The following is a 57,671-nucleotide window of genomic DNA, read 5'->3' on the forward strand; positions in this document are numbered from 1 at the left end:
AATTACTTTGACATCTGGTGCCGGGCGATCATAGCATCCACAGCTGATCCTCAGGTTTTTGAGTTGAGTCAGCTTGGCAATGTCAGCGGGTAGCTCTTCCAAATCAGCTACTTGTATCGTTAGTGACTCCAACGATTCCAATTCGAACAAAGCATGCGGTAGTGTTCGTATATCCTGCTCGAAAATGGTCAGATGTTTCAAGGAATACAATTCTCTAATCCGTTCCGGTATCTCCCTCAAGCCAAACCGCATAATCTCTACTCGATCCGGTTGATGCCGAATAGCATCGTCCAGAAAAACATCTATATTCTGATGATATTCAGGTTGGTGAATAAACACACCAGGGATAAGCTTCCCCAATTCAACCGCTTCTTCTTTAGCCATGTTTAGTCTACCTATTCGTTCGTGAGCTATGTTAATGATCCAATCCTCTCCATCCGCATTCTGGAAGCACAAATCCTCGGGTAATTGGGGATGTACCCAGGAAAACAAACTGGACGCCGCCTGCTTTAATAGTCCCCCTGCCTCGGGCGCACACTGGTATCGGTAAAATGTTCCTTGTGTGTAGGCAATGGAATGGATGCCCCTAATTTCCTCATAAGAGTGTGTGGACAGCAAAAAAGGATTCAATTGCTGTAACAATTCCTTGAACAGGACATCCTGGTCGATCACACCATTCTCATCCTCTGTCGCCCATTTATGTATGCCCAACATAAACGTGTCTGCCCGTTCCATAGCATAATCAATCAGTCTTTCATAGGCTGCTCCCCGGACATCGCTGTATAATCTGAACATGTCTCTCCTCCTCTGTGTTGCCCTCGGCCTTACAATAAAAAAAGCCGAACTCATATCTATTATGAGTCCAGCTGTCATATTTTTCAAACCTGATCAAAGACACCCAATACGACTTTATAAATAGGGCATATCGCTTACTCTGTCACTGTTCCGTAGATTAGCACTGGCGCTTCCGCATGATCCGCAATACGGATGTTCGCGTAGATTTTCTCCAGTACTTGAGCTACATCTTCACGGTTCGCATGGATAGTAACTAGCGAATCGCCTTTTTGAACAGCATCCCCGACCTTTTTGTTCAGCATCAAGCCGACGGCCAGATCAATCTCGGATTCTTTGGTCGCACGTCCTGCTCCAAGCAACATCGCTGCGGTACCGATTTCGTCAGCCACGATTTCAGCTACCACACCGTCCTGCTTCGCAGGCACCTCAATAAGATACTGTGCTTGCGGCAAGCGTTCAGGATGATCCACTACAGAAGCGTCACCGCCCTGATTCGCAATAAACTCTTTGAATTTTTCCAGTGCTTTGCCATTACGAATGACTTCTTTGAGCTTCTCTTCGGCGTTATCGAGGGAATCTGCCTTCCCTGCCAAAAATACCATCTGACTGCCCAAAGCCATGCACAGTTCTTCCAGATCTTTGGGTCCTTCGCCGCGCAGCGTATCAATCGCTTCTTTCACTTCCAGCGAGTTCCCGATGGCCAGACCCAGCGGCTGACTCATATCGGAAATGACTGCCATCGTTTTGCGACCCACATTGTTACCGATGCTCACCATGGCATGTGCCAGTGCTTTGGCATCATCTACGGTTTTCATAAATGCGCCTGCACCTGTTTTTACATCGAGTACGATAGCATCGGAGCCGGCAGCGATTTTCTTACTCATAATCGAGCTGGCAATCAGCGGGATCGAGTTGACCGTCGCCGTAACATCACGCAAGGCATACAACTTTTTGTCCGCAGGTGTCAGGTTACCGCTTTGTCCGATGACCGCAATTTTGCTGCGATTTACCAAATCCACAAATTCGTCCTTGCTGATTTCGACGTGGAAGCCTTCAATAGCTTCCAGCTTGTCGATTGTTCCTCCGGTATGTCCGAGGCCGCGGCCTGACATTTTGGCTACCGGAATGTCCAAGGCCGCTACGAGCGGAGCCAGTACCAGCGTTGTCGTATCACCCACACCGCCAGTGGAATGCTTATCGACCTTTACACCTTCAATCGCGGACAGATCAATGGTATCACCCGAATGAACCATCGCCATCGTCAGATCAGCGCGTTCGCGTTCAGTCATATCTTTGAAGAAAATGGACATCGCCAATGCACTGACTTGATAATCGGGAATTTCACCCTGAGTGTAGCCTTGGATAATAAAATTAATTTCCTCCGTACTCAGTTCTTTTCCGTCACGTTTTTTCTCAATCAAGTCTACCATTCTCATATGTCATTTCTCCTCACTGTGCGTATGATCGTTTACAGAGATACTGCTGTATCCAGTGCAACTTCCATCATTTCTTTAAAGGTTGTTTGCCGTTCTTCTGCGGTCGTTTCTTCCCCCGTCAGCAAATGATCGCTTACCGTCAGAATCGTCAATGCGTTTACGCCAAACTTGGCTGCCAGCGTGTATAAAGCCGAAGTTTCCATCTCTACACCCAGCACACCGTATTCCATCAGCTTTTGTACCACTGATTTGTCATCACGGTAGAAGCTGTCTGAGCTGAATACATTGCCGACGTGCATGTTCAAGCCTTTGGCAACACCACGATCATAAGCGCCCTTCAATAGATCGAAGCTGGCAATCGGCGAGTAGTCGTAGCCACCAAAAATATGGCGATTCATACCGGAATCCGTACAGGATGCTTGTGCCAAAATGACGTCACGAACGTGCACATGCTCCTTCATTCCGCCGCATGTACCCACGCGGAACAGGTTTTTCACACCGTATTCGCTAATCAGTTCGTTGACATAAATACTGATAGACGGCAGCCCCATCCCAGTTCCCTGTACAGATAGGCGTTTGCCTTGGTACGTACCCGTGAATCCGAGCATTCCGCGAACCTCGTTGTAGCAGGTCACGTCCTCCAGATACGTTTCAGCAATAAATTTTGCCCGTAGCGGGTCTCCTGGCAGCAAAATCGTTTCTGCAATTTCTCCGGGTTTGGCTCCAATGTGTACACTCATGTTTTTTATTCCTCCGTCTCATTTGTCCATGCTTGTATCGTTATTTGTATCGTTACTAGTAATCTTGCTTGTACTCTTGCTAGTCTTTGATTACTGAAGCTCTGCCAAAAAGCTCGTTCCGTGTTCAGGCAGTTTTACACCAAAGTTATCCGCTACAGTCGCTCCAATATCAGCAAAGGTTTTACGAACCGCAAGCTCCTTGCCCCCAGCTGTAAAACGCGGGGAATATGCCAGCAAAGGTACATATTCGCGGGTGTGATCCGTTCCCCGATACGTCGGGTCATTCCCATGATCTGCAGTGATGATCAGCAGATCGTCATCGGTCATTTTGGCAAAAACCTCTGGCAAACGCGCATCGTAATCGTCCAAAGCTTGACCATATCCCTGCGGATCACGACGGTGACCGTATACAGCGTCAAAGTCCACCAAATTCAGAAAGCTTAATCCGGTGAAATTCTCATCGAGCGTAGCCACCAGCTTATCCATGCCGTCCATATTGGACACTGTACGCACCGCCTTCGTCACACCCTCACCGTCATAAATGTCGGAGATTTTACCCAAGGCGATCACATCCAGACCTGCATCCTTCAGCTCGTTCATAGTAGTGCGACCAAACGGCTTGAGCGCATAATCATGCCGATTGGAGGTACGGGAGAAGTTCCCTGCCTCGCCTACGAACGGACGTGCAATAATGCGACCCAGCATGTACGGATCTTCCAGCGTGATTTTACGGCAGAACTCGCAAATCTCATAGAGCTCCTTCAAAGGTACAACTTCCTCATGCGCTGCAATTTGCAGCACAGAGTCCGCCGAGGTATAGATGATGAGCGCTCCAGTTTTCACGTGTTCTTCGCCCAGCTCATCCATGATTTCCGTTCCGCTAGCAGGCTTATTGCCAATCACTTTGCGACCTGTGTGCTCCTCAATGCGTTGAATCAGCTCATCCGGGAACCCATCGGGAAATACACGGAAAGGAACTGCAATATTCAAACCCATGATTTCCCAATGACCCGTCATCGTATCCTTACCATTGGACGCTTCCTGCATCTTAGTGTAATACGCGAGCGGCTTGTCGGCCGCTGCCACTCCTTCTATGGAACGAATATTGGACAGACCGAGCTTACCCATATTCGGCATCTTCAGACCACCGCGTTCGCGGGCAATATGACCGAGCGTATCTACATCGTAATCATCAAACTGGGCAGCATCCGGCGCTTCGCCGATACCAACCGAGTCCATAACCACCAAGTGAATCCGTTTAAATTTAGACATTATAAAAATCCTTTCCTGACTCGCTGTTTTTTTTACAAAAACAACCCTGCAATCGTTGCCGACAGCACGCTAACCAGCGTTGCCCCGTACAACAGCTTCAGACCAAAGCGGGCCACCACATTTCCCTGTTTTTCATGCAACCCCTTCACCGCCCCGGAAATGATACCGATGGATGAGAAGTTAGCAAAGGATACGAGGAATACCGATACGATCCCGACCGTGCGCTCCGACAAGCCTGTTTGCTTGGTCAGATCCAGCATAGCCACAAATTCGTTGGATACGAGTTTGGTAGCCATAATGCTGCCCGCCTGAACGGCTTCGTTCCACGGAATACCCATGACAAAAGCGAAAGGCGCAAACACATATCCAAGCAGCGCCTGAAAGCTGATTCCAAACAACCAGGAGAAAATCCCGTTAACCATGGCAATCAGCGCCACAAAACCGATCAGCATCGCAGCTACCGTAATCGCAACCTTGAAGCCGTCCATAATATACTCTCCGAGCATTTCGAAGAAGGACTGCTTCTCTTCCTCCTGAACCTCCAGTAAATCATCTTCTTTCTCAATCTTGTACGGATTAATAATGGAAGCGATAATAAAGCCGCCGAACAGGTTCAATACCAAAGCTGTGACCACATATTTGGGGTTTAACATTTGCATGTAAGCTCCCACAATCGACATGGACACCGTAGACATCGCAGACGCACACAGCGTATACAACCGATGTTTTGGCAGCAGACCAATTTGCTTCTTAACGGAAATAAACACCTCGGATTGACCCAAGATAGCCGAAGCTACAGCGTTGTAGGATTCCAGTTTACCCATTCCGTTTACTTTGCTCAAGACAAGCCCGATATATTTAATAATAAAAGGCAACACTTTTACATATTGCAAAATACCAATCAGCGCGGATATGAACACGATTGGCAGCAGTACACCGATAAAGAACGGGGCTGCTCCTTCATTCGCAATTCCGCCAAAAACAAAGTTAATCCCTTCCATAGCATAACCAATCAGACTATTAAACCCTTTTGCAAAACCTTTGACTAGAATTTCACCAATCCCTGTATTCAGCAATACAAAAGCTAGCGCTGCTTGCAGAACAACCATAACCACCAGCGGACGATACCTGATTTTGCGCTTGTCACTGCTGGCAACGTAAGTAAGTGCAAATACAACAAGCAGTCCTACCAGAGCGATTACATATTTCATTTAATTTCCCCCTTATTACATTAAGCGCTTACATTCCCCATAAAAAGAACGCGCCCCAAAGAGGCATTCTTTTTTTTATTTCCCCAGATCCGCAGGTCGAAAGGCACCCGGCAGTAATTGATCCACCGTCCACTCTTCCGTGTTGCCATGAAGGTTTGTCAGATAAATTTTGGTATCTTGATGAGCAAATTCGGAAATGACCTGACGACAGGCCCCACATGGAGACACAGGCCCTTCCGTATCAGCTACAACCGCAATCGAATCAATTTTCCGGCAGCCTTCGGATACCATTTTAAAAATCGCTGTCCGCTCTGCACAATTGCATAAGCCGTAGGAGGCATTTTCCACATTACATCCGTGATAAATCGTGCCATCGCTTCCGAGAACCGCAGCCCCCACCTGAAAATTCGAATACGGAACATACGCCTGTTTACGCGCCTCAAGCGCTTTCTGAATCAATTGATCCTTCATTGCGAATCCCTCCATGACTTTAAAATAAACTTAGTAGGAAGATGTAGACTGCTCGCCCTCGATGATTTTCACACCGGAACTTGCACCGATCCGACTTGCGCCAGCTTCTACTAATTTTTGCACGTCTTCCAGACTGCGTACACCGCCTGAAGCCTTGACACCAATCTCAGGTCCTACCGTTTTGCGCATCAAAGCCACATCTTCCGCAGTAGCTCCACCTGTTGAGAAGCCTGTCGAGGTTTTCACAAAATTCGCCCCCGCTTTGACGGACAGCTCACATGCCAGTACCTTCTCTTCGTCAGTCAGCAGGCAGGTTTCGATAATCACTTTTACCAGTGTACCAGCAGCTGCTTCCACGACCGCACGGATGTCCTGCTCGACGAGCTGTACATCACGTTCCTTCAAAGCGCCTATGTTAATAACCATATCAATTTCAGTCGCTCCGTTAGCAATAGCATCTTTCGTTTCAAATGCTTTCGTTGCGGACGTGCTCGCTCCCAGCGGGAAACCGATAACTGTACAAATGGCTACGCCTGTGCCTGCGAGCTGTTCTGCTGCATAAGCTACCCACGCCGGGTTCACACATACAGAAGCAAACTGATATTTTTTTGCCTCGGCAGTCAATTTCGTAATTTCATCCTTCGTCGCATCTGCACGCAACAATGTATGGTCGATTAATGCTGCAATGTTCATATCTAAAAGCTCCTTCATTAGATAAATAGTTGAAGACAAAAGTCCTTTATTTCTCTGTGATGAGATCATCATAGCACGGCTTTGAACATATGTAAAACACATTTTGAAATTATGTTCACGCTTGTACATAAGGCGCTCACCTACCATTCATATTACCCTGTAGGCACACGCCATAACCGTGTATTTTGCTGGATGGAGGCGACTTGCTCTATTGTAAAAGTGCTTGTGCCGTAAACTGATCCGTCACCAAGATATTCGCATACTTGCCACGCAGCGATGCCCGAATGGCCTCCACTTTACGCTGGCCTCCAGCGACGAGAATGGACTTCTCCTTCTTTCGCAAATCAGGCAAATCAATCCCGACGGTACGACTATTGATTTCCTGACTGCATATGTTGCCCTCAGCGTCAAAAAAGCGTGAGCAAATATCGCCCTTGCCAATTCTTTGCAGTAGCTTCTGCTCTTCCCCGTTAAAATAACCCAATCGGAACAGCAACGCATCCTCCTTGACCGTCCCCACCGTAAACACCGCGATGTTCGCCTGCTTGCCAAGTTCGATGATACGCTGGATATGCCGATCCTCCTCGACCATTTTCTTAACGGCGTGACTGTCGAAAATTACAGGCAGCGGCAAATACCTTGCTATAGTATGAAAGGCTTCTGCGAACAAATTCACGGTTTCCACAGCATATGTGTTGACATGTGAATGGCTCACGCCTCCCTTGAGCTGAACCACCTCAACTCCCTTGACCTGCTTTTGTTGGAGATGAAGCGCCACGGCATGCATGGTTGTTCCCCATGTCACTCCAATAATATCAGCATCCTGTACCGTTTCATGCAAATAATCGGCTGCTTTTTTGCTAATATGCTTCTTGATCTCCTGATATTCATTTAACGGCGAATAACAGACTAACACAGTATCCAGTCCGTATTTCTTCTTCACCTGCTCTCCGAGCGCGTCCATATCCTCCATCGGGTCCACAATACTAATCCGCACGTATCCTTGTTCCTTGGCAGCCTGAAGTAACCGCGATACCGTAGGACGCGAAACCCCGAGTCTGACCGCGATATCTTGCTGGCTGTAGTCGTTTAGATAGTATAATCTGGCTGCTTCGATACTTAATCGCTGCTTTTCATGATCCACTCTACCTCAACCCGCTTATCTTAAAATGTAGTGCCATCGGACACAGCTTTAGTCCCAAACATTATATATGAAGGGAAACTTGAAGCCACGCCTTGGCCGTATGGTTGTTATTTTGGAAGATTTAACTGCTCGTTTGTGATATTCTGTGAGTAACTACAACCATTTTACCGCATCCTCAACTTTATCGTTCCATCTGTCAAAACGCAATAGTTAACCCATTTTACCGCTCAATCACAACCTGTGATGGCTCATCTGAATAGATAAGGAGAATTGTTATGTCTGAATTTATTGTGTGCAGTCTAGCGGACAAAAAGTTCGCTTTAAACTTTGTGGAAGTAGAAGAAGTCATGAATGCTAAGAAGGGAACTCCGCTTCCCTTTTCCGAAGCATGGCATGAAGGAATGGTGACTATTCGCGGCAATGTATTTACGATCCTTAATTTACGCAAAAAACTGCTTCTTCCTGCATCCAGCGATTCCTCCGAGGACAAAATGATTTTGCTCAGCCGTGCGAAGATTGCTCTGCTTGTCGATCAGGTGGAGGACACGGCTTCTGCCGAGGACAGTCAGCTACAAAGCAATGAGGAAGAGTGGCAGCGCGAGTTGTTCCCTACCGTGATGGAGCATCAGGGTACCCTCATTCCGGTGATCGATATGGACGCTTTTCTCGCATCCACCAAGACGAACTAAAACGCAAAATACTCCCGAACCTTGAGGCGGCTTGCACTCATCGTTCGGGAGTATTTTCAGTTATTGGAGTCCCTGCCCCTCTTTCATGTGAACCAGCGTGTTCAGCTGCTCCAGCAACGTATTCCCGCCAGTTAGCGAAATCGTGCCAATCTTCTCGCAGATTTTTTCCATGAATTCTAGCTCTTTGAGACGATAGAGAGTGGCGTTCTCGTCCATCAGCTTGGCCGTATTGAGCAGACTACGAGTGGATGCCGTCTCTTCACGTCGTGTGATGAGGTTGGCCTGTGCCTTCTTCTCTGCCAACAGCACCGTATTCAGAATATCCTTGATATCCCCCGGCAAAATAATATCCTTCACCCCTGCTGACGTAAAAGTCACTCCATATTCGTCGCTCTGCTCATTCAGTCGAGTCAAAACATATACCGCAATCTCCTGCTTCATTTTCAGCAAATCATCCAGCTTCATCGTGCCAACGTATTCGCGTAACAACAGTTGAAGCATAATGTACATTTGCTCCTCGTATGCCCGGAATTCTAATGCCCGCAATGGGTCGATGATACGGTACTGACAGACGAAGTTGAGGCGCAGCGTAATTTTGTCCTCTGTCATGATTTCCTGTCCCATCAAGTCCATTTGCTGTTGTCGCATATCTATCGTTTTGATCTCTGTATTCACCGTGGACATCCAGAAATAATATTTACCCGGTTTCAGCTCACCCTGCAACACATTATCGTAATACAAAAATCCTAATTCATAGCTGCCCACCTGAAGCGCCTTCCAGAAGCCCGGTGTCTTGGACAAGAATGCTTGCCCCAATGCCTTATCAATTGCAGGCTGCCGAGTATCTGCACGAACAAAACGATGTTCCTTGAGCACGTTCCAATAAGCATATTTCCCAGCCGTCAGCAGCTCCACAAACCGATTATCCTCATAATGCAGCACATATTCATGGTCCTCTACATCAATGACATTCAATTGCTCAAGCAATAGGGGATCTGTCAAAAACAAACGAATATCATGGTCCGGTACAAAAAATGGTTCGGCTACATTCAAAATTTCAACCGCTTCCTGCTGAAATGTCTTCAATAGGTAAGTTCCTGGTTGCAACAATTTGTGGTAGCTTCCTTTTTTGAACAGCAATCCGCGCTCATCGGATTTAATTGTTATCTTCTTAAACATCGTATCACTCCTAGTATTTAGAATCCTCAACTTAAAAGAGTGCTTTTTTCTACGTGTGGCGCTCCGCGATCCATTTGATCTTCCGATCGCTGTTGCTCCTGAATTTTTGGATTTGATGAACCCCTTATAGGGTTAAAATTCAGGGGCAAAGGCGAACGCTTCGCTTCTTCAGATTCAAATGGACCGCTCCGTAGCTGCCCGCCTTAAAATTAACACACTTTTAAAATGAGGATTTTTTATTTTTATTTGTTGTAGTAGGGTTAGGACCCTTGCAGAGCATCCCTCCGGTGTGAACGGCGGGGTCAAGCTTGAGGAAAAAGAAAGATACCGCCTGTTTTCGTGTTCTAAGGATGGGATTCATCAGCCCAACATCGACTGTGAATCTGTATCCCCGAAGCCTCGAGCCCTGTCGGTGCTTGCTCTCTCCGGTATCCGCTGGCCACATAGCCATCGCCCCGGTATCTGTCATCAAGACCAGACATGGGATGCTCTTATCCGGGTCTTTTCATTGTTTTTATTCGATCATTCGAATACTCTACCAGAAGTCGCGTGGAAGGCGATTGGGAATCGAACCCTAATTGTTGGTGGATACGCAAGTTTACAGGATACCTGACCCCATCAGGGCAGGCACTGCGGGACCTTTGGAAATCCGCGCCTCGGTAATATCTTCCTGTATCAGCCTTTATCATTATCGCGTAATCTAGAACTCGCGAACATGGCGAAAGTATTACGACCCTATAAAAAACGAAAAAGACACAGGAGAAGCATATGTGCTTCCCTCGTGTCTTTCTTTCTATAGTTAACTAGTCGCGTTCGTATCTTAGGCCTGATCCACTAGGATGTTTTTTCGAAAACGGGATCAGCGCCTGGTGTTGGAAGTTCTGGAAGTTCTGGAAGTTCTGGAACGTCTGTCGTTGTTGAGGCAATCTGCTGGTGTGTATAGCTGAATGGAGGGGTCTCGTATTGCAATCCCGCCTTTTCATAGGTAAACCAATAGCTGACACCCTTCCCGATATCGAGGTCTGTTACCCGCTGCTCCCAGACACCGCCGTTGTTGGTCATTCGGTAATTGAGCTGTTGTCCACCCGTTAAAGTGTAATGCACGTCAACATAGGCCGAGGCTGTTTTAGGTGTAAATTGAAGCAATGCTTCACGATCGCTGACAAAACGAGCTCCTGCTTTATAATCCTCCGTTTCTCCGCCACCCTCATTACCGCCAGATGCTGCCTCCGTAGTTACCGATACAGCATGGCTTGCTGCAGATAGGTTACCAGCTGCATCGCGAGCCTTAACGGTAAAGCTGTAAGTTGAAGCTGCATTTAGCCCTGTCATTGAAGCGGAAATACCGCTTATCTCTGCCGCCTGTGCCCCGTCCTTATAAACGATATACCCAGCAACGCCAACATTGTCTGTAGCTGCATCCCACTCCAGAGTGACTGCCGAAGCCGTTTTGGTCGTAACTCGCACATTCGCCGGGATGGATGGAGCCTCCGTATCAGGCTGCGGATTGCCACCGCCGCTTCCATTTCCGGCATTAAAGCTATTCGGCTGCACGGTAATACTGTGCCCATCTGAGAAGGTTACTGTTTTGACCTGGTCTGTAAAGTTGTAGGCCACATAGGTTTTTACACCGTTTTTTTGAAATACGGCATAAATAGGTGAATTAGCGGTGATGCTGCGGTCGATGTTGCCTACAGCATCCAAATTATAGATCCAGTGGTAGACATTCGCGTAATTATGTTTTCAAACTCACCCCATAAGACATTCACCCTATAAGTTATTCATCCCATTAACCATTCACCCTAATAAACGTTTAGTATATAAAAAAAGAATCCTCCAGGCCTTTTAGCCCTTCAGATCCTCTGTTTTGAATTTATAAGTTTTTGAGCCTTTGAGTTTTTGAGTATTTAGTTTCTTATGCCCTTCCCATGCTCCACAACATTTCGGAAAAAGAGTGACTTTGCGGTGAGCGGCAGCGGAGCGAAGGGGTTGAATCTGGAGAAGCGGAAGCGTTCGCCTTTGCAGTGGGATTCTTACCTTTAAATCTCTCATACAATCCGAAGAATCCCACTGCAACAGCGATCGGAAGATCAACCTCTCCGCGAAGCGCCTCCTCCACCCGAAAACAACTCACTCATTTTCCCCGCTCAAAATACCCTTCTATTTTCCAATCTACACCAACCTGTGTCACGCTCAAATCATGCAATGCCACCGCATCGCTCATCGCAGACACGCCTTCTCCCCCGAGAAATCCCGGGGCTGCACGTCCTCCAACCAGCTTCGGCGCCATATACAGCACCAGCTTGTCTGCCAGCCCTTGCTGCACGAACGAAGCGTTCACTTCGGCTCCGCCTTCCACGAACACCGATGACACCTCCGCTGCCCCCAGAATATCCAACATTTGCGGCAGGTTAACCCGATCGCTGTTTTCATCCTGTGTCGGATATACTTTTACACCCAGCTGTTCCAGCTGGCTTCGCTTGCCTTCATCGTAGGCCCGTCCTGTGAATATCCAGGTCGGAGCCTCCCCATCTGTAATGACACGAGCATCCAATGGAATTCGAAGCTTACTATCCAGAATGATACGAATCGGATTCCGTCCTTCTGGTAGACGAGTCGTAAGCTGAGGATTATCATGAATCACGGTCTGTACACCGACCAGGATTCCTACATGCTCGTGACGAAGACGATGCACATCCTCCCGTGCAGCCTCAGATGTGATCCACTTGCTTTCAGAGGTTCGAGTTGCAATTTTACCGTCCAGCGTTACTGCTGATTTGATCGTAATAAAAGGACGCTTGCTCACGATATATTGATTGAACACTTCATTCATGCGGATGGATTCCTGCTCACATACGCCGACAATGACCTCAATGCCTGCATCTTTCAAAATCTGCACCCCTCTGCCGGAAACCAGCGGGTTCGGGTCCAGCGCTGCAATCACCACTCGACGAATACCAGCCTTCACAATCGCTTCCGCGCACGGGCCTGTCCGGCCGTGATGGGAACACGGCTCCAGCGTTACGTAAATCGTCGCTCCCTGAGCGTGTTCACCCGCCATACGCAACGCATGAATCTCGGCATGTGGCTCGCCGGGCTTCAGATGAGCGCCGATCCCAACGATACGGCCGTTGTTGACAATGACTGATCCGACGAGCGGATTCGGTTCTGTTTGCCCTTTAGCACTTCTGGCATTTTCCAGTGCCAGGCGCATATATTTTTCGTGAGTGGTCATAGAACCTCCCTGAGATCGGAATCCCGCAAATGGCCGGATCGTTCCACTTTTGTATTCAAATACCGTTCATTATATTGCGACACATCGCCCCAGAGCGGCATACGACCCGCCACATTCATACCCGATTTCTTTAAGGCATCCAGCTTTTTAGGGTTGTTTGTAATCAGAGTTACTGGCTTTTGTCTCAGGTGACGGAGCACACTAATGGCATCTGCATAATTGCGTGTATCATCTTCAAAACCCAATTGATGATTGGCTTCGACGGTATCCATGCCTTCTTCCTGCAGAATATAAGCCATTGCTTTACTAAACAAACCAATTCCGCGGCCTTCATGGTTAGCCAGATAGAACAATGCACCCGTTCCATGTTCCACGATCATTTTCATGGACTGGTGGAGTTGAAATCCGCAATCACAACGCTTGCTACCAAAAATATCTCCAGTATGGCAAATACTATGCATGCGAACTAATGCATTTTCCGACTGCTCGAAATCGCCGTACACCAAAACGCTTGACTGTTGTCCCTCTGCCAAATCCAGTGTGGACAATCGCTTCACAATCGTCTCAGCGGTGGCATTCAGTAAGTCCTGACGATCTTCCTCATCCCGTACAGGCAACCAGCAGTACCACTGAAAAACAACCGTTTCCCCTTCCAAATTAACTGGCAGCTTGATCGGTCCAACCAAAATCGTCGAAGATTGTTCTCCACGAACGGTTTGAATTTTATCGTTAAGTAGCGTAGCTACATCTTTCTGGTTCATCTCTTTGCACCATCCTTTATATAAGCTCTATATAGAAAATGCCTAATTCTTCAAAGGCTAATCGTTATTGTTAGGGTCATAAATCATTGAACTCTGTGTAAGAAATGTTCATGAAACGTGGATTCCATCGTCAGTTGCCGTTCCTGAAGCTCGGTGACAGCCTGCCGTCGTCCGTCTTCGAACGCCTTTAGGTCTCCTGCGGTATAGCTCTTCTGTCGTAAACGAAGAAGCTCACTGGCTAGCACATCGGCATCCTTCAAAGCTGCGTTCAAGCCAAAAGCTCCGGTAGGTGTCATGGTATGCGCCGCATCTCCAATAAGGACCAGTCCGTTCTGCGTCCAGGTGTCACTACGACTGCTGAAAATATCCAACGGTACGAAGTCCTTCCATGAACGAATATGATCATGCACACTATGCTTCAAATCTGGAAAAGCCTCTGTAAACCGTTGTATAAATGGTTCAAAGGATTGCTTAAACAGGGTTGGAAAGCTACCCTCCTCCACATTCCAGCCAATTTGAATATAGCCCTCAGCCTGCGAGAATAAAGCCAATTGTCCTCCGTTGACCCATGCCAGACGAGTGACGGGCTCCCACCCAGCAGGTGCCGTAATTTTCGCCCATAGCAGATCATAGCCGTGTCGAATGTTCGTCACAGGCATCTGCGCCAGCTTGCGCACAGTCGAATAGCGACCATCTGCCCCTACAATCAACGAACTGTGAATCGTGATCTCATGACCGTTCTTATCGCGGGCGGTCAAGCCCGTGTACCCCTGCTCGCTGTTACCTTCCAACGCAGTCACAGTTGTACCCGCCAGGTAACGGAAGGACTCGTAGGTTGACGCCTGTTTGAGCAAAGCCTCCAAAAATCGAGGCTGTGGAATATGAACCCCCACATTACCATCAACTGATACTGGCTTGACCGTCTTCACTTGCCGCTGATGCCCCCAATATTCGATCCTTGTGGAGGCGAGAACATAGTTCTCATGAATTTGTTCGAGCAGCTTATGCCTTTGGATCACTTCCTGACCCTCATCATTCAAGATTTCACCGCGAAAGGCCTTTCCCGCTATGCTCTGCCGCTCAATCAATATCGTGGATACACCCTGCGCCGCCAGTAGACAGGACAACAAAGTCCCTGCGGGTCCCCCTCCAACTACGCACACTTCACATTCCAGCTTCATCCGACTTCCCCCTACACCCAAACCATAACCTCAACGATTAGTTCGTACCTGTTCATTTAATTACATCATTAATAATATCAAAAATAACATCAAATTAAGTTTAAATTTTAAGTATTCATATCTTAAGCTCCGTCTCAAAGCTAACAAGTTACTTTATGTAACAAAGTATATTTATATCATATCATTTCGTCAAGTAATAAATTTATGTAAAGTAAAATCATTTACTTTTAACAGTGAATCGTTAATAATAAGCATGAGGTGATCACATGAACATTCCGCAGATGTGTCCACGGTTTGAAAAGGCTATGGAACTACTGAGTAAGCGTTGGACGGTATTGATCGTATTTCAACTAACGAATGGTCCGCAACGTTTCGTCGCTATTGAGAATTCAATTCCTAATTTAAGTGGAAAGGTCCTTTCGGACCGTTTGAAAGAGCTGGAGGAAGAAGGAATCATACAACGTATGGTTTATCCTGAGAAGCCCGTACGGATTGAATACTCTCTTACGGATAAAGGACGCGATTTAGCTCCTTTGTTTGACCATATCGGTACTTGGGCTACACGCTGGATTGAGGTTCTACCAGCACTTGAACAGCAATGATTCTTATTGAAGCAGCTTCACGTCTACCGCTATTGTTCCTAGACTAATATGATAAAAACACAGACTGCTAACATGCCAAAGAACGCCTTTGCTCTAAGTACAATTGTACTCATAGTGCAAGGCGTTCTATTTTTCATATGAAGGAACTTTAAACGTTTCCCTCACCGCTGCGTTGCATTTCCTCACGTATGGATTGCACCCGTTTTTTCCCCCAGTCATACATCATCTCCACAATGGGTAAAATCGTCATCCCCAGCTCGGTCATCGAATACTCCACCTTTGGAGGTACCTCGGGATACACTTCCCGGTGCACAATACCGTCCTCCATCAACTCCCGCAACTGATTGGTCAGCACTTTATGCGACAGCTTCGGAAACAGCCTTTGCAGGTCACTGAAACGATGCGCTCCTTCCACACCCAGATGCCATAAAATGACGACCTTCCATTTTCCGCTTAACACTGACAAGGTTAGTTCCTTTTCGCAGTTATAGTCTCCGTTAACGATCTTCTCCCGTATTTCTTCTCTTAGCGTATCAGACATATATAATTAACTCCTTCTAAATCATCATGGTCTTGCACTCTAATAGTAACCTGCAGGTAACCTCCGTACTTGAAAGTGCATTCTTCACAGCCTGACGAAGCCATCCTACAATAGTAGATAACGTTACACATTCAAGGAGGAATAAAGTATGAGTAAAAAAGCTCTTTTTATTATACCCCCAGAGCGCTTTAATGAGGATGAATTGTTTAAACCGAAGGAAGCGCTGGAGCAAGCAGGCGTTACCGTGACCCTAGCTAGTACAAAAACAGGCGAAATCACGGGTGACTACAACGGTAAAGCGACAGCTGATCTTGTTTTTACAAACGCTGTGCTGGCTGATTATGATGTAGTATCTGTGATCGGCGGATCAGGTACGAATGACCATCTGTGGAATAACGCGGATCTCCAAACTCTGCTAAAACAAACTCATGAGCAAAAGACTTTATTGGCTGGCATCTGCGCAGGCTCTGTAGCCGTGGCTCAAACCGGACTACTCTCTGGTAGAACGGCTACATGCTATCCAGTGGATATACAAAAGGATCAGCTTCAAGTGCATCAAGCCGAATATCTCGCTCAGCATGTCGTTGCGCATAGCGACATTATTACAGCCGATGGCCCAGATGGTGCACAGGAATTCGGCGCAGCCCTCGTTCAAGCTCTGCAATAAGCACATTCTCGAAGTTCCAGATGACACTTTAAACAGCACTCCAACAAGCCGCATCACGTCCTTTCTATTGTATGGGACCTGATGTGGCTTTTTTGTGTCATTTTCATGCTTAAGTGATTAATTTAATTGTATGGTCCTGGATTTTCGTGTTAGCTTTAAACAATCGACGTTTAGCATAGGAGGCTTATATGCCGTGTTTATGAAAGGCAAAATACATTTACATCAGGTAACGTCCGAATCGTTGCGACTGGGCGCCTTACTATCATTAGTAGGGGGCTTTTTGGACACATATACCTTTGTTGGAAGAGGCGGTGTTTTCGCCAACGCACAGACAGGCAATATCGTGCTGCTGGCTGTCAAAGTCATTCAGGGGCACTGGATTCAGGCGTTATCCTATATCCCGCCCCTGATCGCCTTTTCACTGGGGGTTTTTGTTGCTGAAGGGATTAAACGAAAATCAACCCACCGTTTAACTCCGGACTGGACCCGCGCAATTCTTTTACTGGAAATTGCGATTTTTTTCATCGTGGGATTGATTCCGCAAGGAGTTCCCAATACGGTAGTGGTGGTGATCGTCTCGTTCGTCGCTTCCGTGCAAATGACTTCCTTCCGCAAGCTCATTGATGTGCCGTACACCTCCACGGTCAGCACCGGTAACCTCCGATCAGCTATCGAGGCTGTGTATGTCGCCGTAACGACCAAGGACACGAACGCTGCCATTCGAGCGATGCGTTATGGTGTCATCCTGGCAGCCTTCTTGGTAGGAGCCTTGCTGGGGGGATTTCTAACTTTGACAATTGGGGATAAAGCCGTTTGGGGCGCTGTTGTTGCACTTATTTTTTCTTTTATTTTATTTACAGAAAAGGAAAAGTGGAAGCTTCCCCTACGCCACTAATCCTCCATTACATCAGCCCTGAACGAACTGGCGCTGGGCCGTTTCAAAGAAATTCAAAAGGTCTTCACGGGACGGGAATGCAGCCTGAGCTGATTGGTTGCTACCGCCCCCCTTACCGTGAAATGCCCCCAGATTCTCTTTCAAAAATGCTCCGCAGCTAACAGACTGGGTGCCGTTATGTGCCAGAAGGATTTTGTTTTCTGCTGTTGTGGCAAATAGAACAAGCAAATCATGCTCAGCTGTCAGCTTGGTAGCCAATTGCTGCATGTCCTGCAGGGATTTTTGTTCGAATACATGAGCAAGAACATGCCCCCGCACAGCAGATAGCAACTCTTTCGCCTGGTACGAAGCATTTTCCTCTTGTAGGAGCTCCACTTGCGCCTTAAGCTGTTTATGCTCCTGCTCCCACTTTTCGAATCGGGTCAAAATATCTTTTCGCCCGGTATTGAACTTCATAGATAACACGTCCAATATCTGAACACTATCGTTAAAATCCTGGAGTGCGCGAGCGCCACATTTGAAATGGATTCTTGCCATCCCCTTCTGCTTCTCCCATTTTAAGCATTTAATGATTCCAATTTCCCCGGTCTGAGCTACATGTGTGCCACCGCAAGCATTATATTCAATGCCCTCGATCTCGACAATCCGAATATTTTCTGTCACTTTGGGCGTTTTCACAAGCGGAATGTCCTTCAATTGCTCACGGGTTACAAAATAACTTTTTATGCTGCGATTACTATAGATTTGCTGATTTACTTCCTGCTCGATTGCCGATAGCTGCGCAGGCGTTATATCCGAACAGTTCACATCAATCGTGTCATATTCTTGTCCCAGATGAAAGCTTTCCGTACGGGCACCCAACAACTCTAGACAAACCGCTGACAGCAAGTGCTGCCCGCTATGCTGCTGCATATGATCAAATCTGCGTTCCCAATCCAATCGGCAGGCTACTTTCCGATCCTCCGGCAAACGCTCTACCTGATGCCAAATATCCCCTTCTTCGAGAACAACATCTAATACACGGACGCCCTGAATTGTTCCTGTATCACAAGGCTGGCCTCCACCATGCGGATAAAAGGCCGTTTCCTCCAGCGTAACCAAATATTTTCCGTCTCTTTCCATGCTCTGTGTAATATGAGTGTCCCACTCCGTAAGATTTGGAGCAGTGTAGTATAATTTTGTCGTCATTCCAGGTTCCTCACTTTTGGGTTTTTGGTCTCGTGCGATATCCACTTATTATCAAGCACTTCATTGTAAATATCAATGTAGGGAAAAGCTTGAACCATGGCACGAACAACCTCCATATGGTGAACAATCGCATGACGATTAACAAAGTTTAGCTTGAAATTCATTTTTGAATAGATTAAGATTAGTCGGCTAACTAATTTATTGATTGGAACATACTGTAAGAAGAAAGGAGAACCTTATGGATTTTGATTTACGGGACTTGCCCACTCGTGAGGCGCTACAAGAATTTTCTATGCGTATCCCCGAGATTGATGTAAGAGCAACAGAAGCTATGCTATTTTTTATGCGGGTATCTTCCAGCGTCTTTAAAGTCAGCTTTGAGGGCTTTGAGAAGTTCGGTATATCTCATGGGAAATTTTCAATATTAATTCTTCTATACCGCAACATCCATACAGGATTGCTGGCTACAGAGCTTGCGGAGAAAGTAGGGGTTAGCAAGCCTACTGTTACCGGTCTGCTTGACCGCCTGGAACGCGATGGGCTTATTATTCGATCTGTTCATCCTTCCGACCGCCGTATGAGCATTGTTAAACTGACCGAACAAGGAACAGAAATGATGGAAAGACTGCTGCCTATACATTTTACAAGCACTTCCACACTGATGAGCCACCTGTCCACCGATGAAAAGGAATTGCTCCTGACGTTACTGCAAAAAATAGAAAGTGGCATCCCTCAAGCAAAAGAGATATATAAAGTAGCAAAACCAGAATAAGTTTTAATTTTGCGTTTTAGTTAGCCGACTAACTTTTAAATTATTAAATAAAAGAATAAATAAAATGTACATATCAGGATATTTATTCGAGTCTATGTTTAACCCATTTTATGAATCTAAGGAGCGTATTACCCATGAATCGCACACAAGCCACCAGCCTCATCATCCCTCTCATTTCTATCGCCTGTCTGATCGGCGGGGGTTTCCTGCTCCAGACCAACGGACAAGATCAAGTCAATGCTTCGCGATCCGTTAAAGGCACAACACTAAATGCGGATAGCATTCATGTATCTTTTGAACAAGTAGGAGGCAAAGTCCTGAACATCCCGGTAACAGAAGAAACGAAGGTGAAAAAAGGAACTGTCCTTATGACTTTGGATTCCACAGATGTGGATCTGCAAATTGAGCAGCTGCGGACACAAATTGCCCAGTTCAATACGCAAATCAGCCAACAACAACAATCCATCAATTTAGGCTATACACGGGCAGCAACTCAGGAAAAACAGGCACAGCTAGATATCGCGCAAGCTCAAGTGACTGAGAGTAAAAGTCAGGCAGCATTGCAGCGGGCACAAGCGGCTGAGCGTCAAGCCACTGCTGCGGAACAACAGGTCAATAACGGGGTTCGGGATGAAGATGTTCAGCAGCAACGAATTGCTGTAGCCTCAGCAACCAAAAACGTTCAGACTGCGCAGACCAACTATAAGCGTAATAAAGCACTCTATGATGCAGGAAGTGCATCCAAAGCAGCGTTGGATGATGCCGAATCCTCTTTGACTTTAGCGACAAATCAGTTGAGTCAGCAAAAAGAGGCTCTACAAAAGCTACTTCATGGTGCCACTTCTGAAGAACGTATGCAGGCCAGTGAACAGACGACACAAGCAGCCGTTTCGGTAAAACAAGCCGAGGAAGAAATTCGCGGTGCCCAATTGTCCGTCGATCGTTCCAAGACCCAGCTGGAAACCATTCAGCAGAGTCGTCAACAGTTGGCAGATCAGAAGCTGGCTATTGACCTTTTAAAGCAACAAAAAGACACACAGGAAGTTCAGCTTAAAACGTTGCTGCTCAAAAAAGAACGCCTGGTGTTAAAAGCACCACAGGATGGCAAGGTGACTTCGATTAGTACCAAAGTCGGCGAAAATGTGGCGCAAGGTGCTCCTGTGATTACCCTGGAAACCAACGATTTATATTACGATCTCTATGTGAATGAAGAACAAGCGGGGAAATTCAAGGCCAATCAAGAAATTAAAACTCATATCTCTGGTCTCAATAAGGACTTGAAAGGTACGGTACGCTATGTAACTGCTGCACCACAATTCGCTAATGTGAAGATGTCCCGTGAAAAAGGAGAAGCAGATACCGCTACATTCCAGATACGTGTATATGTAACAAGAGAAGCAGCTTTGCTACCAGGCATGACAGTTGAGGTGAATACAAATGAAATCTCTTCGTGATGAATGGTCGTATCTGGTTCACTCCAAGTATCCGATTATAGCTATTATCTTCCCATTGATTGCCGTACTGGGGTATTCACTGTTGCTCCCAAGCAGCCAAATTAACGACGCTAACGTGGTAGTGGTGGATCAAGATAACACAGCTTACAGCCGTGAGTTCATTCAGAAAATAGATGCTTCCCCGTATATGAACGTAGCTGAGATTGTTTCGTATACGGACAACCCTGAACAGTATTTTTATCATGAGCAATATTTGGCTGTTATTTCATTGCCGCATGGTTTAGAGGACAATCACAATCGTTCCCTCTCCAGCCGCGTGGGTCTCATTCTCGATAATACCAATGTACAATCTATTACTTCGATTCGTACAGCTATGCAGGAAATTAGCGTTTCCGAGAATATGGAACTGTCTGTTCCAGCTATGTTGAAAACCGGGATGAACGCAGAACAGGCTCAAGGGGCCCTCAATGGTATCGCCTTGGAAGTGCGTTCCATGTTTAATCCAACGAATGACTATCAGAATACGACGATACTTGCATTCACTTGTATGTTCTCTTTTATGATACTGAATATAAATAGCTTACCTCTGGTCGCCAGACTCCGGGTTTCCAAGAGGCTGGCTGCTGAGCTGCAAAATCCGTTCAACATCCTGCTGCGTATGCTTCCTTATACGCTGTTTTCGACGGCTGGCTTAATCTTCTCTCTAGGGATGCTTAAAGTGTTTGGGGGAGGCCGTTTCGAGGCCAATCCAATTCTCTTTATAATTCCAGTTGTCCTGTATGTATTCGGTACCGTTTGTATCAATGTCCTGGTTGCATGGGGCGCTGCACATCCGGGAATAGCCATTGGCAGAATGGTGATGATACTCATGCCTGCTTTTGTTCTATCAGGGGCTGTTCTTTCCAGATCACTGTTTCCACCTTTAGCGATTCAAATCGGTGATTTCTTCCCCTTTGTATGGATGTATAAATTCCTGCGCACTATGGGTCTGCGTGGTGCACCTTTGCAGGAGATGCTTCCCGAACTCGGTTCTCTGTTACTATATGTGGGTGTACTCTCCTTGCTGGTGATCGCCAGAGCCCTATGGGAGAAACAGAAGCTGGCCAAGCAGACTGCGGGCACTGCTTCTGAAAAGGGATTACCACATCCCGTTGTTCCAGCAAGCACAACTGGCGGCGGGTTATCTATGCAAGGGGCACCATCAGCACCTATGCACGAGCCTATAAAAGGATAGAGTCTCGTCTACAAAATAAAAAAGGGTTAAGTGCCGTCTAACGATCCTTAACCCTTTTTCAATAATCAGGATTTTGTAAAATCCTCAATAATATTAAATTATCATTGTTATCAGAATAAAATTCACTTATATGCCCGACCTAATTGATAAGCGTGCTCCAGTAAACCTTCAATGTATTCTTTCGATTCGGATAAAGTATCATAGAAGAACTCCACCTTGGACTCTCTTACTCTTGCGTAACCAGCAATGGCTTTATTCAAATAATTAGTAACCAAATCGTGATATTCATACTTGATCAGATGTTCTTTCGTCCCCCCCGCCAAGCACATCCACAGAACCTGCTTTGACGTGAACTCCTGAAGTAAACCTATGTTCCACACTTTATCCAGGTACCCTTTTAGCATGGACGGGACACTATACCACCATAATGGAAACACAAAGACCAGAGCATCCGCAGCCACTATTCTATCCATCTCTTTCCGTGTTTCAGGAGCATATTGTTTATGGGTCGTATTCCAATCCAACTCATCTGCAGCGCTGTACACCGGATTGTATCCATCCCGATCCAAGTCCAAAATATCTACCTCGTGCTTATTCTCTTTCAATCCCTCTACAAAACGATTCATGACCGCAAGGGTTAGTGAATCTTCTCTAGGATGCGTGACGACCAATAAAACTTTCATGTATCCGTAACCTTCTTTCTCCTCATAATTGGTGAACCCTGTCTACAGATGCTATTATGGATGTTATACATTAAAGTGTGAAGTACGCACTTCAATGTACTGTAGGTACTTTAAGGTTCCTTAGTGCTTTTTGTACTACAGATCGGAGAGGGGGAAAAGTCTATGGAAGACAAAGCCAAAACCTATATGCTCGGGATCGAGGCAACTTTGGAGGTCATCAGTGGAAAGTGGAAAGGCATTATCCTACACCATTTAACCAGCGGCAGAAAACGTACATACGAACTTCGTCAACTCATTCCGAAAATCACCCAAAAAGTGCTCACCCAACAGCTTAGAGAGCTTGAAAAGGATGGAATCATCCACCGCATCATTTATAACCAAGTTCCCCCCAAAGTGGAATATGAGCTTAGTGAATATGGCTGGGATTTTAAAGATCTGCTTGATCGTTTTTGCTTATGGGGAGAAGATCATTTGGATAGGATCTATGGAGATAAAACAAAGGTGTTGGAAGAGTATTCTGTGAAGGAAAAAAGCGCTAAACAAGCACCACCTCATTAAGGAGGCGTGCTTGTTTGAAATACTATACCTAAGATGTGCACCTTGTTTATTCACCAGTCTCCGAAAATTTTCGAATACGAGCCCCTAAGGAATTATGAAATGATTAACCATAAATATAAGCCCAGTAGGGTCATAAAAAGTGTAGGAATAGTTAAGACAATGCCTGTCTTAAAATAAGTCCCCCAAGAAATTTTTACGTTTTTCGAACGGAGCACATGCAGCCACAACAACGTGGCTAATGAACCGATCGGAGTTATTTTCGGCCCCAGATCAGAACCAATGACGTTAGCATAAATCAACGCCTCTTTGACCATACTGGTTGTATGGGTGGCATCAATGGCAAGCGCATTAATCATGACCGTAGGCATGTTATTCATGACCGACGAGATAATCGCCGCAATAAAACCCATGCCCATGGTGGCCACAAACATACCTTGATCGGCAGCCGCTTGAATCACATGGGACAGCAGATCCGTCAAACCGGCATTACGTAGACCATACACCACAACATACATCCCGATGGAGAAAAATACGATAGCCCATGGAGCGCCCTTAATGACTTCTTTCATCGGCACTGCAGGGCTTCTTCGCGCCATCAATAAGAAAAAGATAGCAATAATACCGGCCACCACCGAAACGGGAATATTAAAAAATTCGCATGCAAAGTAGCCAACGAACAAAACCGCGAGAACGATCCAGGACATACGGAACATCTTTGGATCTTTAATCGCTTCCGCAGGCCTGATTAATTGTGTCGCATCAAACGTTTTAGGAATCCTTTTGCGAAAAAAAAGATACAGTACCCCTATACTTGCTCCTAAAGAAAATAAATTAGGTACAATCATGCGACTCGCATATTCCATAAAGGTGATCCCAAAGAAATCGGCTGACACAATGTTGACCAGGTTGCTGACCACAAGCGGAAGCGACGTCGTGTCTGAAATAAAGCCACTCGCTATGATAAAAGGAAAAACCATTTTCTCATCCAATTTCAATGCCCGAACCATCGCCAGTACAATCGGTGTCAGTATTAAGGCCGCACCATCATTTGCAAAAAAGGCAGAAACAACGGCGCCAAGAATGGTCACATAAACAAACATCCGGGTTCCGCTTCCTCGCGCAGCTCGTGCCATGTGAAGCGCCACCCATTCGAAAAAGCCGATTTTATCAAGCACCAACGAAATCAGAATAATGGCTACAAAAGCCAGTGTCGCATTCCAGACAATATGAGTAACTTCCCAAACATCATGCAAATCGACGACACCCACCAGCAAGGCGAGTATGGCACCGCCGCAGGCAGACCATCCGATGGACAGATTTTTAGGCTGCCAGATCACCAATACTAAAGTAGCTAAAAATATAATGCATGCCAACAAAATCAATGTTCTAAACCCCTCCATTACATTACCTTATAAACATATACTTACATAATAGCACCGTTATCCCTTAAGGAGATACACGGAACAGTCTTTAGGATGAACAAGCTGAGGAATCCGGTTCACAAAATGTGATCGGCTCCTCCTTATTCAGCCATTTTAAAATTTGCTTGGAGTCTGGCATACGCTCAAGAACAGCTTGAATATGCGGCTTATCGTCTACATTTAAGGAATAGTATACCCACTGACTTCGTCGTTCTTCTTTTACAATCCCTTGCGACTTTAATTTTCTCAAATGTTGGCTAATTGCTGGCTGCGTCATATCAAAGATATCTACAAATTCGCAAACACACCACTCTCTTTCTCTTAGCAGGGAAAGCATAGCCAGTCGAGTTTTATCGCCCAATAGCTTTAAATGATCGGCTACATAACCTAGTTGATCCAATGTGTGACCCCCTTCCACTCATATAACCATATGCTTATATACTAATGGAGCTCGGGTTTAATATCAATAACGAATAATACTTATTCGTTTACCAATTGCAGAATCCAGTCTTTTAGATCAACGATTCGCAGTGTTTTAGGCCGTGTATTCGTTCCAGAAATAATTAATGGGACAAGGGAATCTTTTTCGTGCAACGATCCATGAGCCCCTCCTCCAATGTGGGTGGGAGAACTTTCACCGACGAGTTCATATCCGGGTTGGACCGTGACGACAACATATCTTCCTTCATGCGAATTCATTGCCCCGTGTAGCCTCGCCAATACGTCTGGATATTTTCCATACTTGATCCGGTTGTTATTCACCGTAATATCCACAAGGTCCTCTTCACCCGACAATGTCCATGATTGTCCATATTCATCAATGAATTTTCCACCGGGATGATAAGAAAACAGCTTACCCTTTTTGCCCTTTGTAACATGAATATTGCTTTTACCATCTTTCATAGCGATAATGTCGAGCTTGTCCTCATTTTGTAAAAGCTTCACCACATTGGATAACTCCACGTTATCGTTAATTGCATAGATATAGGCCATCCGTTCATTAACGGCAATCACGATTTGGTCATCACTTCTTACAGGTTGATTTAATTTTGCAATACAGTAATGGCTCAAAAGAGGCCTTATATCCACAGTTGCTGCCTGTCGATCATCATAAACTGCACTTTGCCCACTGTCACCCATGACAATCCATATCGCATTGTTTACAGCCTGCTCCCAAGAACCATATGCGTTCAACACAGTTTGTAGTGCTTGATCTGCTTTTTCGATTCCCTTCAGTTGAGTCGGGCCCTTTCTATGCGCCAAATTATCATTCTCAGGAAAGTATGTGATGGTTACGTCTGGAAGTTTCTTCTGGCTGATTAGAAAAGCGGCATCTTTTGCGGAAAATTCATCGTTCATCCCAAATTTTTTCCACAAAGGAGTATTCCAGTTATTTTTCGGATTCAATTGTGCCAGAGCTGCATAAGATAACCATTTAGGCCCTGTTACTATCATTTTTTCTGGCACCCTGTTGCTATTCGCTATGAAGTCAGGCACTTTTAAGGCATGTTTCGTTTTCCCTCTAAAGACAATAGCATTGATGGACGCGGATTCTTTTCCTTTGTCAGCTAATTCTTCATGTATTGTTTTCGTTTTTTTGTTCAATTGAACTTGGTTTAATTGGTAAATAGCGTCATTAAATACTTGCAGTTGGTCTATCTTTAAAGCTTCTTTGGCACCATTGCCGTAGAGAATCATGCGTTTCTTTTGGTTGCTGTACCAAACGAGTCCGGGCACATGATGTTGGTCTGCATACGTTCCCGTTAATAATGTACTGTCGATTGTCACAGACATCGTGGGAAATGAACTCACTACATGCGGAAAATATTGCCCTTGATTTAAGAGATATTGCATTGCGGGTGCACGGCCTTCTTGAATTGCTTCTTGCAAAGGCTTATCCATTAAAGAATCAATCAAGATCACAATGACAGGTTTTTTGCCCATTTGATTTACTGTGATAGGTGGCTTCACACTTTGTTGTTTTAGCTGTTGACTGGAGTCCGCTCTACACCCCAAGACCAACAACAATAAACCTAGCACTAGTGCTATGGTAACTTTATTTTTCATGCCCATGTATGTGTCCCTTTCTTAGAAAAACTTGATCCTCTTATTTTTTTCTTGTACTAAAAAAATTATTCCTGCATTGGATCATCGGGACAAAGGTATCTCATACAAGCAATTAAAGTTACACCTCCATGAATTTTTTGGATCTAATAGGCCAAATTTAAGATCAAACCATTCAGGGAGGGAACATAACCATGACGACTACAAACATAAACGAATACTCCATGCATTATATGGATTCCGGTGAAGGAATGGCCATCCTATTCATTCACCCTCCAGTACTCACAAGCTTAAATTTCACATACCAAATCCAAGGACTCTCGCCCCATTTTCGAACTATAGCTTTTGATATCAGAGGACACGGTAAAAGTCAGCCTTCCGAGCAAACGGTTACTTACCCTCTCATTGTCAAGGATATTAAACATTTGATGGACCGGATGAGCCTTGATAAAGTATTTCTGTGTGGATATTCTACCGGAGGCTCGATAGTACTTGAATTCCTCTTGACTTATCCAGATCGGGCATGGGGAGGCATTGTTATCAGTGGAATGTCAGAAGTAAACGAAGGGCGACTAAGAAACAAAATTTCTTTGGGCATTGCTCTTTCCAAAATCGGTGCAGTCGGTACACTTGCCCTTTCTATTGCTTGGTCACAAACGAAACAGCTATCTTTGTTACGTAAGTTATTCAGCGATGCGAAGCAGGGAAATCCCAGGAATGTCGAGCAATATTATCGATACAGCTTGAAGTACAACTGCACCTCACGGCTCGGGGAAATCCAGCTTCCCGTCCTGCTTGTTTATGGTGAAGAGGATAAGCACTTTCATCCCTATGCCAAAATATTGCATCAACAATTACCGAAGAGTGAGCTTGTTTTCATTGAAAAAGTCGATCACCGCCTTCCTACGAAGGCCGCCGGATCATTGAATGAACTGATTAAGCAGTTCGTAGATCGCTTCAGTCTTTAAGGCAAATTCTACAGGAGAATTCCGCATACACATCTACACCCCCATCCTGATACTGTATCTTTGCCTGTATATGACATTGCATATGAGCTGCTCATCAAAGTGAAAAAAATTATATAATATTTTACACCATGTAAATATACAAATTATGCTAAAGTCATATGTAGTTTAGATGGGATAGGTATGTATTATTCTGCTTCTAAATCTGAAGGGGTGTAAAAATGAAATGCTAAAGCGTATTCAAAATCTTTTCGTTATCCCTAACTACCCGCTATTCATGATCTGTATGTTATTACAAGGTATGGCTATATCCATCAGCGCGCCTTTTTTGGCTGTATATTTTACAAGTACACTTGGCGTATCTGTGGGAACCTTTGGTGTATTTACAGCTGTGACTTTGATTTGTGGCATATGGATAAGCTCTCTGATTGCTAAACGTTCTGATACCGGCTTAGACCGTAAACAAATTTTGGTAATTTGCACGTTATTTAATGCCGTAGCCTTTGCAGGATATCTTGTAATCCAAAATTTTTATGTGCTTTTTGTTTATATGACGATCTTTACGGCCATTGGTGCTCCTGGGATGCCGCAGTTATTTGCCAGTGCACGTGAAGCAGTAAATCGCAGTAAATCTGCGGATCACGCCTTTGCGAATTCAACGCTTCGGTCTATGTTTTCTCTTGGCTTTATTACCGGGCCGCTTTTTGGTTCCTTTTTGATTGCACATACGGGCTTTAAGGGTATCTTTATGGGAACGACCTCTATTTTTGTTCTCATTGCTGTGCTTCTATTCTTTTTTATCAAGCAGCCTCCCGCTCAACTTAAACATAACAATCAACTTTCACTTCATCACATTACATTACATAAAAATATTGAGATTCTGATTCCCTTTTCCGTTCTTACTCTGCTCTATACGTCTCACTGGATGAATAATTTGAATATTTCCTTGTTCATCATTCACAATTTACAAGGCGACACGAGTGACGTTGCTCTAGTATCCAGTATTTGCGCAATTGTAGAAATACCCTTGATGCTCATGCTAGGCGTACTAGCAGCTAAATACTCCAACCGTTTGCTTATATTTTTAGGGGCATTAACAGGAGTTGTCTATTATCTCCTTGTCCTTATGTCTACGGAGATGTGGCAGCTATTCGTGGGGCAGCTTCTTCTAGCCTTCTTTGTTGCAGTGATTTCTGCCATTGGCATTAGTTACATGCAGGATTTGTTGCCCTCTCTTCCAGGGTACGCATCGACGCTATATTCCAATGCGACAACCATCGGAAGACTGGTGGGGAGCTTGATGGGCGGATTAACCGCTCAATGGATTGGTTACCGAAATACCTATTGGGTATGTTTGGCCCTGATCATCTGCTCCCTTGGTCTTCTGGCGATTTCAAAGAAACTAGAGTTTGAAAAATCTGCTACTTTAAAAGAAAGGAATCACAGTATATAGACTGCTGCTTATTTTTCTATGGTGGAGAAATGGCTCATGATTGTATCTGCCGCATGACTATACCCACCAGCCTGGCGTAATGATTCGCCGATCACATGAGCCTGTTCTTTATAGGTTGGATGACTCAATACCTCTAATAAGGCAGCTCTCAAACTAGCGGGTGTAAGCTCATTTTTATCCACAACAACACCCGCTCCCAGGTCCTGCACCCGACTAGCTACGATGGGCTGATCCGATGTTAAAGGAATCATGACCTGCGGCACATTGTAATACAGAGCTTCACTTGTACTGTTCATCCCCGCATGTGTAACAAAAGCGTCCACATGCTGGAGCATTTCCAATTGCGGAATATAAGGCTTGATTATAAAATTGTCAGGGATACACGAGGCCAATGGCTCCATGTCTGTATAATTGCCTGAAGACAGCACAAACTGCACAGGCAAATCGCGAAATGCTGCAAAACAAAGCTTATAAAATTCCAAGTCTTTATTCAAAATAGTACCCATTGAAATGTACACCGCCTGTGGATGCAGAACACGAAGTTGTTCGAACGGGAAGGAAGGAGCATCTTTACGCGGTACAATAGAAGGACCTGGAAAAATAAAACTGTGATCCAGTTTTTCGGCTTGCGGTTGAAAATAGCGGCTTGTATAAACGATTCTTAAGTGTCCGCCATGAGGAGCAATCTCTTCTATAGCCGGAGCGTCAACCTGAAGCTCATTAGCTAGTTGATGCGTTATTTGCATCGTAGCCGTGTATAACTTTTTTACCTCCGGATCATTGTCATTCATGCCTTGCCCCGATCCCAATGGCTCTACGAAAGCAAAAGAAGCGATAGAGCATACAGCAGGAATTCCTAGCTTCTCAGCAATAATCGTGCCTCCCCAGCCCATCAAAGAATCATAGATTAAATAATCATAGGTTCTGTTTTCAATAACTCTCAAAACCTCTGGAATAATCGGAAGAATCATACCTTTTACCACCATGTATACAAATTGATAATGATGTTTGTATTCTGCTGGCTTTAAATCAGAGTCTTTGGAAAAAGCATCATCCACAAAAGGGTAGGTGATCATCTGCGCTCCTGTCTGTTGAATTCTCGTACGATATTCTTCCGTACACACATAGTCAACATCCTCCCCACTGTCTACCAACCTTTTCACTAATCCTAGTGTCGGATTAACATGGCCTTCAGCAGGCGTGATCACTACTAACACACGTGCCATACGTTACACCTCCAAAATCAAAAATAAATTACAATTTGAAATAAATACACTTTAAACATAGCAAACATTTACCATATAAACAAGTATTTTCAATACCTAAAAATTAAATATGTATCCTCCACTCAAACGATAGAAATAAGCGAGGCTGAACGCTAGAAGCGCTTGCCCCGCTTAACCACTGAACATCAAATTTAAAGACGCCAATCCCAATGATCTGGTCCACTCAGAACAGCTTCAACGGTGTACTGGCTTGCTTCATCGGCAGTAAGCTGTTTGGCCCAAGGTACACGTTCGCTACTTCCTGCACCTGGTCCAAAGTTATCAAACTCTCCAAATCTTGCGGTCTGCTCATTGGATTCCTTGCCCCAATTATTCCAGCCGCCCGGCTTGATATGGTCATCCATATAGGTCTTCAAAAAAGTAACATGAGCGTAAGGGCGCCATGGCCGTCCGAGATCCACCTTGCCTGTTAAGCCATTTTCTGTTGTCAGACGACATTGAATAAATACAAATCCCAGCTTGTTCTCTTCTGTTGAAGCTGCTGTCACATATCCAGCACGCAGGCTGTGTATGATCGAGTTATCAAACACAGCGGGTGCATTGCCAAATATAAAATCTACACTGCCACTGATGTAGCTGTCCTTGAAATACTGTCTGCCACGGTTCACAAGCAACGTATCCTGTAGGCCGGTAATTTTGACATTGTGATACTTACCACGATCGCCTTCGGCATATAACGCTACAGCCTGCACCTGCCCGGTTCCTTCTGTATTGGCAACCGTGACATTCTCCAACACAAAATCAGGACTTTGCACACGCATGGTATAGCTGTTGCTTGTTCCTAATTCTTTTCCATCCACCACGGTTTTGGCCGTATCATCAAAAGCAATGATCGTTTTATCCCGATCTTCTCCGATAATACTCAGGTTTTTCTTAGAGGAATTCACCTTTATTTTCTCACGATACGTACCATTTTTGAGATGGATAACTGTCCTTGTATTGCTGTCGTCAGGGACTGCGTCAATAGCTGCCTGGAGAGATGTAAAGTCAGCAGGACCATAGGTCGCTACCACCACACTAGTGGGATGAGTTCCTCCTGAATCTGTCAGGTTGCGGATGGTGACATGGCTGAATTCCGACGTATTGTAATTCCATACATCGTTTTGTGGTTTGGATGCATCAGTAGCCAACCCGAACAATAGCGGTTGATGATCCGGCACATCTATAACCGTTTCACCAACCTTCTCCCAGTTCGTCACACCATCTGCGGACACCCAGCCGGTAACCTTTGGTCCTTGTCGTACCAGACGAACCGAATATGGCGTTGTAATAAACGTCTCCATTGACGCACGTTTCGTCTTACCCTCCGTTTGATCACGACTGATAAGAATACCCAGTTTACCATATTTAACAAATGCTAAAGACATAAAAGCCATTTTTGATCCAGGCTTCAGCGATTCACGAATCATTACACCCGCTTCGGCATTATCATCCACTGGGGTAATATGTTCCACACGGGCTGTAATTTCAGTGTCACCTTCCCATTTTTGATAAGCATAATGGAAAATATCTGCCTTACCGTCAACGTCTCCCGCTGACTTCAGTCTTATACTGCTGCCGCTTGCATCTTCTTTTAAGACCTGTGTATGCCCTTTTATATAACCATCGTTGCCCTCAGAGCCAATCTCTTCGCTGAGCCAACTTCCCGACGGCGCAGTCGTATTGACATGAATGGTAACAGGATTGGAAAATGCAGCATTCCCCTTGCGGTCGGTCACCCGTACAATAATATAATGGGTCCCGTCCATCACATGGTTCCAATTCATTTGATAAGGCGCAGTCTCTACTTTTCCAGCGAGTTTGCCGTCAATGATAAATTCAACATGAGCAATACCATCTTTGTCCTTGGCTGTTGCTGTTATGGTCGCATCCCGCCTGCTTCCAAAATATCGTTATGCTTTAGTGAACGTCCGTTTGCATCCGACACCTGAACGACAGCCTCTGGATTATTCACCTCATTTCCATTCGACAGCTTCTCAATAAGATCATTTAAATAGACCTCCAGATTCGTATAACCCTTGGCAAAATGAGCATACGCCCCTGTGCCGGCAAGCCCCTGACCGTTACGATCATCTGCATTATTGGGGTCCAGCCCATGGGCACGTTCCCATTCATCCGGCATTCCATCATGGTCACTGTCAGAAAGCTCCGTCGTCGTTACGTTAGAATCGTCATAAATCCACCCTGCTTCACGCGGAGAGTTAATAAATGCACCCGTTCCATTCTTCACATCATTCATAATTCGGGCGTCCACCGCATCTCTTCTTGGCAGCGTGGCTCCTGAGCCGGCAAGCACCTCCGTATATGCGGTTTGTGCATCTGTCGCTTGATATGGACCGTACGCATCGGGTGAGATTCCGTTGTCGTATTCCCCTCTGACTTCAATCGGCTCCGCCAAACGGGTGGACGGATCAATAATGGACCCAATGGATGTTCCAAGCTGCCAGTTGTCTTTCGTAACCGAGTCATTGCCGTACATATAGTTACCACCAATAAAGATGCGTGTTTTATATTTTTTACTACCCACGTCCACAAAGATTTGTCCGCGAACGTCCTGATATGTGTTAGGGCCATACTTATAATAGTTATTTAGCACATTATACGATCCTTCACCACCGCCGTATGAGGAGAAAAATCCCCAGTTATAAATGACATTATTGGTCATTTCCACAGCGTCGATTTGTTTTTTATCGGTTGGAAAACGCGGATTACGGCTTGCATTGTGAGCTAACAAGTTATGATGATAGGTGGAATTTCGTCCGCCCCATATGCCGCCATAGCCGTGGCGACCTTTCTGGTGCGTGGTCATTAGCATACTCTCCGACGCAATAGACCATTGTACCGTTGTATTGACGTTGTCATACAGGCTCAGTACCTCATCCACCGACCAGCTAAAGGAACAGTGATCAATCATTATATTTTTATGGTATCTGGCTCCTAACGCGTCATCCTCACTGGGGTAACGGTCGGTCAATCGGAAACGCAGGTAACGGAGAATGACGTTATCTGCATCAATCCCTGTTGTGTAATCGCTTACAGTTATACCGTCGCCAGGAGCTGTCTGACCCGCAACCGTCAGGTTGTTTCCCAAGATTTTAAGTGGCTCCTTGAGATGAATCGTTCCACCCACCCGGAATACGACCGTCCGATTATCGGAGCTGACCGCTGCGCGAAAAGATCCGGGAATGATCTGCTCCCCTTTGCCGTAGTCTGCCAGCGTGGTAACCTCATACACTTCACCTCCGCGTCCACCGGTAACATATTTACCGCCACCCTCAGCCCCCGGAAACGCCGGAATATCCGTCGCCACTTTTGCCCCCTTTGCGTTCTCTGTTCCTACCGCAGTCTCCGCTTGGATTAGTGGCGGGCACAAGGTCAACAACAATGAACCCACAACCACGTTACATAGCACCTTTTTCCATGTACGCTGCTTGCTCATATTCTGTTTCCTCCCTAAGATTTTCTTCCACATCAGCGCATATTTTTATAAAAACACGATCCGAGACGTTCAGAAGCGCCTTCACCTCCTTTCATCAATCTTTTCTGCTTTTATCATTGGCAGGTTGTCATATATACTGTTGATGTATGAATGCGCTTACTTATCTTAATTTGCAAAGGAAGAAGCACATGAATGAAATGAAAGAAGATAAATATGTCATTGGCGAACAACAATTCTCCATTCATCACATCTATCGTACCGGTTTCACAGTTATGCCCCGGCCCCATGTCCACGAGAACTATGAGCTGTATCTCTTACTGCGAGGCGAACGCATCTATTTTATGAATGGCAAGGTATACACCGCTCGCAAGGGGGATCTGATATTCATCCTTCCTCACGACTTGCACTCTACCGCCAGTACGCAATTGCAGGAAACAGAGCGCATTTTGATTCATTTTTCTCCGACGTTTCTCCCACAGCAGGATCATGACATTCTTGACCTGCCGCCATACCAGCAATCCGCGTTACTTCGCTTACCTGCGAGAGAGCAAGTGGAGGTTGAACGTTTATTCCTACAGATGAATACCGAATGCAGGAATAAGCAGCCTCTGCATGACCGTTGCGTACAGCATTTACTGCTGGAAATGCTTATCCTGGTGCACCGATCGGAAGCAATCGAGCGTAGTGAACCTGTCTCCTCTCATCCCATGCATCAGAAAATCACGGAAATTTCTTCTTTTATTCAGGATCATTACAATGAACCGTTAACTCTCGAACAAGTGGCTGCCTGCTTTTTCATTAGTCCAGCTTACCTAAGCCGTATCTTTCTAAAGTTGACTGGTTTTCATTTCAGCGAATACATCCGCGTAGTGCGGGTCAGGGCGGCCCAAACCAGACTTCGAACCACCAAAGACAAAATCCAGCATATTGCAGAGGATGTCGGGTTCGGTCATGCTTCCCACTTTAATAAAATCTTTAAAAAAATAACTGGGCTCTCTCCTCTTCAGTACCGCAAGCAGGTTCGGTAGATATTCAGTGTAAAGAATTAGACGCCAATTTTATACCTCCGCTCTTGTCTTGTTTTTCCATTTTTATATCCACTTGCTCTTTCATGGAACTAAATACAAGCCGCGTTGGAATAAGTAAAATGCACAAAAAAGCCATACTTCGCTGCAATGCGTGCACCGAAGTATGGCTTTTACATAGTCATTCTCCATCTTTAAAATTATAAATTACTCTTTCTATGACTTTTATTGCAATGCTTTAATATCCTGAATCAGCATTTCAACATTTTCTTTCTTCGTAGCCCAACTGGTACAGAATCGAACTGCACTATGTGTATCATCAACCTTTTCCCAAAAGGAGTAAGTATATTTTTCACTCAATGCTTTTAGTATACGATCTGGTAAAATCGGAAACTGCTGATTGGTTGTAGAACGGTATTGAAAAGAAAAACCTTGCTCAGATAATCCGTTTTGAAGCAGCATGGCCATGTCTATCGCATGTTTGGAGATTTCAACGTATAAACCGTCTTCAAACAAAGTTTCAAATTGAATGCCCAACATTCTTCCCTTAGCCAGCAGCCCCCCTTTTTGCTTGATCATATATCGGAAATCTTTTTTCAATGTATCATTTAGAATGACTACGGCTTCTCCCATCAATGCTCCAATTTTTGTCCCGCCAATGTAAAACACATCGCAAAGCTGTGCTATATCCGCTAAAGATGCATCGCTATCTTCGGCCACCAAGCCATAGCCCAATCGGGCTCCATCTATGAACAGTGGTAAACCACATTCTTGACAGACTCTACTTAATGCTTCCAGCTCTGCTTTGCTATAGATCGTTCCATTCTCAGTAGGTTGGGAAATATAAACCATCCCGGGCTGTACACTATGCTCAGGAGCGGCATCATTCCAGTGAGCGTCATACAAATCTTGTACCTGCTCGGCCCGGATCTTCCCATCTCCGCTTGGCAAAGTAAGTATTTTATGTCCAACAGCTTCAATCGCTCCGGTTTCATGAACCGCAACATGTCCCGACACTGCCGCAACGACGCCTTGATGCGGACGCAGAATAGAAGAAATAACAGTGGTATTGGTCTGTGTACCTCCAACCAAAAAGTGTACATCCGCATTTGGGGAGTCACATGCTTCTTTAATATATGCTCTAGCTTTTTCACAATGATCATCCACACCATAACCTGGAGTTTGTTCATCATTCGTCTCCAGTAGTCGCTTTAATATGCGCTCATGGGCACCTTCGGTATAGTCGCATTCAAATCGTATCATTCTGTATCCTCTCCAAATTATCCAATTTCTTCTGAATTAACAACATAGAAGCATGTAATTCTTTTATCTCTTCTTCTGAGAGTCCTTGAACTAATTTTAGAATTTGTTCATCAGACCTTTCATTCAATTGGTTAAAGAACGCCTTTCCTTTAGGAGTCAAACGAATCAGATTTGTTCTATTATCCAACGTTGAATTTTCCTTAACAAGAAAGCCCTCTTTGCAAAATTTAGCAATGATCCTACTCATATAGCTGCGATCAATTTTAAGAGATTCGACTAAAGTATTCGCTATACATGGCTCGATCAACCCGATCTCTATAATGACACGGGCCTCGGTAAAGGAATATCCGCTATCCAGCACATGTCTATCCAAAACACCCAGTATATTCGTATAGAACCGATTAAAACGCCTCATATCCGCTATGATATTAGCATCTATATTGACCATAACTCCCCCTATTTAGTGGACTTTTGCAACAATTATAGTAAAGATTTTTGTGGACTATGTCAATGAAATAAAAAAACCGTACATTAAGACTCTCGCCTAATGTACGATCCTGTATTATATATTTACCTACAAGTTCAATGAACTATCGCTATTTATAGCCTTTTGCTTCTTATGCTTCCGTTTCAGCTTCAGATGAGCTACGACCATATACAGCGTCGGAACTACAAACAATGTTAAAATAGTTGAAAAAATCAGTCCGAAAATAATGGTTGTTGCCAACGGTTTGAACAAGATCTCCCCTATTGTGGCAATAGGAATCATACCCACAATGGCAGTTAGCGAAGTAAGCAAGATCGGACGGAAACGGGCAGAGCATGCCATTAGAATGGCGTCTGTTAAATCAGCGCCTTCACGCCGTGCATCTTCAATAAACTCTATCAGCACGATACCGTTACGCACGACGATACCAGCAAGTGAAATGATCCCCATAATACTCATGAATCCAATGGGCATCCCTGAAATAAAACTTCCAAGGATTCCCCCTGCCGCTGCCAGATAAACGGTAGTCATAATAATGAGTGGTGTGGACACCGAGTAAAACTGCATGGTGATCAAGAGGAGAATAAGGAAAATAACAATAACAGCTAATTTGCCCAAGTCCTTAAACATATCAGACTGCGCAGATGTTTCCCCTCCCATCTCCCAGGTGTAGCCTGGTTCAAACTGGGTATTTGTAAGTTTGCTACGGATATCATTAGTGAGTTCTGTAGCCGTACGCCCGTTACCATTGGCTGAGATCGTTACCGTCCGTTCCAGATCATAACGGTGGATTTGTTGGATGGAAAAGTCCGGTTTCATCGTGGCTAATTGGGATAAAGGTATTTGCTCCCGTGCCGCATTGTTCACACTTAATTGTTGGAATAATACCTCAGGATCTTGGTTTGGTTTGTTCATGTATATATTGACATCAAGCAATTCCTTACCCGTGTCAAAATCCGTTACATTCACCCCGTCACCCATTAATAGCAAAGTACGCGTTAAATCGGAATAGCTAACCTGATATTTATCCAAGGCTTGCTGATTGATTTGGAAATTCAGATTATAGCTTTGCATACCCATATTATCGGTCACATCTACAGCTCCGGGTGTCCCCGCAACCATTTCTTTGACTTTAGTTGTCATGTTTTGCAGCTTATCAATGTCTTCTCCTTTAATACGGATAGACACCGCACTGCCGACCGGAATACCTAATTGGGGAACACGAATGCTGATTAATGCAGATGGATATTTAGCTTGTAGCGTATGGGTCCAGTTATCTACTGTTTTTTTGAGATCAAATAGCCCCTCTTTTCCAACGACAGCAATTTGGCCGTTGACCGCTCCCCCAGAGCCATGACCGCCTGCAACATCACTATACAGCTGAGGCGCTCCTCCACCTGCCGTTGCCGCCAGCCGCTCTGTTTCTGGCTGTTTTTTGACCCAGCTCCCAATCTCGTTTACAACTTGATTGGTTGCCTGCAACGACGTTCCTTCTGGCATCGTTACACTAATCGTGGCATCCGCTTGATCGGAATCCGGAAATAATTCAATGGGAACAACAGCAAGTAGTCCATAAGCTGCTGTACCCATCATAAGACCAATAAGCGCTGTTAACAGTGGACGTCGCAGTATTCTAGGCATCCAGTTTTTAGAGTACACATTGGATAGAGATTGTATTTGATTCCCCAGAAGTCCAGGTGGCTTAACTGTCTTACTACTCTCTTTTCCTTTACGACGTTGATCGTACCATTGACGGAAAATAGGAATAATTGTTAACGACATAATCATGGAAGCCAGCATCGTTAACGAAATAACGGTAGGTATCGGTTTAATAAAGTCACCAATAGTGCCCGGCAGGAATAAAAGCGGGGCAAATGCCGCAACCGTAGCTAGCGTAGCTGTAATGATCGATAAGGATACCTCTTTCGTCCCTTTAATGGCCGCCTCCGTAGCATCTTCCCCAAATTCAGAGCGTCGGCGTTCAATGTTGTCATTGACCACGACGGCATCATCAACCAATATCCCTAATACGATGATTAATCCGATGACTGAAATTTGATTCAGCGTGATTCCTGTTGTGGGCAAGAAGATAAAGCCAATGGCGATGGAAACAGGAATGGCTAAGGCCACAAATGCTGAAGTCAGCAAATTCAAACCTAATGTACATATAACAATGACCGATATAATAGCGATGATCATCTCTTTGGTCAGGTTTCCAAACATTTCATCGACTCGATCATTTTGCGCAAAAAGTAGTTCAAAATGTACATTCTTCGGCAAACCGCTCACAAGTTCATTGATTTTGGCTGTTGTCGCTTTAGATACCGTTGGCACGTCTGTGCCTGTATCTCCGCTCACACTGATCGAAATAGCAGGCTTGTTATTCACATACGTATAACTAGTCGCTTTTTTAAAAACAAGTGAGGCTGTCCCTACATCCTTCAGAGATATCGGGTATCCATCGTCATTGCTTGAAATCTGGACGTTATTTAGGATAGATGGATCCGTAGAGGCATTTACCGTCAGCTGATAAGTACGCTCATTGAAATCCATACTTCCTGTAGGAACTCTCTCATTCTCATTTTTGATTGCTTGAACAACCTGCTCCCAGGAGATGTTATATTGTTGCATCTTTTGTGTGTCTAAACTAATTCGTACTTCTTGATCTGGTATTCCTTGAATATTAACTTGCGAAACACCCGAGACCGTTTTTAATTGATCTTTCCATTTGTTCATCAATTCATTTAACGCGTATAAATTCTCAATTTTATCAGAAGTAATCGCGTATGAACCAATGAAAGAGCTTGTCATGCTATCATTAATAATGGGCTGCATCGCATCTGCTGGAAGCTCAGACTGTGCATCCTGTACCTTTGTACGAAGATCAGCCCACACCTTTGTCGGGTCCGCATCTTCAAAAGCATCTATCATTATACTAGATTGTCCTTTAGATGAAGTGGAAGAAATCGTTTTGACACCTTGTACGGCTTTAATTTTCTGTTCCATGACCTTAGTAATGGTTTGCTCGATTCTTTCAGGTGAAGCGCCTGGATAGATGGTTGTAACACTGGCTGACAAGGGAATAACATCAGGCTGCTCCTGTTTAGGTAACGATGTAAAATTGTAGAGCCCTAGCACAATGCACATGGCGAAGAAAATGAGTGTAATTTTTTGCTTTTTAACGATATATTTAATCATTCGGACGACTCCTCCGATTTCCCAGGTACACCATTCCCAAGTAAATCACCATTAAATAAGGTTCCTGCTCCTTGCGTAACGATTTGATCGCCTGCCTGTAGCCCAGAGACCACTTCGAGCTGATTATTAGTCACTTTCCCCAGTTTAATCGGTGTTTTAACAGCTTTTCCATTTACAGCTTTAAAGACATAAGGATCATTTCCCGTACTAATTACGGCCTCTACGGGCACTAAAAGCGCTTCGTTTTGATTTATGCTTTTAGATGCGCTGATGACTTGACCAGGTTTCCAATTCAGTTCGGGATTGGGAATGCTAACTTCCACATTGATGCTTCCCGTTTTGGAGTTCGTCGATGGATAGATCTGGGTGACGGTTCCTGTTCTCATTTCATCGTAGAGAGATATATTAACTTTTTGGTTTTTCTTCCACGATAAGATTTCACTGTCTGGTACGGGGAGGAGTACTTTTAAAGTCTTGATATTTCCGACAACAAATGCCTCACTTCCACTGGAGCCCAGTTGACCATCAGATATCTTTTTTTCAATCACAACACCAGTGATCGGGGAGGTTAAAGTCGCTTTTTTCAGTGACAAGGATGACTGTTCATAAGCAGCCAATGCATCCTCATAGGTAGCCTGTGCCTGAGCTTTACTGGCTAGCCCTTGTTGTATAGTAGCCCTAGCCGATTCCAGCCCTGCTCTGGCCTGATCTACGCCGGCCGAAGCTTGGGCACGCTGTTCCTGGGATGCCCCTGCAAGCAAAAGAGACAATTTCTCTTGCGCATCACTTAAGCTTTTTTGTGCGTTTGCTAATTCCAGCTGCGCATTCTCATTTTCCGTTAAAGATACCGCACCTGCCTGGAATAGACTTTGGGAGCGTGCGGCATCCGCTTTCTTCTTGTTATAATTATTAGTTGCTACAGTAACCGCATTTTGAGACTGTGCTATCTCCTGCTTTTTGGCGCCATTGTTCAATTCCTGCAATTTCGATTGGGCCGCATTGACCTGGGATTGCGAACTATGAATGCCCGCCTGTGCCGATTGGACAGAAGCCTCCGCTTGGCTAACACCAGCCTTTGCCTTTTCCATGGTTGCCTTTGCCCGATCCAGCTGCAACTGGTAATTGGATGTATCTAGCTTCGCAAGGACACTCCCTTTTTCTACTGAATCCCCAACCTCAACCATAGTGCTCAATATACGTCCATCCGCTTCAAAGGAAACATTGGCCTCATTACTTGCCTGCAATGTCCCCGCCAAATTAAAATCATTGGCCAAAGGTTTCATTGCAAGTTTCTCCACTTTCACCGGGTGACTGGCTTCTGTTACAGAGTTCTCCGTTGCACTGGAGCAACCGGAAGCTACGATAGCTAATGCAACCCCTGCAATCATTATCCTAATTCCTTTTTTCTTCAACTTCATGTCATCCTCCCTGATTCTCTCTTCTAAAGGTGCTATCAGCAACCCGTGGGTCAAGTAAACTTTTTCATCCTTTTTTCATGTTATAACAATGAACAAACAAAAAAATCGTACAAAGGGGCAAGCACCTTATGTACGACTGGGCAAATAAATAACATATTTTCAGTTATTATTTCTAAAGCTGTAAAATACCACGTTCCAACGAAACAGCAACGGCTTCAGATCTGGAATCAACACCAAGCTTGTTATAAATATTCGTTAAATGTGCCTTTACGGTACGCTCGGAAATTCCCATATCAAACGCAATTTCCTTACTTTTAAAACCATGTGCAACAGACTTTAATATATGTCTTTCCTTATCAGTCAGAACTAAGTTTCTTTCATGTGACTTTGCCTCAGCTTCTCTCTTATTCGTGGCAGCAAATACCCTTGCTGTTATTTCTGGCTGAAGCAGCGTTTCACCCCTTAGCGCAGACTCAATCGTGCGAAATAGGTTTTCCCGACTGGTATCTTTCAACAAATATCCTTTTGCTCCCAAAGAGAGTCCTTTAATCATTAAATCATCTTCGTTATAGGTCGTCAGGATAATGACTGGCGTTTCATTTTGTTTTTCTCTGAGGGCCTTCATGGTTTCCAAACCACTCATTTGCGGCATATATAAATCCAACAGGATGACATCCGGCTGAAGTTCTTCGATCAATTTAAGAGCCGTTACACCTTCTCCAGCCTCACCAATCACTTCATAGCTGTCATGGGTCTCCAGCACCAGCTTTAATCCTTCTCTAACTACCCAATGATCATCGACGATTAAAACCTTGTATTTCATAATAGGTCTCCTTTAGTAAGAGGCGCCTCTATTTTTATAGCCGTACCTTCTTGAAATATACTGCTGATATTGATTTTTCCACCCAGCATCCGTACACGTTCATGTATACCTATTATTCCGTAATGCCCTGTTTGCTTGGCAATAATATCCGTATCAAATCCTTTTCCATCATCACGAATCTCGATTTCAATCTTGCCTTCGTTATCCAAAATACTTATCCATACAGTATTCGCATGTGAATGCTTCGCTACGTTGGTTAAACACTCGCTTATAATAAACAATCCATGTTCGAACACCAGTCTGGGAACCGAAGCTTTAATTTTGATGTTGCGGATTACACGAATGCTCGTAGCCATTGTGAATCGCTGTATTTCTTCCTCCACGGCTTCTGCAAAATCAACTTCCGAGATGGTTTTTGAACGCAGATTGTCTATAGCTCGCCTTGAATCAGACAATGTTCTTCGCACTTGTGACATCGATTGTTGGACGATCTCCTGAGCTCTTTGCGTACTTCCTTTTGTCAGATGAGCATCAATGGCTTCAAGTTGCATGATTAGCCCAGCAAGTCCCTGCGCCAGCGTATCATGAAGATCACGGGCCATACGTTGTCGTTCGTTAGCGATTGTAAGTTCTTCGACCTTTTGATGTGCGATTTCAAGTTCTTTAAGAACGTTTTGCGTTCGGATTCGTGCTTGAACTTGTTTGAGAAAAAGAATGGCATAAGCTACTATAACAACTGCAATGAGAAAAAATAGCGGGATGAACAATACAAATTGCCTGCCATCATTATGCCAGACTACAGCCACACAAAAAAGTACATAGGAAATCAAAAATACAAGAATGACCTTAAGCGGCTTGTAATAAATACCTATACTCTGACCCACCAAAATTGGCATTAACCCAACCAGCACAATGGAGAAACTGTCAGGTAGAAGAAATGCACTTGAAAAGATCAATCCCCCTTGCACAACAAAATAAGCCCATGAAAAATATTTTGCAACTCTTTGAGCATGCAAGTACAAGAGGATGTGTAATATGACGATTACAGTAAATAAGACACTTTGCAGCAGATTTAGACCACTAGACAAATGTTGAAGAATGACAGACTCACTATAAATTATAAAAATCCATATTATAGTTAATACTTTTGAAATATCTTTCTTCTCAAATTCACCTTCACTTTCACTTATTTCCGGATCTACATTCTGGACCTGTACATTGAATTCATCGTTCATAATTCCCTCCTACAATTCTAAATTCGGCTTTTCGACTTAATAGAGATAATGGCACTATGACGGCCTAGTCCATTTAGTTTGAACAGAAATCATTTATATATTATTTTACAAAAAAACGAAAAGAAAAAAACGTACACATGGGCAGCTTCACTTGTACGTTTGGGCATTGAATACTTTTTGTTTGATACCATCCAAGTTATGCGTCATATAAAAAGCACGCAGCAGGTTATCCTGTGCGCGCTTGACCACTTACTATTCTTCTTCCAACTCATCTGGTACATCGTATTTATTGATATGTGAAGTCATTGCTGCAACAGCTTCGCTGGCATCCGTTGTGGCCGGTACTTCTCTGACCACATCATCCGTCTGATCACGAAAGTTCAAACGATCTGCCTCAATCTCTTTCTGTTGGTTCGGTTTCATTTTTCACGTCGCTCCTTTCTATTCAAGGGTCTGATCTCGTTCTGTTAACGCGTACAAAGGTACTTCCCGTTCTTCTTCCGGGTTGTTCAGCGCATAGATCCGTGCCGTCTCACGCTGTTCATTCACATGCTGAATATAAATGGGTAGCCCATCACACAACACATTCGCCATTATGGAAGAAGACGCTATTTCTTGCGCTCTTTGAACATTCACTTAGAAAAAACCTCCCTTGCTAAGTAGAGTTCCCCCTTACTATGCACGAGGTAAATATTTGTTATACATATTTCATGCCAACATGTGTTTCACGATCTTGAAAGGATATCATTTGAAAAAATAAATATTATTGTTATTATGGATTGAGAGATTCAGTGAAAACTGCAATCTTAATTGTAGAGAAAAGGAGTAATGATGAATGTTAAACATATTAATGGTTAACTTTCCGGCAGAAGGACATGTGAACCCTACGATTGGGATGACGCAAGCCTTTGCAGCACGAGGGGACCAAGTACATTACATTACAACTGAGAAATACAAGGACAGACTCGAAGCAGTTGGAGCGAAGGTTCACCTGCATTCTGATCTGGTCAGGACCGCTTCTATTGATTCCAATACTCCGGATGGGTTGAGTGCATTTATGAAAATTCATATTCAGACTTCGCTGGACATATTAGCAATTACTCAGCAACTGTCTAAAAGCATTGATTTTGACTTTGTATTCTATGATAGATTCGGAGCTGGCGAGTTAGTTAGAGACTATTTGAAAATCCCTGGTATTGCTTCCTCCCCATCTTTTCTGATTTCACAGAATCGGATGGCTACCAATCTCTTTCGCTTTAATGAAAAGGAGCCGTTTCAACTTGATGAACATGCCACGACCTCACTGCAGCTCATGAAAGAAAGGTTCGGTGTTGCTCCCGAAAATATGGTTCAATTTATGAGCAATACAGGGGCTTTGAATGTTGTATATACCAGTCGATATTTCCAACCAGACGGTGAACAGTATGGTGACGAGAATCTCTTTATTGGTCCCAGCTTTCCAGAACGTAAAGGGGAAAATTCATTTCCACTGGACAGACTAGAGGATAAAAAGGTTTTGTATATTTCGATGGGAACTGTTCTGGACCATACTGAAGACTTTTTTAACACCTGTATTGAAGCTTTTTCCGATTTTGAAGGTATCGTCGTGATTGCAGCTGGCGAGAAAGCTGACTTTACGAAAATCAATCCGGCGCCAGAGCACTTTATCATCTCGCCCTATGTTCCCCAATTGGAGGTATTACGTCATTCAGATGTGTTTATTACTCATGGTGGAATGAATAGTGTAAATGAAGGAATTCACTTTAACGTACCCTTGGTTGTACTGCCGCAGGACAAGGATCAGCCCATGGTCGCGCAGCGGTTAACAGAACTTCAAGCTGGCTATCGAATAACCAAAGACCACATCAATGTACAATCGTTAAGAGATGCCGTACATGAGGTACTGTCGAACGCAACGTATAAAGAGGGCGTACAAAAAATAAATGATAGCTTCCAGCAATCTGGCGGTACAGAAGAAGCCCTCGCAAAAATTGATGCCTATCTTCAAAATAAGCTTGTGTAAATCACACGATTACAATTCTACAAAAAAACAGGAGCCCTGACCATCAAGGGTCGGGTTCCTGTTTATCATGCATTTCTATGTGGAGATATCCCACTTCTGAAACGAAGCCATCGTACACTTTCCGCTCGTGAACGCTCGAATGCCTGTAGATTCTGCTCCCGGATACACTCTTCCTGTGAGGACGTATTCACCGTCGCCGATGAATATTTCCACCGAGCTTTTATCGACAAAAATCCGAAGCTCCAGACGGCCCTCGTTTAAGTTTAAAGGCACTCTTCTCTCTCCGCCCGGGCCTATACCTGCACGCTCACGGTTAAAACGGAACAGACCGTCATCGGGACGATACGAGAGTACAGTCTCCTCTTCGTCGCCCACTCGCAGCTTCAAGCCGAATTCATTGGTGTTACTGGCTTCGAACTCAAATACCGCCTTCAGTTCGTAGCTATCTCCGAACGTTTCCATGATCTGCTCGCCTGTCAGCAAGATATCCCGCTGTTCGAACAGATTGGATCGGTAATTTTCCACCTCTTCAAGCGGACGGAACAGCAATCTGTCGTGGTCGATAACCGCTTCCCGCGGAAGACTCATTGCACCCGCCCAATGGTGCCCTTGCTGGGTCGGCATCTCCGACTCCCACATATCCATCCATCCGATGACGATTCGCCGCCCTTTATCATCCAAGGTTGACTGCGGGGCATAGAAATCGAATCCGTGATCTACCTGAGCATACCGCTCTGCCGTAAATGTTCCAGCCTCCGCATTGAAATCACCTATACCGTACATGGTGGAATGCAGATTGCGGTATGCTTCTCCCTGAGGGGGCATGCGCTGTGGAGACAGCATAAATACGTGCCGACCGCCAAGCGGGAACAAATCCGGACACTCCCAATTATCGCCGAAACGTCCGTCACTCACGGCTAGTACATTGACATACGTCCAGCTTTTCAGGTCTTCAGAACGATAAAGCAGTACAAGTCCGTTCCCTTGGGCATCATTAGAACCAAGAACGGCGTAATATTGATCTTCGTGCCTGAACACCTTAGGGTCACGGAAGTCTTTACGGCTGATCGTGTCCGGTACGGCGTCATAACCGATGACCGGATTGCCCTCCCACTTTTCGAATGTCACCCCGTCCTCCGATACTGCAATCCCTTGTGACTGCTTGTAATCCTGATCCTTGTCAGGCCCGGTTACAACATGTCCGGTATACATCAGGACAAGCTTCCCGTCCTGCTCTATCGCACTGCCAGAGAAGCAGCCATCCTGGTCGAACTCGCCGTCCGGTGCCAAAGCGACCGGTAGATAATCCCACTTCATAAGATCGCGGCTGACTGCATGTCCCCAGTGCATCGGTCCCCATACTGATTTATACGGGTAATGTTGATAGAACAAGTGATACTGCCCGTTATATTGAATGAAGCCGTTCGGATCATTCATCCAGCCGAATTCAGCCATTAAATGGTAGTTCAGCCGATAATCCGGCCGAAGCATATGCTTCGATTGGGAAATAAATTGATCTGCACGCTCTCTCGTATACGTTCTAGTCTGTTTGATAAGGCATCCTACTCCTACAATTATTTAATCGAACCTTGCATAACACCCTGAATAATATACTTCTGGGCGAACAGATAGATGATAATGATCGGAAATATCGTCAGTACCAAACTTGCCATCAATGGACCATAATCCACTGTATAGGTTCCATAAAAGTTATACGTGGACAACGGAAGTGTCCTTTGCTCCGGATCGACCAGAATGAGGGAAGGCAGCAGAAAATCATTCCAGATCCACAGCACATTGAGAATGGAAATGGTGGCAGTCGTGGGCATCAGTACCGGAAACACGATCCGGAAGAATGTTTGAACCCGCGTGCAGCCGTCAATTAGCGCCGCTTCCTCCAGTTCTTTTGGAATACTCTTTACGAAACCATGATAAATGAAGACGGCCAGCGAGCTACCAAAACCGATATACATATAAATCAGCGACCACTTACTGTTCAGCAGATCAAGTGACCCGTAGATTTTCACCAATGGAATCATGATAGCCTGGAATGGAATGATCATGGATGCAACCATCAGCATAAATGTATATTGGTTGAACTTGGTGTTGTTTCTGACAAAATAATGAGCCGTCATCGCCGCGAACAGTGAGATAAACAGAACACTTAACACCGTTATGACCAATGAGTTGGTGAAGGCAGCGATGTAATTCATTTTATCAAATGCATTCATATAATTGACCATACTGAAGCTCTCTGGAAGCGATAACGGATTCGAGGTGATGGCCATGTTTTCTTTGAACGAATTGATCAGCAGAAAGACGAACGGTACGATGAACAATATGAGTATGACTGTCAGCACAATGAATTTGATTACGGAGGAAGCAACTCTTTTTCTTGTCATTACGCCTCCACCTCCAACTTCTTACTAAAATAAACCTGAAGCAGAGTGATGAGAGCAACCATCAGGAACAACACGAATGCTTCTGCTTGCCCCACACCATAATCACGGGAAAGGAATGCCTTTTCATACACATGCATCGACACCATTTGAGTACTGCTGAACGGCCCACCTTTCGTGAGCGCAAGGTTCACGTCATAGACCATAAATCCGCGTTGCAGGGACAAAAATATACATACGATGAAAGAAGGAACCATCAAGGGCAATACCATTTTCCGCAGTCTGGTCCAGCTGTTTGCCCCATCAATGCTTGCGGCCTCCATAATATCATTCGGCACACCCGTCAATCCCGCGATGTAAATGACCATCATGTAACCCGCGTTCTGCCACACCGTTACAATCACGAGTGCCCAGAACGCTTTGTCGGGATCAGCCAGCCAAGTCGTGCTGAGCGACTGTATACTGGCATGTTGTCCCAAATAGACAAGCACGTTGTTGAATATAAACTGCCAGATAAAACCGAGTACAATGCCCCCGACAAGGTTGGGCAGGAAAAATCCTGCCCGGAAAATACTCTGCCCTTTTAACCCTTTAGTCAGCACATAAGCCAGCATAAAAGCGATCACATTGATAAGAACAACGGTATAAAACACATACTTGAGCGTCAAGCCGAATGACTTCCAAAACTCGATATCTCTAAAAACAGCCAGATAGTTTTGGATGCCTACCAGCGATAGTGTGGTGGAAATACCATCCCAGTTTGTGAACGTCAGATAGATGCCATACAAAAATGGAATAATCATTACCGTTATGAAGGCAAACAAGGTTGGGCCCGTAAACAGTAGCCGCGTCCGCAGCCGGTTCCATACTCCTTTTTCCGTAATCATGATGATCCCTTCCTTTGTTTCGGGTTTCTCTCTCTATTCCAGGTAATTTGAAAACAACCTTATTTAACGGTTTTCCAGTAGTTTTCGATTTCTTTAACCAGTGTTGCACGATCTCCCTGTTTCGCCAGATACTTTTGCATGGAAGATCCTGTCTTAGACCAGTGGTCCGCAGGCAGCATGCTCATCGACTGCTCTGACTTGCCTTTTGCAATATAATCCTGGATGGACTTGCCAAGCGGGTCGGCCGCAGGCAGTGTAATATTTTTGAACGCCGGGATAATGTTCGCTTGGTTCACGAGGAAATCCTGGCCTTTCTCATCATATACGATCCAGTTCAGGAACTTCTTCGCCGCATCTTGCTGTTCCGGAGTAGTCTTCTCCTTGTCAATAACAATGCGCTTGGATACAGCGGACGAAATCTCCTGATTGCCGTAGTCATCGGCATTGTTACTGATGGGTACAGGCAAGAAACCATATTCTTTGTTAGCCGTATCAAAACTGTTGATTTGCGGCCATGCCCAGTTGCCCATGAACCAAATGCCAACTTCACCTTTGCCGAGCAGCTCCGGTCCGCGTTCATAAGCTCCTGCTAGCGGAGAAGCCTGATCGATGTTGTATTTCATCATGAGGTCGAATGTATCCATAAGTCCGTTAAATACAGGATTATTAGCCAAGCTAGCCTGGCCCGTTTTTAGTGACGCCATGAATTTGTCCACTTCAGCCATGTCTTTGTTCTGGCCTGCATAAGCAAGAGGCAAATAATGAGCGCCCAGAGACCAGTCCATTGGTGAAATCACCAATGCTTTCTTACCAGATGCCTCAATTTGCTGAAACAGTTTTTCAAGGTCATTTCGGGTTTTAATTGTGGTAGGATCAAAGCTTCCGCCTACCGCTTTATCTACAACGGCTTTGTTGTAAATGAATCCGTAGCCTTCAACAGCCAGCGGAAACGCGTAATTTTTGCCGTCAACCGTCGTAGCTGTGGTAGCGTTTTCAACTGTGTCCTTATTCCACTTTTCTCCGCTCAGATCGAGGATACGGTCCTTGAACTTCTCCACATCACCTGTATCTAGCATGATCATGGTCGGCGGGTTTCCGGATGCGTACAAAGCGGAGGCACGCTCAAAAGGCGACCCACCAGTCGGAACCGGCTGGATTTCAACAGTAATACCCGGATTGTCTTTCTGGAAGGCCTTAGCGGCTTCCTCCAGCTGTGGAAGGATTTCGCCTTTGGAGTTCAAAAGCGTAATCTTCACATTTTTCGAATCCCCTGATCCCCCTCCAGAAGCCGAATTACCTTCTCCACCGGAGCCACCACATGCAGACACCACCATAACTAAAAGAAGCAGCATTACCATCCATTGAACTCTTTTGAATTTACTCACTGTTGTCATCCCCTTATTTATATAATGGCTCTGAACACTTAAATAAAACGCTTACAAACGGATTATATGTCAAAGGTTTAACCTGTGTCAATCGTTTGACATGTTATTCCCTTAGCATGTACTAAAAAAAATCTGTTCCCCTTGTTAGAGGAACAGATTTTCATTCAGGTCGTTGCACGCTCAATTAGTTCAACAGGCAACAGATTGACAGGTTGTACCTGCTCCCCCTCCGCCTGCCTGCGGATCAGCTCGACCGCCAGCCTGCCGATCTCTGCAATCGGCTGTCTTACCGATGTAAGTTCTGGCGTCAGCCAGGAAGCAACGCTTACATCATCGAAGCCTACAATACGCACATTCTCTGGCACATGCCTTCCAGCGCGAATATATTCCTTCAGCGCGAAAGCAGCAATAATATCACTTGTTGCGAATACCCCATCCACATCCGGATGTTCATGAACGAGTTTTGAAATGATCCGCTCGTACTCCTTCTGGTCGAACACATTCAAGTCTGTTTGAACAATCACATGCTGGACATTATGCTTACCCACCACATCCCGGAATGCTTTGGTCCGCTCATTGGACAGCATGTTCAGCTCCAGATTTCCGCAGATATGGGCAATTTTCCGGCAGCCTTTGCGAATGAGCAGCTCCGTAGCCAGCTCGCCTCCGCGATAATTATCCGAGGATATGTAAGGAATATACGGGTCAATCTGCCTATCAAACGTCACGATCGGTGAATTCAAATGTCGGTACTCTTCTACTTCTAATGTATGGCTACCCATAATGATGCCATCCACCCGGTTCCGCTTCAACATATCAATATACACTTTCTCTTTCACGGGATCCATATGTGAATTGCACAGCAGGACCTTGCAGCCATACTGATAGGCGAAATACTCAACCTGATTGGCAAGCTCACTGAAGAAAGGATGCGAGACATTGGGAATAATAAGGCCAATAATATTGGACTGCTTACGTAGCAGAGATCGTGCTATTTCATTGGGTTGATAATTAAGTTCCTCCATTGCGTCGAACACTTTTTTGCGTGTAGTTTCGCTGATATATCCCCGGTTATTCATTACACGCGATACGGTAGTGACCGACACGCCCGCTTTTAATGCTACATCATGAATTGTCGCCATATTAACCTCTTCCCGTACAAAATAAATACATACAAACTATACTCTCTCCCCATCATTTCAACAACTTTACATAACGGAAGGCCTCATAATGGCCGTCAATCTTGCACTAGTCATTTCTATAAGATAATACGACAGCCTATCCAATTGGAAAGGCTGTCGGTAGCTGAAAGTATTAACATCATTCTGATTGTGCGTCCGTCGGTGCATTAATGTATGTATCTGTAAGCACATCAGTCGGTGCATCCGCAGGCAGATTATCCGTTGCTGATTCACTGTTCTGGAGTAGTGCTCTCGGATAGGTCCGTGCACGCTCATAGTACCAGTCAAACAAGAAGCGGGCCATCGCCTGACGTCGGTTATCGCCATCCCACTTTAACCCGGCTGTTGGGTCCGCAAATGAACTCCTTGCTCCAGCTTCCAGCAGAAAGCCATTCATGTGTGCGGTCATGCTGACATTACCGGCTGCTGTAAAAATGGACTTCGTGTTTTGCCCAAATCCATTATTAGAGCCGTTAAACAAATTCCAGTACTCCGAATCGCCGGGCTGTGTTTTGAACCAGGTAAATTCTGTGATATTTATTGGATAGGCTTGAGCTGCCGCCTTAATGTTGGAATCCCATTGCGATTGTAGCTTGTCCTTGTTATCATGCGCTCCGTAGCCCGGATACCAGTGGACAGCATAGCCGTAGTTGTTCAATGGATCTATCAGCGGGTGTTTTGCCGCCGGGCTGTAAAATTGGTTGTATCCAAGTCCTGCAGCCCAGATGACATTATCCGCTCCTTTACTTCGTATCGTGGAAATGATAGAGTTTTGGAATCTTCTCAGATCATTCCAATGGTCAACAAAATCATTTTCACCAGGATAGCCTCCCCAATGCCCATTCGCATATGACTTAATAGGCTCGTTGATCAGTTCAAACATGACGTTATCCGCGCTATTAATAGCCGGCTGCGAGGCAAGATACCCCCATATTTGATTGAATTTGTCCAGATTGGATTGTGTTGTAGCCTGGTCGTTAGCCAAAGTGAAATCAAGACCAAGGGTAACATAAATGCCCTTTGTTTTCGCATAATTGATGTATGGAATAATCACATTTTGTGTAGCTGCTTGTAAACCTGAGAAATTGTATGACCCTGCGGCCACATCTCCCATATCCTGGCGGTCAATAAACAATCGGACCTGATTCATATACCAGCCGTGGTTGCTTCCATACTTCGGTCTGGTGTCTGCAAAGGTGTCAGTGATATCCTTCAAATAAGCCAAAATTGCTGCATGACGATTGTTACCATTTAAATTGAGATAATAATTACTATTTTGATAGGTCCAGTATGCCCCCGACGGCTGATGCCAGCCACTTAAAACAACAGGTTTTCCGCTGCTGTTCACCAATTGATTGCCCCTGACATGGAGCTTTCCCATAGGCATACCTGACCATGCATCTATATGTTGGCCAAAGACCGGTGTTAAAGGCAATAAGAATACAAGTATCAGAGCTATTTTACATACCATACCTAATTTTTTCAAAGAAAGGCCTCCTCTTCAAAAATTAATTGACTATTATGCTAAAAGAATAAAATGGTATAAACATGTAGTGGATCCGCTTCCTGAGTCTATTCTATAGCAAAATCACCCCCCCTTAATGGAAAATTATAACGTTTATTTGCATATATTACAACTAATTGTATAACTTACATTTTTAAACCACAACTTGATTAAATTTAGTTTTTTTCAAATTATGTCTCAAGCGTTAAGTTTGCTATTGTGGACGACTCAATATCAAGCTACAATAAAGGTGCCAAATATGGAAGCGTTTTATATTTGTCCGGTAAGATGGCCAATACTTGAAATAATGTATCATTACCAGCCATTTCTTTCATGTTTGGTCAATCTTTTATGGAGGTGTAAAATGAAGAAGAAGTCTTGGTTCACTTTAATGGTCACGGGTATTGTCTCTCTGTTTTTTTCGGTAAGCGTTTATGCGGGGAATGTTTTTTGGGAACCACTTAATGGTTTCAATTCGGGTGCATGGCAAAAGGCGGATGGATATTCCAATGGGAACATGTTTAATTGCACTTGGCGTGCCAATAATGTCAATTTTACGAACGATGGCAAAATGAAGCTTGGCTTAACAAGTTCTGCGCACAATAAATTTGACTGCGGAGAGTATCGATCGACGAACACTTACAGATACGGCTTATACGAGGTCAGTATGAAGCCTGCTAAAAATACAGGGATCGTATCTTCCTTTTTTACGTATACGGGACCTTCTGATGGCACGCAATGGGATGAAATAGATATTGAATTTTTAGGCAAAGACACGACAAAAGTGCAATTCAACTATTATACAAACGGTGTCGGTGGTCACGAGAAGGTTGTTGATCTGGGCTTTGATGCATCAAGAGGCTTTCACACCTATGCTTTCGATTGGCAGCCAGGATACATTAAGTGGTATGTTGACGGGGTTCTAAAGCATACGGCAACTACAAACATACCAAGCACGCCAGGCAAGATTATGATGAATTTATGGAATGGCACTGGCGTTGACGACTGGCTAGGTTCGTATAATGGAGCGAATCCGCTATACGCCGAATACGATTGGGTAAAATACACGAGCAATTAGTCCATAGTAAAAAAGCAGCCCTGTATGAAGTGCCCCCTTAAAGTTAGACAAATATTTTTATGCAACCAGTTGGGCATGAGCTAGGTATTGTACCGGGCTCATGCCTTTTAGTTTGAAGACGGTCAGATGCTGTATCGAAAAATGGGTTACCGTGAAGTCGGCATTTTTGAAAAACAAGGGGTTATAACAGCGACAGCCAAGGACGAAAAATAATGGCAGCCTATCAGGGCTGCCACTCCAACTTGAACATAGCAAATAAGAGGACAGTTGATGGCCTCAAGTCCTATTTAAGGATTTATCACCTACTTCATCCATAGCCCACCATCGTCCAGTTTTTCTACGCTCTTTAAAAAGAAATTTACTGGCTTAGTTTTTTGAAGATGAGCACTCGTTTCAAATAGCGTCAAAGAGTTAGAAGCACCATCTACTATCGGGACTAAAACTAAACTAATCTCATCAATTAACCTTCAACAGTGAAATTCAAACTTTCTTTTCCTCCAAAAATATAAGAGATACCTAGCTTTTTCAAATGAGCTAAATGAGCATCCGAAGGATCTACTGCAACTGCATAGGTTTTAGCATTGGGATTCGCTACGTAATCTGTTCTAGGGATCGTCGGAGTGTTGTCTTGATCTAAATTTTTTTTTTCCAAAAGTGAAATGTTTCTCCATGGTAATCCTGCCGCAAATCTATGCTTGGCATTCGTAACGATCATGAATTTCCTTGTATTTTTTAGTAAAATATGCCGTTTGATTCTCTTCTAAGAAATCTCCAACGATTTTGTCATTTAGTGATGTTAGCATGTGACAGACAAATAATATATGGTCTCTCCAAATTAATCCTTATCAATATGTTCTCCTGTCTTTAACTTTTCTAATATTTCTTTACCATAATATCGCTCTCTATTATTTAAACCAAAGCAGCCGTCCTGATTTTAACAAAGCCTGATGACACTTGTTCATCAGGCTTTTAATTTTACTAAAAGTGTCTTTTATTATGTTTCATTAATATTTAGTACGCAACTTTATTGTCCGCTGACAGTTGTTTACGATTGAAAAGCGGTTTCTGATAGAATAAAAGGATCTTACAGAATGAAGCCATCTATTTAAATAACAACTGGAGGTATATTCATGCAAACACTTGAAACCAACCGATTGATCCTGCGGAATTTTATCGCAACCGACGCTGCCGGATTGTTGGAGTATACAGCTAATCCAAGAGTTAACTGCTTTATGGACCACCAGATTTCGACGTTGGAGGAAGCTACATTGGAGGTCGAAAAAAGAAGCAGTGACGACTCCCATATCGCGGTCTGCCTGAAAGACAGCAACGAACTGATTGGAGAGCTGTTCGGTATGAAGGAAGAACGAGATTCGGATACATATGGTATTGGATGGAATTTTAATGCCAGATTTGAAGGGAAAGGGTACGCAAGTGAGAGCGCCAACGCCTTCATAGAATATCTCTTTACGCAACAGGAAGTAAGAAGACTGTACGCCTATGTCGAGGACGATAACTTCCGTTCCCAAAAGCTGTGTGAAAAACTGGGCTTTCGCCAGGAAGGCTGCTTCATGGAATTCGTTTCATTTGTTAAATATGAAGACGGCACGCCGAAATACGAGAATACGTATCAATATGCATTACTGAAAAAAGAGTGGCTCTCACAACGTGCTAATCAGAAATAAAGAACAATAGATTAATCTCATTTTTAAAACTAAAAAAACGTTCCATAACAAATACGGCGACTTCTCTCCAGTGGATTCCAGGGAAAAGTCGCCGTTTGGTTTTAGGTTTCGATATAGGGTCTGGTTTAGCTACCCCAAAACGGCTTTGCAATCTGCTGATGATAATTCAACGATCATTTTCATAATTAGTGAGAACTCATTGACTCGAAGTTATTCGGTCCACCCTAATTTTTCGAATTTTATGAGAATATACGCAACTCTAAAAATGCGTATTTATACAAATAATAAGAAGTTGTACTACTTCTTCATTGTCAATTGTTAGCGAATAATAAGGTTTTAAACTAAACAATAAAGAACTAGACTGAATAATAAAGTTATAGACTGGCGACGTGTGGCCCGCATGCGCGGCTGCAGTTGCGCTCCGGAATGAAGTCCAGCTTTGCGATCGGCGCGCTAGCGAAGGCGGCCGGTGTAATTAGAAAATATAGTCTTAGACTGGGAAATAAAGTATTAAAGATATAAACTACGAATATGCTTTTTTCTTGAACCCTCGAATGGTCGCTTGGGCAAATGTACCTGCATCTGCCTCATTCCACGCTGAACTTGCAGCTCCGTCTTGCGGAGCAGTACATGGCGCTCGGTGGCGGCAGCGAGGAGGGCGGCCATGCCGTGTTTGAGCAAGGGAGCTTCCCACCGGTTCGCATTCAGGTACCGGCCGACTTGCAATATACGCCTCCTCGCCAGAGAGCAAGGAGCAGCTTGTCGCCAAGCTGGAGGAAGCAGGGCGCCGCATGCATGAGATTGGGGCATCGCTACAGAACATAGACCCAGAGCGGCTGCAGCGAAAGGCGACTCATCCGGCCGTAGCCTTCGGCGCGTTAAACGCGGTCGAATGGTTCACGATGGTGGAGATGCATTACCGTCATCATCTTCTTCAAAAGGAGCGGCTAGACGCTTTCTTACAAACTGCAGAGTTATTAGGGTAACAGGACACGATAGTTGAATGTTGACCACAACAGCGGCCAGTCTAGGATTTTATTTTCGCGTCCTTATCTGCCGCGGTTGCATTTGTCGGATCAGTCTAAAACATATTTCTCAAAAGCTGACGACCTTTGAAATGGACAATCGCGTAAAATCAGCAACTCCAGTCTACAACTTTATTTTCTTCGAACATCAATTATGATAATTTTTCTCGTTCAATCTGTAAATTTTCTCACTAATTATGACACTTTCTTCGAACAATAAAGTTGTGTACCAAAATCCAGTATTTGTGATTTTTATTTTTTAATAAAATTCTAAAAATATGTACGTTAAATCCTTATAAATATGTTCTCCTGTCTTTAAATTTTCTAATATTTCTTTACCATAATATTTATTTAAACCAAAGCAGCCGTGTTTTTAATAATCTTGAGTTACCAACACTAAATCGTAGTTACCTACATTAATGTTTCTGAACAGGAAGTGTCAGGTGATAAAAAAGTCGTGAACCAAATTTGTTGATTTTACTGCGTTTGCCAGAGCACGTGATAAACACGAAAAATAAAAAGTCTGAAACCACCATAAATTACCATAAAAAGAAAGTTGGAAACTTGTACTATTACGATAATATAATTTTCATAACCATTTCCTCAATATACTGATTCTTCTATCAAATCTCTTACTAATTCATTATTCACTTCTTTCAATGAAGCCATTATATCTCTAGCTAGTTTATTAATTCTCTTTTTTTGTTCGAATGATAGCTTGATTTTACTTAATTCTTTAAATAGTGAACTTATGGAAGGTAGATTACTATTCCAGCCTCCTGATTGTAATACTGAAAAAAACGTTCGGCATAATACCAAAAGTCTTCTCCAAGAGCTTCACGTTTCCTTTTTTATCCTGTAGTCTTCGTGTGCCTTTTGTTGTTCTTCTGGTGTCATAGTCAAAAGATTAAACTCGTCTGCAACGATCGGCCATTACTTCTTTTCGTTTTTCGGATTTCTGTTGTGTTTTGTCGATTTTCCAGTAAATTGAAATCGTTACTCAGCGGCACTTGACGTCAGATTCCT

Annotated in this window: 48 protein-coding genes and 3 pseudogenes (1 of these 51 running past the window's edge); 15 read left to right on the forward strand and 36 right to left on the reverse strand. The window is 44.4% G+C overall.

Going from position 1 to position 57,671, the window contains the following annotated elements:
* The 8 genes from ACYCS5_RS10680 to ACYCS5_RS10715 all read right to left on the reverse strand — a co-directional run.
* Positions 1-795: the 5' portion of a leucine-rich repeat domain-containing protein gene (locus ACYCS5_RS10680; RefSeq protein WP_341040036.1), read on the reverse strand. It extends 255 nt beyond the left edge of the window; 795 of the gene's 1,050 nt are visible here — the first part of the coding sequence; the start codon lies at positions 793-795; its stop codon lies beyond the left edge, outside the window.
* Positions 796-929: 134 nt separating this feature from the next.
* The gene (locus ACYCS5_RS10685) at positions 930-2,231 is read right to left on the reverse strand and encodes a pyrimidine-nucleoside phosphorylase (RefSeq protein ID WP_459761025.1); all 1,302 of its coding nucleotides are present in this window, start codon (positions 2,229-2,231) and stop codon (positions 930-932) included.
* Between the two features lie 32 nt (positions 2,232-2,263).
* Positions 2,264-2,971 carry a purine-nucleoside phosphorylase gene (gene deoD, locus ACYCS5_RS10690; RefSeq protein ID WP_013312036.1) on the reverse strand — a complete coding sequence of 236 codons (708 nt, stop codon included), beginning with the start codon at positions 2,969-2,971 and terminating at the stop codon, positions 2,264-2,266.
* A 90-nt stretch (positions 2,972-3,061) separates the two neighbouring features.
* Positions 3,062-4,243 (reverse strand): phosphopentomutase, encoded by a 1,182-nt coding sequence (deoB, locus tag ACYCS5_RS10695; RefSeq protein WP_459761026.1) that lies wholly within the window; start codon positions 4,241-4,243, stop codon positions 3,062-3,064.
* A 32-nt stretch (positions 4,244-4,275) separates the two neighbouring features.
* Positions 4,276-5,454, reverse strand: coding sequence for a NupC/NupG family nucleoside CNT transporter (locus tag ACYCS5_RS10700; protein WP_134903749.1), 1,179 nt, complete (start codon positions 5,452-5,454; stop codon positions 4,276-4,278).
* Between the two features lie 75 nt (positions 5,455-5,529).
* Positions 5,530-5,925: a cytidine deaminase gene (locus tag ACYCS5_RS10705; protein WP_029519322.1), complete on the reverse strand. Its 396-nt coding sequence runs from the start codon at positions 5,923-5,925 to the stop codon at positions 5,530-5,532.
* Positions 5,926-5,955: 30 nt separating this feature from the next.
* On the reverse strand, positions 5,956-6,618 hold the full coding sequence (gene deoC, locus ACYCS5_RS10710) for a deoxyribose-phosphate aldolase (RefSeq protein WP_029519323.1): 663 nt from the start codon (positions 6,616-6,618) through the stop codon (positions 5,956-5,958).
* A 208-nt stretch (positions 6,619-6,826) separates the two neighbouring features.
* A complete protein-coding gene (locus ACYCS5_RS10715; RefSeq protein ID WP_023990386.1) occupies positions 6,827-7,762 on the reverse strand; it encodes a sugar-binding transcriptional regulator in 936 nt (311 codons plus the stop codon).
* A 275-nt stretch (positions 7,763-8,037) separates the two neighbouring features.
* Here ACYCS5_RS10715 and ACYCS5_RS10720 point away from each other — a divergent pair, with 275 nt between their 5' ends.
* A complete protein-coding gene (locus tag ACYCS5_RS10720) occupies positions 8,038-8,451 on the forward strand; it encodes a chemotaxis protein CheW (protein WP_029519325.1) in 414 nt (137 codons plus the stop codon).
* 60 nt (positions 8,452-8,511) lie between these two features.
* On the opposite strand, the gene ACYCS5_RS10725 is transcribed toward ACYCS5_RS10720, so the two are convergent.
* The 5 genes and pseudogenes from ACYCS5_RS10725 to ACYCS5_RS10745 form a co-directional block, all read right to left on the reverse strand.
* Positions 8,512-9,630, reverse strand: a complete 1,119-nt coding sequence (locus tag ACYCS5_RS10725) for a slipin family protein (RefSeq protein WP_029519326.1) — start codon at positions 9,628-9,630, stop codon at positions 8,512-8,514.
* Positions 9,631-10,464: 834 nt separating this feature from the next.
* A pseudogene (locus ACYCS5_RS10730) lies at positions 10,465-11,361 on the reverse strand (fibronectin type III domain-containing protein); the annotation flags it as partial.
* Between the two features lie 403 nt (positions 11,362-11,764).
* Positions 11,765-12,865, reverse strand: coding sequence for a bifunctional diaminohydroxyphosphoribosylaminopyrimidine deaminase/5-amino-6-(5-phosphoribosylamino)uracil reductase RibD (gene ribD, locus ACYCS5_RS10735; RefSeq protein ID WP_029519328.1), 1,101 nt, complete (start codon positions 12,863-12,865; stop codon positions 11,765-11,767).
* A complete protein-coding gene (locus ACYCS5_RS10740; protein ID WP_459761027.1) occupies positions 12,862-13,626 on the reverse strand; it encodes a GTP cyclohydrolase II in 765 nt (254 codons plus the stop codon). Before ACYCS5_RS10740 ends, ribD begins: the two co-directional genes overlap by 4 nt.
* 83 nt (positions 13,627-13,709) lie before the next feature.
* On the reverse strand, positions 13,710-14,807 hold the full coding sequence (locus tag ACYCS5_RS10745; RefSeq protein ID WP_459761028.1) for an FAD-dependent monooxygenase: 1,098 nt from the start codon (positions 14,805-14,807) through the stop codon (positions 13,710-13,712).
* 266 nt (positions 14,808-15,073) lie between these two features.
* Here ACYCS5_RS10745 and ACYCS5_RS10750 point away from each other — a divergent pair, with 266 nt between their 5' ends.
* Complete coding sequence (locus ACYCS5_RS10750) at positions 15,074-15,409, forward strand: winged helix-turn-helix transcriptional regulator (protein ID WP_013312049.1); 336 nt, start codon at positions 15,074-15,076, stop codon at positions 15,407-15,409.
* Between the two features lie 148 nt (positions 15,410-15,557).
* Here ACYCS5_RS10750 and ACYCS5_RS10755 read toward each other — a convergent pair whose 3' ends face one another.
* Positions 15,558-15,950 (reverse strand): winged helix-turn-helix transcriptional regulator, encoded by a 393-nt coding sequence (locus ACYCS5_RS10755; RefSeq protein ID WP_013312050.1) that lies wholly within the window; start codon positions 15,948-15,950, stop codon positions 15,558-15,560.
* Between the two features lie 148 nt (positions 15,951-16,098).
* Here ACYCS5_RS10755 and ACYCS5_RS10760 point away from each other — a divergent pair, with 148 nt between their 5' ends.
* Together ACYCS5_RS10760 and ACYCS5_RS10765 are read left to right on the forward strand one after the other, a co-directional pair.
* A complete protein-coding gene (locus tag ACYCS5_RS10760) occupies positions 16,099-16,617 on the forward strand; it encodes a DJ-1/PfpI family protein (RefSeq protein ID WP_069011589.1) in 519 nt (172 codons plus the stop codon).
* Between the two features lie 193 nt (positions 16,618-16,810).
* Complete coding sequence (locus ACYCS5_RS10765) at positions 16,811-17,512, forward strand: YoaK family protein (protein WP_029519333.1); 702 nt, start codon at positions 16,811-16,813, stop codon at positions 17,510-17,512.
* Between the two features lie 12 nt (positions 17,513-17,524).
* On the opposite strand, the gene ACYCS5_RS10770 is transcribed toward ACYCS5_RS10765, so the two are convergent.
* Positions 17,525-18,700 (reverse strand): alanyl-tRNA editing protein, encoded by a 1,176-nt coding sequence (locus tag ACYCS5_RS10770; protein WP_069011590.1) that lies wholly within the window; start codon positions 18,698-18,700, stop codon positions 17,525-17,527.
* Positions 18,701-18,938: 238 nt separating this feature from the next.
* Here ACYCS5_RS10770 and ACYCS5_RS10775 point away from each other — a divergent pair, with 238 nt between their 5' ends.
* The 3 genes from ACYCS5_RS10775 (at position 18,939) to ACYCS5_RS10785 (ending at position 22,160) form a co-directional block, all read left to right on the forward strand.
* A complete protein-coding gene (locus ACYCS5_RS10775) occupies positions 18,939-19,472 on the forward strand; it encodes a MarR family winged helix-turn-helix transcriptional regulator (protein WP_459761029.1) in 534 nt (177 codons plus the stop codon).
* A gap of 134 nt (positions 19,473-19,606) precedes the next feature.
* Complete coding sequence (locus ACYCS5_RS10780; RefSeq protein WP_029519336.1) at positions 19,607-20,926, forward strand: HlyD family secretion protein; 1,320 nt, start codon at positions 19,607-19,609, stop codon at positions 20,924-20,926.
* A complete protein-coding gene (locus ACYCS5_RS10785; protein WP_069011593.1) occupies positions 20,910-22,160 on the forward strand; it encodes an ABC transporter permease in 1,251 nt (416 codons plus the stop codon). The genes ACYCS5_RS10780 and ACYCS5_RS10785 overlap by 17 nt, the downstream gene beginning before the upstream one ends.
* Before the next feature lie 122 nt (positions 22,161-22,282).
* On the opposite strand, the gene ACYCS5_RS10790 is transcribed toward ACYCS5_RS10785, so the two are convergent.
* On the reverse strand, positions 22,283-22,843 hold the full coding sequence (locus ACYCS5_RS10790; RefSeq protein ID WP_029519338.1) for an NAD(P)H oxidoreductase: 561 nt from the start codon (positions 22,841-22,843) through the stop codon (positions 22,283-22,285).
* A 162-nt stretch (positions 22,844-23,005) separates the two neighbouring features.
* Between ACYCS5_RS10790 and ACYCS5_RS10795 the strand changes: the two genes are divergently transcribed.
* Positions 23,006-23,401, forward strand: coding sequence for a winged helix-turn-helix transcriptional regulator (locus ACYCS5_RS10795; protein ID WP_039273890.1), 396 nt, complete (start codon positions 23,006-23,008; stop codon positions 23,399-23,401).
* Between the two features lie 92 nt (positions 23,402-23,493).
* Here the strand turns inward: ACYCS5_RS10795 and ACYCS5_RS10800 are convergent, their stop codons facing one another.
* The 3 genes from ACYCS5_RS10800 to ACYCS5_RS10810 all read right to left on the reverse strand — a co-directional run bounded on the left by ACYCS5_RS10800 (position 23,494) and on the right by ACYCS5_RS10810 (position 26,895).
* Positions 23,494-24,783 (reverse strand): arsenic transporter, encoded by a 1,290-nt coding sequence (locus tag ACYCS5_RS10800; RefSeq protein ID WP_459761030.1) that lies wholly within the window; start codon positions 24,781-24,783, stop codon positions 23,494-23,496.
* An 88-nt stretch (positions 24,784-24,871) separates the two neighbouring features.
* Positions 24,872-25,222: an ArsR/SmtB family transcription factor gene (locus ACYCS5_RS10805; protein ID WP_029519341.1), complete on the reverse strand. Its 351-nt coding sequence runs from the start codon at positions 25,220-25,222 to the stop codon at positions 24,872-24,874.
* Between the two features lie 80 nt (positions 25,223-25,302).
* The gene (locus ACYCS5_RS10810; RefSeq protein ID WP_459761031.1) at positions 25,303-26,895 is read right to left on the reverse strand and encodes an alkaline phosphatase family protein; all 1,593 of its coding nucleotides are present in this window, start codon (positions 26,893-26,895) and stop codon (positions 25,303-25,305) included.
* Positions 26,896-27,080: 185 nt separating this feature from the next.
* Here ACYCS5_RS10810 and ACYCS5_RS10815 point away from each other — a divergent pair, with 185 nt between their 5' ends.
* Positions 27,081-27,854 carry an alpha/beta fold hydrolase gene (locus ACYCS5_RS10815; RefSeq protein ID WP_029519343.1) on the forward strand — a complete coding sequence of 258 codons (774 nt, stop codon included), beginning with the start codon at positions 27,081-27,083 and terminating at the stop codon, positions 27,852-27,854.
* A 223-nt stretch (positions 27,855-28,077) separates the two neighbouring features.
* Positions 28,078-29,304 (forward strand): sugar efflux transporter, encoded by a 1,227-nt coding sequence (locus ACYCS5_RS10820; protein WP_029519344.1) that lies wholly within the window; start codon positions 28,078-28,080, stop codon positions 29,302-29,304.
* A gap of 8 nt (positions 29,305-29,312) precedes the next feature.
* Here the strand turns inward: ACYCS5_RS10820 and ACYCS5_RS10825 are convergent, their stop codons facing one another.
* Positions 29,313-30,530 (reverse strand): macrolide family glycosyltransferase, encoded by a 1,218-nt coding sequence (locus ACYCS5_RS10825; RefSeq protein WP_459761032.1) that lies wholly within the window; start codon positions 30,528-30,530, stop codon positions 29,313-29,315.
* A gap of 191 nt (positions 30,531-30,721) precedes the next feature.
* A pseudogene (locus ACYCS5_RS10830) lies at positions 30,722-34,029 on the reverse strand (pectinesterase family protein).
* 188 nt (positions 34,030-34,217) lie between these two features.
* Here ACYCS5_RS10830 and ACYCS5_RS10835 point away from each other — a divergent pair.
* A complete protein-coding gene (locus ACYCS5_RS10835) occupies positions 34,218-35,057 on the forward strand; it encodes a helix-turn-helix transcriptional regulator (RefSeq protein ID WP_023990412.1) in 840 nt (279 codons plus the stop codon).
* Positions 35,058-35,279: 222 nt separating this feature from the next.
* On the opposite strand, the gene ACYCS5_RS10840 is transcribed toward ACYCS5_RS10835, so the two are convergent.
* The 8 genes from ACYCS5_RS10840 to ACYCS5_RS10875 form a co-directional block, all read right to left on the reverse strand.
* Positions 35,280-36,317, reverse strand: coding sequence for a threonine aldolase family protein (locus ACYCS5_RS10840; RefSeq protein WP_459761033.1), 1,038 nt, complete (start codon positions 36,315-36,317; stop codon positions 35,280-35,282).
* Positions 36,304-36,765, reverse strand: coding sequence for a MarR family winged helix-turn-helix transcriptional regulator (locus tag ACYCS5_RS10845; protein WP_029519349.1), 462 nt, complete (start codon positions 36,763-36,765; stop codon positions 36,304-36,306). The genes ACYCS5_RS10840 and ACYCS5_RS10845 overlap by 14 nt, the downstream gene beginning before the upstream one ends.
* A gap of 126 nt (positions 36,766-36,891) precedes the next feature.
* Positions 36,892-40,002 carry an efflux RND transporter permease subunit gene (locus tag ACYCS5_RS10850; RefSeq protein WP_459761034.1) on the reverse strand — a complete coding sequence of 1,037 codons (3,111 nt, stop codon included), beginning with the start codon at positions 40,000-40,002 and terminating at the stop codon, positions 36,892-36,894.
* Positions 39,999-41,420, reverse strand: a complete 1,422-nt coding sequence (locus ACYCS5_RS10855; RefSeq protein WP_165149524.1) for an efflux RND transporter periplasmic adaptor subunit — start codon at positions 41,418-41,420, stop codon at positions 39,999-40,001. The genes ACYCS5_RS10850 and ACYCS5_RS10855 overlap by 4 nt, the downstream gene beginning before the upstream one ends.
* A 172-nt stretch (positions 41,421-41,592) precedes the next feature.
* Positions 41,593-42,243 (reverse strand): response regulator, encoded by a 651-nt coding sequence (locus ACYCS5_RS10860; protein WP_029519352.1) that lies wholly within the window; start codon positions 42,241-42,243, stop codon positions 41,593-41,595.
* Positions 42,240-43,478, reverse strand: a complete 1,239-nt coding sequence (locus ACYCS5_RS10865) for a sensor histidine kinase (RefSeq protein ID WP_029519353.1) — start codon at positions 43,476-43,478, stop codon at positions 42,240-42,242. The genes ACYCS5_RS10860 and ACYCS5_RS10865 overlap by 4 nt, the downstream gene beginning before the upstream one ends.
* A gap of 252 nt (positions 43,479-43,730) precedes the next feature.
* The gene (locus ACYCS5_RS10870) at positions 43,731-43,901 is read right to left on the reverse strand and encodes a hypothetical protein (RefSeq protein ID WP_013373210.1); all 171 of its coding nucleotides are present in this window, start codon (positions 43,899-43,901) and stop codon (positions 43,731-43,733) included.
* 18 nt (positions 43,902-43,919) lie between these two features.
* Positions 43,920-44,114 carry an H-type small acid-soluble spore protein gene (locus ACYCS5_RS10875; protein ID WP_016820419.1) on the reverse strand — a complete coding sequence of 65 codons (195 nt, stop codon included), beginning with the start codon at positions 44,112-44,114 and terminating at the stop codon, positions 43,920-43,922.
* 199 nt (positions 44,115-44,313) lie between these two features.
* Here ACYCS5_RS10875 and ACYCS5_RS10880 point away from each other — a divergent pair, with 199 nt between their 5' ends.
* Positions 44,314-45,501, forward strand: coding sequence for a macrolide family glycosyltransferase (locus tag ACYCS5_RS10880; RefSeq protein ID WP_029519354.1), 1,188 nt, complete (start codon positions 44,314-44,316; stop codon positions 45,499-45,501).
* A 75-nt stretch (positions 45,502-45,576) separates the two neighbouring features.
* Here the strand turns inward: ACYCS5_RS10880 and ACYCS5_RS10885 are convergent, their stop codons facing one another.
* The 6 genes from ACYCS5_RS10885 to ACYCS5_RS10910 form a co-directional block, all read right to left on the reverse strand.
* A complete protein-coding gene (locus ACYCS5_RS10885) occupies positions 45,577-46,992 on the reverse strand; it encodes a glycoside hydrolase family 32 protein (RefSeq protein ID WP_029519355.1) in 1,416 nt (471 codons plus the stop codon).
* Positions 46,993-47,075: 83 nt separating this feature from the next.
* Positions 47,076-47,903 (reverse strand): carbohydrate ABC transporter permease, encoded by an 828-nt coding sequence (locus ACYCS5_RS10890; RefSeq protein ID WP_029519357.1) that lies wholly within the window; start codon positions 47,901-47,903, stop codon positions 47,076-47,078.
* The gene (locus ACYCS5_RS10895; RefSeq protein WP_029519358.1) at positions 47,903-48,787 is read right to left on the reverse strand and encodes a carbohydrate ABC transporter permease; all 885 of its coding nucleotides are present in this window, start codon (positions 48,785-48,787) and stop codon (positions 47,903-47,905) included. The genes ACYCS5_RS10890 and ACYCS5_RS10895 overlap by 1 nt, the downstream gene beginning before the upstream one ends.
* A gap of 59 nt (positions 48,788-48,846) precedes the next feature.
* Positions 48,847-50,172 carry an ABC transporter substrate-binding protein gene (locus ACYCS5_RS10900; protein WP_029519359.1) on the reverse strand — a complete coding sequence of 442 codons (1,326 nt, stop codon included), beginning with the start codon at positions 50,170-50,172 and terminating at the stop codon, positions 48,847-48,849.
* Between the two features lie 164 nt (positions 50,173-50,336).
* Positions 50,337-51,314, reverse strand: coding sequence for a LacI family DNA-binding transcriptional regulator (locus tag ACYCS5_RS10905; RefSeq protein WP_039273857.1), 978 nt, complete (start codon positions 51,312-51,314; stop codon positions 50,337-50,339).
* Between the two features lie 178 nt (positions 51,315-51,492).
* A complete protein-coding gene (locus tag ACYCS5_RS10910) occupies positions 51,493-52,839 on the reverse strand; it encodes a cellulase family glycosylhydrolase (protein WP_459761035.1) in 1,347 nt (448 codons plus the stop codon).
* A gap of 382 nt (positions 52,840-53,221) precedes the next feature.
* On the opposite strand from ACYCS5_RS10910, the gene bglS reads away from it, so the two are divergent.
* Positions 53,222-53,935, forward strand: a complete 714-nt coding sequence (gene bglS, locus ACYCS5_RS10915) for a beta-glucanase (RefSeq protein WP_459761036.1) — start codon at positions 53,222-53,224, stop codon at positions 53,933-53,935.
* Between the two features lie 460 nt (positions 53,936-54,395).
* Here bglS and ACYCS5_RS10920 read toward each other — a convergent pair whose 3' ends face one another.
* On the reverse strand, positions 54,396-54,650 hold the full coding sequence (locus tag ACYCS5_RS10920; protein ID WP_459761037.1) for a hypothetical protein: 255 nt from the start codon (positions 54,648-54,650) through the stop codon (positions 54,396-54,398).
* Positions 54,651-55,065: 415 nt separating this feature from the next.
* Here ACYCS5_RS10920 and ACYCS5_RS10925 point away from each other — a divergent pair, with 415 nt between their 5' ends.
* Together ACYCS5_RS10925 and ACYCS5_RS10930 are read left to right on the forward strand one after the other, a co-directional pair.
* Positions 55,066-55,620 carry a GNAT family N-acetyltransferase gene (locus ACYCS5_RS10925; protein ID WP_165149533.1) on the forward strand — a complete coding sequence of 185 codons (555 nt, stop codon included), beginning with the start codon at positions 55,066-55,068 and terminating at the stop codon, positions 55,618-55,620.
* A gap of 552 nt (positions 55,621-56,172) precedes the next feature.
* A pseudogene (locus ACYCS5_RS10930) lies at positions 56,173-56,606 on the forward strand (DinB family protein); the annotation flags it as partial.
* Between the last annotated feature and the right edge of the window lie 1,065 nt (positions 56,607-57,671).

The organism is Paenibacillus sp. SEL3, from assembly GCF_054602585.1.

What these genes read in the sequence shown, in the direction of transcription:
- ACYCS5_RS10895 (WP_029519358.1), bottom strand. Translation starts at nt 48,787, where the DNA reads ATGATTACGGAAAAAGGAGTATGGAACCGGCTGCGGACGCGGCTACTG.
- ACYCS5_RS10820 (WP_029519344.1), top strand. Translation starts at nt 28,078, where the DNA reads ATGCTAAAGCGTATTCAAAATCTTTTCGTTATCCCTAACTACCCGCTA.
- ACYCS5_RS10770 (WP_069011590.1), bottom strand. Translation starts at nt 18,700, where the DNA reads ATGACGACAAAATTATACTACACTGCTCCAAATCTTACGGAGTGGGAC.
- ACYCS5_RS10740 (WP_459761027.1), bottom strand. Translation starts at nt 13,626, where the DNA reads ATGAACCAGAAAGATGTAGCTACGCTACTTAACGATAAAATTCAAACC.
- ACYCS5_RS10700 (WP_134903749.1), bottom strand. Translation starts at nt 5,454, where the DNA reads ATGAAATATGTAATCGCTCTGGTAGGACTGCTTGTTGTATTTGCACTT.
- ACYCS5_RS10870 (WP_013373210.1), bottom strand. Translation starts at nt 43,901, where the DNA reads ATGAAACCGAACCAACAGAAAGAGATTGAGGCAGATCGTTTGAACTTT.
- ACYCS5_RS10750 (WP_013312049.1), top strand. Translation starts at nt 15,074, where the DNA reads ATGAACATTCCGCAGATGTGTCCACGGTTTGAAAAGGCTATGGAACTA.
- ACYCS5_RS10840 (WP_459761033.1), bottom strand. Translation starts at nt 36,317, where the DNA reads ATGATACGATTTGAATGCGACTATACCGAAGGTGCCCATGAGCGCATA.
- ACYCS5_RS10885 (WP_029519355.1), bottom strand. Translation starts at nt 46,992, where the DNA reads ATGCTTCGGCCGGATTATCGGCTGAACTACCATTTAATGGCTGAATTC.
- ACYCS5_RS10880 (WP_029519354.1), top strand. Translation starts at nt 44,314, where the DNA reads ATGTTAAACATATTAATGGTTAACTTTCCGGCAGAAGGACATGTGAAC.
- ribD (WP_029519328.1), bottom strand. Translation starts at nt 12,865, where the DNA reads ATGACCACTCACGAAAAATATATGCGCCTGGCACTGGAAAATGCCAGA.
- ACYCS5_RS10845 (WP_029519349.1), bottom strand. Translation starts at nt 36,765, where the DNA reads ATGGTCAATATAGATGCTAATATCATAGCGGATATGAGGCGTTTTAAT.
- ACYCS5_RS10865 (WP_029519353.1), bottom strand. Translation starts at nt 43,478, where the DNA reads ATGAACGATGAATTCAATGTACAGGTCCAGAATGTAGATCCGGAAATA.
- ACYCS5_RS10755 (WP_013312050.1), bottom strand. Translation starts at nt 15,950, where the DNA reads ATGTCTGATACGCTAAGAGAAGAAATACGGGAGAAGATCGTTAACGGA.
- ACYCS5_RS10780 (WP_029519336.1), top strand. Translation starts at nt 19,607, where the DNA reads ATGAATCGCACACAAGCCACCAGCCTCATCATCCCTCTCATTTCTATC.
- ACYCS5_RS10860 (WP_029519352.1), bottom strand. Translation starts at nt 42,243, where the DNA reads ATGAAATACAAGGTTTTAATCGTCGATGATCATTGGGTAGTTAGAGAA.
- ACYCS5_RS10920 (WP_459761037.1), bottom strand. Translation starts at nt 54,650, where the DNA reads ATGATCGTTACGAATGCCAAGCATAGATTTGCGGCAGGATTACCATGG.
- ACYCS5_RS10850 (WP_459761034.1), bottom strand. Translation starts at nt 40,002, where the DNA reads ATGATTAAATATATCGTTAAAAAGCAAAAAATTACACTCATTTTCTTC.
- ACYCS5_RS10775 (WP_459761029.1), top strand. Translation starts at nt 18,939, where the DNA reads ATGGATTTTGATTTACGGGACTTGCCCACTCGTGAGGCGCTACAAGAA.
- ACYCS5_RS10855 (WP_165149524.1), bottom strand. Translation starts at nt 41,420, where the DNA reads ATGAAGTTGAAGAAAAAAGGAATTAGGATAATGATTGCAGGGGTTGCA.
- ACYCS5_RS10825 (WP_459761032.1), bottom strand. Translation starts at nt 30,530, where the DNA reads ATGGCACGTGTGTTAGTAGTGATCACGCCTGCTGAAGGCCATGTTAAT.
- ACYCS5_RS10705 (WP_029519322.1), bottom strand. Translation starts at nt 5,925, where the DNA reads ATGAAGGATCAATTGATTCAGAAAGCGCTTGAGGCGCGTAAACAGGCG.
- ACYCS5_RS10925 (WP_165149533.1), top strand. Translation starts at nt 55,066, where the DNA reads ATGCAAACACTTGAAACCAACCGATTGATCCTGCGGAATTTTATCGCA.
- ACYCS5_RS10720 (WP_029519325.1), top strand. Translation starts at nt 8,038, where the DNA reads ATGTCTGAATTTATTGTGTGCAGTCTAGCGGACAAAAAGTTCGCTTTA.
- ACYCS5_RS10790 (WP_029519338.1), bottom strand. Translation starts at nt 22,843, where the DNA reads ATGAAAGTTTTATTGGTCGTCACGCATCCTAGAGAAGATTCACTAACC.
- deoB (WP_459761026.1), bottom strand. Translation starts at nt 4,243, where the DNA reads ATGTCTAAATTTAAACGGATTCACTTGGTGGTTATGGACTCGGTTGGT.
- ACYCS5_RS10835 (WP_023990412.1), top strand. Translation starts at nt 34,218, where the DNA reads ATGAATGAAATGAAAGAAGATAAATATGTCATTGGCGAACAACAATTC.
- bglS (WP_459761036.1), top strand. Translation starts at nt 53,222, where the DNA reads ATGAAGAAGAAGTCTTGGTTCACTTTAATGGTCACGGGTATTGTCTCT.
- deoC (WP_029519323.1), bottom strand. Translation starts at nt 6,618, where the DNA reads ATGAACATTGCAGCATTAATCGACCATACATTGTTGCGTGCAGATGCG.
- ACYCS5_RS10815 (WP_029519343.1), top strand. Translation starts at nt 27,081, where the DNA reads ATGACGACTACAAACATAAACGAATACTCCATGCATTATATGGATTCC.
- ACYCS5_RS10785 (WP_069011593.1), top strand. Translation starts at nt 20,910, where the DNA reads ATGAAATCTCTTCGTGATGAATGGTCGTATCTGGTTCACTCCAAGTAT.
- deoD (WP_013312036.1), bottom strand. Translation starts at nt 2,971, where the DNA reads ATGAGTGTACACATTGGAGCCAAACCCGGAGAAATTGCAGAAACGATT.
- ACYCS5_RS10890 (WP_029519357.1), bottom strand. Translation starts at nt 47,903, where the DNA reads ATGACAAGAAAAAGAGTTGCTTCCTCCGTAATCAAATTCATTGTGCTG.
- ACYCS5_RS10725 (WP_029519326.1), bottom strand. Translation starts at nt 9,630, where the DNA reads ATGTTTAAGAAGATAACAATTAAATCCGATGAGCGCGGATTGCTGTTC.
- ACYCS5_RS10905 (WP_039273857.1), bottom strand. Translation starts at nt 51,314, where the DNA reads ATGGCGACAATTCATGATGTAGCATTAAAAGCGGGCGTGTCGGTCACT.
- ACYCS5_RS10795 (WP_039273890.1), top strand. Translation starts at nt 23,006, where the DNA reads ATGGAAGACAAAGCCAAAACCTATATGCTCGGGATCGAGGCAACTTTG.
- ACYCS5_RS10685 (WP_459761025.1), bottom strand. Translation starts at nt 2,231, where the DNA reads ATGAGAATGGTAGACTTGATTGAGAAAAAACGTGACGGAAAAGAACTG.
- ACYCS5_RS10810 (WP_459761031.1), bottom strand. Translation starts at nt 26,895, where the DNA reads ATGGGCATGAAAAATAAAGTTACCATAGCACTAGTGCTAGGTTTATTG.
- ACYCS5_RS10745 (WP_459761028.1), bottom strand. Translation starts at nt 14,807, where the DNA reads ATGAAGCTGGAATGTGAAGTGTGCGTAGTTGGAGGGGGACCCGCAGGG.
- ACYCS5_RS10760 (WP_069011589.1), top strand. Translation starts at nt 16,099, where the DNA reads ATGAGTAAAAAAGCTCTTTTTATTATACCCCCAGAGCGCTTTAATGAG.